Genomic DNA, 45,455 nt, shown 5'->3' with positions numbered 1-45,455 from the left:
GATCCCTCGCGCTCGCGCGGAGGAGACCGGTGCGCACGTCGTGGTCGCGGGGATCCGCAACGCGGCCGCCGTCGCCGCCCATGTGCTCGACGTGCAGCACTCGCGCGGCGACCGGACGAGCATCGCGGTGATCGCGGCGGGCGACGCCGACGCGGGCGGCCCGCGGTTCGCCGTCGAGGATCTGCTCGGCGCGGGGGCCGTCGTGGCCGCGCTCGGCGACCTCGGCATCGATCACGCGTCGCCTGACGCCGCCGTCGCGGGCGAAGGGTTCCGCGCGCTGCGCGGGGCCGTGCGGCACCTGCTCACCGCGAGCGGCACCGGGCGTTCGCGCGCCGACGCGGGCGAACGCGACCTCGTCCTGGCCGCGGCCGCGCGGGATGCGGCATCCGTCGTCCCGGTGCTGAGGAGCGGCGTCTTCACCGCGGTGTGAGACCGCCCGCTCAGCGCGGCGTCGCCGCGGCGAGCCGGGTCGCGGGGCTGATCTCGCGGTGCACCCACGTCAGCGCGAAGCGCGGGTCGAAGTACGGTGCGCACTTCGCGCACGACGTCGGCCGCGTCGCACGGCGGTGCCGGTAGGCGACGTGTCCGGCCGGGCACGTGCCCACCCACGGCGCCAGCTCGTTGGCGGTCTCGCCGGCGTGCGTCGTTCCGCCGACGTACCCGAGGTCGCGGGCCGCGCGCTTCCACGTCGGCCCGTGCCCCGCCGCGGCGCCGGCCAGGGCGTGCGCGACCTCGTGCAGCAGAGTCTGGTGGTTGGTGTCGTCGTCGTAGCGCGCGGCGAGGTAGCGCGAGACGCTGATGCGGCGGCGGCCGTAGTCGCAGAGCCCGGCGCGGCGCTTGGCGTTGTCGAAGGCGAACGACCACGAGTCGTCGAGATGCAGGGCGATCAATGCCTCTGCCCAGACGCGCACACGCTGCAGATCGGACATGACGGAAATCGTAGAGAGGGGCTCCGACGTCAGCTCGCCACGACCGCGCGAGCCCGCCGGCGCTCGGCGGCGTCGATCGCGAGCAGCGTCGACTCGAGTTCGGCGTCGCTGGCCCCCGCGTTCTGGCGGAGGAACAGCGCGCGCTTGAAGTCGCGGCGGGCGGCCTCGAAGTCGCCCTCGTCGTAGTGCACCTTGCCGCGGTGCTGCAGGGCGAACGCGGCGATGCCCGCCCAGCCCTGTCCTTCGGCCTCTTCCGCGCACGTCGTCAGCTCCTGCTCGGCGGCGGCGAACGCGCCGCGGCACTGCTGGATCGTGGCGTGCAGGATGCGGGCGCGCAGCAGGTCGCGCCGGGTCCCGGCCATGCGGGCGACGCGCACCGACTGCTCCGAGATCGTCAGGGCCTCGTCGAAGCGATCGAGCACCTTCAGCAGCCAGGTGCGCTCGAGAAGGGCCGGAAGACTGCGCTGCGAACCGATCTCCTCGAGCCGCTCCGCGCACTCGCGAGAGTCGGTGATCTCGCGCAATGTGTCGGGGTCGTACCCGTGGATATAGCTCACCGTCGCTCCTCTCGAATGGTCGATGCTTCCAGTCTGCGGTGCGGGCACCCGATGCTCCGCCTCGCCACACCGGCGGGTCGCGAACCCGCCCGGGCGAGCGTCCGGGCGTCCCTCGTCAGCGATCGAAGATGGATGCCGAGGGCTTGGGCGAGGGTGTCGCATCGGCATCCGTCGCCGGACGCGCGTCGCGGATGAACTCGTCGATCTCGGCTCCCTGGGCGACCTTCGCGGGGTGGGGGCCCGCGGCCATGAGACGCGGCAACCACTCGACCGGGAGGGGCGCGGCGGAGGCGGCGACGACGAGGTTGCCGAACCGGCGGCCCTTCAGCACCTGCACCTCGGCGAGCACGATGACCTCGGGGAGCACCTCGCGCACCGTCGCGACCTGCCGCCGCGCGAACGCCAACCCGGGGCCGTCCGAGACGTTGACGAGCAGCACGCCGTCGGGCGCGAGGAGCGCCGCGGCCTCGCGGTAGAACTCCACGGTCGTGAGGTGCGCGGGCGTCTGCGCGCCGGAGTAGACGTCGCTCACGAGCAGGTCGACGGCGCCGTGCAGGCCCGCGGGCAGTCGACCGAGGCCCGCGCGGGCGTCGCCGATGCGGACGCGGATCGCGGCCCCGCGGGGGAGGGGGAGATTCTCGCGCACGAGGTCCCACAGCGCCGGCTCCAGCTCGATGACCTGTTGCCGCGACCCGGGTCGCGTGGCCTCGACGTAGCGGGGGAGCGTCAGGGCACCCGCGCCCAGGTGGACCGCGGTGAGCGGCTGTCCTGGCATCCGGAGTCTGTCGATGACCGCACCCATGCGCGCGACGTACTCGAAGTGCAGGTGCGTCGGATCGTCGAGGTCGACGTGCGACTGCGGGGTGCCGTCGACGACGAGCTCCGACCCCGACACGTAGGTGGACGCGGTCACCCGCGCGATCGCCCCGTCGGACAGTCGCGCCGTCGGCGCATCGTCCGGTTCCACCCGCATGCGTGCCATGGGTTCCACGCTATCCCGGCAGGCGCGGGCGCGTGAGGGGTCAAGAATTGTCGCTTCGAGGGGGTCCGCGGCGACAATTCTTGACCCCTCACGCGCTCACGCGGAGGGGATGGGGGTGGATGCCACGGACCCGGGGGTCACCAGGGAGACCGTGTTCTCGGGGAGCGGGGTCCAGCCGTCCAGGGGGATGCCGGTCGTCGCGACCAGGCGCGCGCCGGAGGCGGTGCGGCGGGTGAAGAGGACGTTGTAGCCGTCGCCGTGACCCGGTGGGAGGGCCGCGAGGTCGAGCCCGCGCGCGGCGAACGCGGCGAGCGGGGCGGGACGACCGGCCGAGGAGTGCACCGCGACCAGGGCGGTCGGGGTGAGCAGCAGCGCGTTGAGACTCGCCTCGGGGTACGACGCGCGGACGTCGGCGACGGCATCCGCGATCCGGGTCGGGTCGACGTCGGTTCCGGGGGTGATCGCCCGGCGCAGGCGGGCGAAATACAGCTCGCTGTCATTGGTGCCGCGGAGCGTCGCGCGCTCATCGTCGGTGAGCGCGTCGCGGAGGCGATCCGCAGGGGCGAGAGCGCCGTTGTGCTCGAACACCTCGTCGCCGAACAGGAACGGCTGTGCCTCCCGCTCGCTCAGGCCGCTTCCGGCGCTGCCGAAGCGGAGGTAGAGGAGAGCGGCGGTCGCCGGCACGCGGACCGCCCGGGCGAGGGCGTGGCACGTGGCGGGGCGTCCGGGCGCGACTTTCGCCGCGACTCCCCGTTCCGTGCGCCAGCCGGCGCCCCAGCCGTCGGCGTGCACGCGGGAGAGGGCGGCGAAGGATGCCAGGACGTCGTCGCCCAGCGTGGCGGCGACGTTCGCCGGCTCCGGGCCGACGTAGGCGAGCATGCGGGACACGGCACCTCCGAGACGGGCGATCACAGATTGGATCCACATGTAGTATGTTTGGATCCTACCCGGAGGTAACCCGTCCCCCATGAACCCGCCCCCCACCGCAGACGCCGCGACGGCCTCGGCATCCGCGCCCTTCGTGGGCGGATCCGCGATCGACGTCGGTGCGGAGCGCGCGCGCACCGCCGGCTCGACCCTCACCAGCCACTTCAACGCCGCCGGCGCGGCCCTGCCGACGCACGCCGTCGTGGCCGCGGTGGTGGACCACCTGCGGCTCGAGGAGCAGAAGGGCGGGTACGAGGCAGCCGCGGAACGCCGCGCCGACCTCGACGCGGTGTACGCCTCGGCCGCCCAGCTCGTGGGCGCGGACACCCCCGAGATCGCCCTCTTCGACAGCGCCTCGACGGGCCTCCGCATCCTCCTCGACGCGCTGCGGCCGGCCGCGGGACAGCGCATCATCGCGTCCAGCAGCACCTACGTCAGCCACGCGCTCCACCTCATGAGCCTCGCGCGCGAACGCGGCATCGACCTCGTCATCGCGCCGTACGACGCGCACCGTCGGGTCGACGTCCCCGCGCTCGAAGCCCTGCTGTCCGACGGGGTACCGTCGATCGTGACGGTCGCCCACGTGCCCACCTCGTCCGGTCTCGTCGAACCGGCCGCCCAGATCGGGGAGGTCGTGCAGCGCTACGGAGGCACGTACATCCTGGATGCCACGCAGTCGGTCGGCCACTTGGCGGTCGACGTCCGCGAGATCGGGTGCGACGTCTTGGTCACGACGGGCCGCAAGTTCCTCCGGGCCCCGCGCGGCACCGGCTTCGCCTACGTCCGCGACACGCTGCTCGAGCGTCTGCTCCCCATCGCCCCCGACGTGCGCGGTGCGCACTGGACCTCGAGCGCGGACTGGGAGCTCGTCCCCTCGGCGCGGCGCTACGAGACGTGGGAGGGCCCGCTCGCGGCGCGCCTCGGACTCGGCGTCGCCCTGGAGGAGGCCGCCGCGCGGGGCATCCCCGAAACGGAAGAGTGGCTCGTCGAGACCGGTGCGCGCCTCCGGACGGCGCTCGCCGAGATCGACGGCGTCACCGTCGCCGACCCGGCGGGGAGCCATTCCGCCCTCGTGACGTTCGTGATCGACGGTGTGGCCGCGGCCGACGCCGTCGTCCAGCTCGCGCGGCGCGGAGTCCGGGTCGTCTCGGTTCCCGCGACCCACGGCCAGTGGGATCTCGGCGACCGCGGGGTGCCCAGCGTCGTCCGCGCGTCCGCCCACGTCTACAACGACGACTCCGACATCGCCGCCCTCGTCGACGGGGTGGCCGCGATCGCGACGGGAATCCTCCGGTGAGCGGGGTCGTGTCGGCTGACGTCGTCGTACTCGGGCTCGGCATCCACGGCATGTCCACCGTCGCCGCGCTCGCGGCCCGCGGCGTCCGCGTGATCGGGATCGACCGCTTCGTGCCGGGGCACGGCCGCGGGTCCTCGCACGGACGCACGCGCATGATCCGCCGCGCGTACCCGAACCCGGTGTGGAACCCGCTGGTGGAGAAGGCCTTCGACGCGTGGGAGGCGCTCGAGCGCGCCTCGGGCGAGAAGCTGCTGCACCGCACCGGCGGACTGTACGCGCACGAGGGGGCGTCACAGCTGCAGGGCCCCGACTGCGTCCTGGTCGAGGACCGCGCCGAGATGGCCGCCCTCATGCCGTCGTTCGCGGTGCCCGAGGGCTACCGCGCCGTCCACGACCCGTCCGCCGGGGTGCTCGAGGCCGAGCGGTCGCTCATCGCCCTCCGTCGGCTCGCCGAGGCCGCGGGCGCCGACCTGCGCGACGGCGAGCGGGTGCTCGGCTGGGACACGGTCGCCGACGGCGTCGAGGTCCGTACCGACCGCGGGATCGTCCGCGCGAACCGTCTCGTCGTCGCGGGCGGCTCGTGGGCCGGCACCCTGCTGCCGCAGCTGTCCGACCTCCTCGAGGTGTGGCGCATCCTCACCGTCACGGTCCGTGCCGGCCAGCCCGCGGGGATCCCGTCGGCGCTCGGAGCGTTCTCGGTCGATCGCGCCGACGGGCTCGTCTTCGGCATCCCGGATGCCGACGGCAACGGCGTCAAGCTCGGAGTGGATGCCGGAGAGGTCTGGGACCCCGAGACCCCCGTCGCGCCCCCGACGCCCGCCGAAGCCGACGCGCTGCGCGATCTGCTGCACGCGTACGTCCCCGCGCTCGACACCGCACCCGTCGAACTCGCCGCGTGCCTGTACACGATGACCGAGGACAAACGCTTCGTCATCGGGGCCCTGGCCGACGCCCCCGAGGTCATCGCCGTCTCGGCGTGTTCGGGGCACGGCTTTCAGGTTCGGTCCCGCGATCGGCGACGCGGTCGCGGATCTCGCCACCGGGGATCGACGGGCCCGATCTCGACTTCATCTCGACGGCCCCGCGGGTGATCTGACATGATCATTGGGCTCGCCGCTCCGTACCAGCCCGCGTCGAGGCGGACGCTCCGGATCGCTGGCGGCGGCACGCGCTCAATGGGCGCTCCCCGCGGCGCGATGCTCACCGTTCATCTCGACGGCCCGCCCGGGGATCTGACATGACCATCGCGCTCGCCGCTCCGCACCACGCCGCCGTCGAGGCGGGACGCTCCGCGATCGCTGCGGGCGGCAACGCGCTCGATGCGGCGCTCGCCGCGGCCGCGATGCTCACCGTGGTGTACCCCCACCAGTGCGCCGTCGGCGGTGACCTCATCGCCCTCGTCCGTCGCCCCGACGGCTCCACGGTCGCCGTGGTCGCGGCCGGCACAGCGCCCGCCGCGATCGCCGACGTCGCCGCGGCCTGGACCGAGGTCCCGCGCGCCGGGGCCGGGTCGGTCACGGTCCCCGGGATGTTCGCCGGATGGCAGGCGATCGCCGGACTCGGCGCCGTCCTGCCGCTCGCGCGCGCGCTCGAGGACGCCGCCGCGGCGGCGGAGGAGGGCACGACGGTCAGCGCGGGCCTTGACCGCGCGCTGGTGTCGCGCGCCGACGCGATCTTCGCCGACCCGGGGCTCCGGGACGTCTTCACGCGCGACGGCGCGCTCCTGGTCGAGGGCGACGCGCTCGTTCAGCCCGCGCTCGCCCGGTCGCTGCGTCGGATGGCGACCGACCCCCACGATTTCTACGCGGGCGACATCGCGCGGTCTCTGGTGGAGACGCTGCGCGCGGACGGCGGCACGCACACCGTCGACGACTTCGCGGGTTACCGCGCCGAGGTCACCGAGGCGCTGACCCGCGAGATCGGCGACGCCCGGTACAGCGTCGCGCCGCCGCCGTCCGTGGGGGCGATCCTCATGGGCGTCGCCGCGGCCGGCGAGCGCGAGCCCGGCGCGGCGGAGCTTCTCGAGGCCAGCGTCCTCGGTGTCCAGGCCCGCGGCGCGCACCTCGGCGACCCCGCCGCGGGTCCCGTCGACGTCGAGGCGATGCTCGCGCTCGACGCCCGTCCCTTCCGTGGCCCGCTCGAGCCCCGGCCGCAGGGCGACACCGCCGCGGTGGTCGCGATCGACGACGACGGATTCGCCGTCACGATCGTGCAGAGCGTGTACCAGACCTTCGGTTCCGGACTCCTCGACCCCGCGACCGGCATCCTGCTGCACAACCGCGGCGGCGCGTTCTCGATCGACCCCGCCTCGCCCGCGGCGATCCGGCCCGGCGCCCGCCCGCCGCACACGCTCGCTCCCGCGATCGTGGACCGCGGAGACCTGACCGTGGTCGCCGGATGCCAGGGCGGACGCGCTCAGCCGTGGATCCTCGCCCAGCTCCTGCCGGATGCGACCGACCCCGCCGTCGACCTCGACGAACTGCTCGGCCGTCCGCGCTGGGTGATCGGCGACCGCGACCTCGGCCACGACCGCCTCACGCTCGTCACCGAACCCGGTGTCGTGTCGGAGGTCGTGGAGCGCGCCGAGTTCCTCGGTCTCGGGATCGCGTCCTTCCCCGGGCCCGCCGACGAGGCCGGCCACGTCCAGCTCGTCCGCCGATCGCGCACCGCCGGGGTGCGCGATGCCGCGAGCGACCCCCGCGCCGACGGGGTCGCCGCCCTCGTCCCGGCATCCTGAACCCACCCGCATCGCCCGCACCACCGCAGCAAGGAGACCCGATGACCGCCGACCGGCACTGGAGCGACCCCCTCACCCCGAGCGAGATCGTCGAGATCACCGCGCTGGTGCGCGCGGACGACCGCATCGGCGCCGAACCGCGCTTCTGGGGCATCGCCGTCGAGGAGGGTCTGGCCCGCAGCCTCGCCCCCGGCCAGGGGCGCCCGGTGCGCCTCATCGTGATGAACCCCGCGGCGCACGCGGCGTGGGAGGTCACCGGCTGGACCTCGGGCACCGACCGCGCCGAGGCCTCGCTGGCATCCTGGAGCCCGGTGGATGCCAAGCGCCCCGGCGTCTCGAGCGACGAGGCGCGCGCGATCGCCCGCGCCGCGCGCGAGCACCCGCTCCTCAAGGAGGCCCTCGCCAAGCGCGGCATCACCGACACCACGCACGTGTGGGTCGACCCCGAGTCGATCACGGGCTTCGAACCCGAGGACCTCGCCGACCGCCGTCTGTCGTGGGGGACCGTCTGGTACCGCGAGAGCGCCGACGACAACGGCTACGCGCGTCCGGTCGCGGGTCTCGTGCCGATCCTCGACCTCGAGACCCTCGACATCATCCGGCTCGAGGACCACGGCGTCCTCCCGATGGCGAGCGAGGGCGGCAACTACCGCTCGGGCACCTGGGGTCCCGACCGCCACGTCGCGCCGCTGGAGATCACGCAGCCCGAGGGCCCCGGCTTCACCGTCGAGGGCCACCGAGTCACGTGGCAGAACTGGTCGTTCCGCATCGGCTTCACGCACCGCGAGGGGCTCGTGCTGCACGACATCGCGTACCGCGACGGCGACGTCGAGCGTCCCGTCCTCCGCCGCGCCGCGGTGAACGAGATGTACGTGCCGTATCTCGACTCCGACCCGACGGCGTACCGCAAGAACTTCTTCGACTGGGGCGAGTACGGGGCCGGCCCCCTCACGGCATCCCTCGAACTCGGATGCGACTGCCTCGGCGAGATCCACTACTTCGACGCCCACGTGCTCGACGGCGTCGGCGAGGCTCAGACCATCACGAACGGCGTGTGCCTGCACGAGGAGGACTCGTCCATCCTCTGGAAGCACGTCAACACCCGCACGGGCGAGGCCGACGTCCGCCGCTCGCGGCGCCTGGTGATCTCGTTCTTCGCGACCGTCGCGAACTACGACTACGGCTTCTACTGGTCGCTGTACCAGGACGGCTCGATCGAGCTGGAGATCAAGCTCACCGGCATCCTGTCGGTGTCCGGCATCGACGACGGCAAGATGCCCGCCTACGGTCGCATGGTCAGTCCCAACGTCCAGGCCCCCACGCACCAGCACTACTTCGCCGTGCGCATGGACACCGCGGTCGACGGGCCGAAGAACCGCCTGGTCGAGGTGCACGCCGAGGTCGAGGAGGACGAAGAGCTCAACCCCTGGGGCAACGCCGTCAAGATGGTCTCCGAGGTCATCGCGTCCGAGAAGGATGCCGGTCGGATGGCCGACGCGTCCCGCGCGGTGCACTGGCGGGTGGAGAACACCGAGCGCACCAACCGTTTCGGCGAGAGCACCGCCTACCGTCTGTCCGCGATGCACACGACGCGGCTGTTCGCCAAGCCCGGCAGCATCGTCGCGCGCAAGGCGCCGTTCGTCTCGAAGCACCTGTGGGCCACCGCGTACGACCCGAACGAGCGCTTCATCACGGGCGACTACCCCAACCAGGCGCCGCTCGAGGCCGAGGGCATCACGGCCTGGCAGCAGGCGGATCGTCCGCTCGACGGCGCCGAGCTCGTGCTGTGGCCGATCGTCGGCGTGCACCACTACCCGAAGCCCGAGGAATGGCCGATCATGCCGGTGCACCGCATCGGCCTGCGGTTCGAGCCGGACGGCTTCTTCACGCGGAACCCGTCGCTCGACCTGCCCCCGTCCTCGGGCGGCGACCACTGCCACGCGCCGGTCGCGGGGTCGGGCGGTGCCGTGGCCGAGGGCCACGCGTTCCACGGGCACGACGCCGGCGGGCACGAGCACCACGACCACTCCGCGCACGGGCACCACGGGCACGAGCACCACGGGCACGAGCACCACGACCACTCCGCGCACGGGCACCACGGGCACGAGCACCACGGGCACTGATGGGGGAGGTCCTGCATGTCGGCGCGCTGGTGGCGACGGCGGCCGGCGCGTGCTGCGTCGCCGCCGACCGCCCCGCCGCGCGCGTGCGTGAACTGCTCATCGCGGCGCTCATGCTCCTCGCGATGGGCGACATGGTGCTCGGCGGCGCGCGCGTGCCGCCGGTGTTCTGGGCGGCGGCGCTGCTGTTCGCCGCGCTCGTCGCGGTTGCTCCGGGGCGCGCGCGGCGCGGGGACGACCGGCGGATGCGGGCGTTCGACGCGCTCGGCGCCGTGCTCATGGCATCCCTGCTGCTGGCCGCGCACGTCCCGGCATCCCCCGGCTCGTCGCATCACGGGGCGGGGGCGATGCCGCTCGTGGTGCTCACGCTCGTCGGGGTGGCCGCGTACGCCGTCGGCGGTGTGGTGCTGTTCGTCACGGCGCACCGCGACCGGCCGCTCGTCACGCGGCTCCCGCCGCTCGCGATGGGCGCGTCGGCGGTGCTGATGGCGGCGCCGCTGGTGGTCGGCTGAGGCGCGGCCCACGAGGGTCGGCCGCGGGCGGAGGCACGCTCTTCCGGCTGCAGAACAAACTTACTGAGACTGACGTGACACTAGGTGTCACGCTAGTCTCAGTAAGGGAGGTGGATTCGATGGTCAACGACGTCGATGCGCTGCGTGCAATCGAGCGCGCACCGCTGCGGACAGTGCGGCCCCAGGACCTGGAAGCGGACCTCGCCCATGCACGCCGCACGATCGCTCGACTCGCCGACCGCGGGGCGTTGGTCCGTCTCGCCAAGGGCGTCTACGCGGCACCCCCGGAGGGTCGCGACGGTCGAAAATGGCGCCCCACCCTGGAAGCGGCAGGGCTGGCCGTGGCCACTGCCCGCTTCGGCAACCGCAATGCCATCCTCATGGGGCTGGGCGCCGCGCGCCATTGGGCAGCGATTCCTCGCGCTATCGGCGTGACGACCGTTGCCATCCCGGAGGCGGGACGACCTCCCGTGACCCTGGACACCGGGGGCATCGTGCACCTCGTTCCGCGCGATCTCGATCGTCTTGACGCCGTACTCGAGCAGAACGAGCTCGGACGTGCTCTGGTGACCACGCCGGCGCAGACGCTGTACGACCTTCTGATGAAGCCGGGCCAGGGAGGCATGCCCGATGAGGCCGCGGCCGCGGCGCGTCACCTGCGTGGGCAGGTCCGGCCGGCGGATCTGCGGCGTGTTATTGACACGTTCGGTCGCGCGAACGCCGCCGTGCGCGGGGTACTGGATGCCCTGGAGCGGGAAGTTCCTCGCGGCGAAGGGGCCGGAGGGCAGTAGTCCGGCAATGAGGGAGGCTCGCGCAACGCCTTCAACTACTTGATCCGTCGTGGGTCGTCACGGGCGATGCGCCGGACACTGCTGTTCGCCATCACGAGCCTGGGATAGGCCGCATTGGCTTTGTGCACGAGCGAGAGCATCTGGTTGAGGCGGCTGCTCGTCTTGACGCCCAGGAGGTTGTCGTGATGTGCAACGCGATTTCGCAGACGTCGAATGCTGTCGAGTTGCTCACCGATCTTCGCCCTCCCCGCGTCAGACTGGTCCGCCCCCGGGAACGCAGCGTTCAGGCCAGCTGACCACAACGCCACTTGGCGATGAGGTGACTCGACCTTAGACATCGGCCGGAGCAGCTTGACCCACGTGCCGAACATCAGCTGCGCCACGATGTCATCATGGCCAGCGGTCACACCCTGGCGAGGGTGACCCGTCGTGCGAAGCCCTGCCTCACGTGCAGCGGCCCTTCGTGCCTTGTTGAGATCGTTCTTCAGTAGTGCGTAGAGGGGCTCTTGGGCATTGCCCGGGAGAGTCCACTCCGCCGATCCGCCGTTCGCGACGTTCCACGTGGACACCGCGCGATCCAGGGCATTGCGGATCGCTACTTCGACTAGGGAGATCTGGGCGTGGAGCGAGCCGGACAGTTCGTTCGCCCACAGGTAGGTCGACCATGCCCGCTCGAGATCCTGCCCGGCGTCGTTCAGATAGGGCCGCAATCGGGGCTCACTCAGGAGGAGCCGCCGGACATCAGGTTGACTCGACACGACCTAGAACGTACCGTCGAGTGCAGAGCGACGGGCTTGGACCGTCGTGCCTATCCCGGAATCCCCTCGCCTCGCGAGGGGATTCTTGTTTTCCGCGGCGGACACATGGAACGGTGTCCTCCGACCCCCCCCGCGTCAGCCGGTGAACACCGTCGCGGAGCGCCGCTCGTACCAGCGCGCCAGCTGCTCGCCGGCCTTCAGGACGTGGTCGCGCATCTCGCGGCGGGCGGCTTCGGCGTCGCCGCGCTCGATCGCGTCGATGATGCGGACGTGCTCCTGGAAGTTCTCCTCGCGGTGGCGGTCGTCGCCCACGAGGAGCTGAGCCGAGACGTTGCGGGGGAAGGTCTCGTTGATCTCCTCGATCGCGCGGGCGAGGCGGGCGTTGGCGGAGACCTGCGCGATCGTGTTGTGGAACACGTCGTTCTCGCGGCGGCTCGCGAGGGCAGGGTCGCTCTGACCGCGCTCGCGCTCGACGGAGCGGTCGTACATGTCCTGGTTGGCCGCGCGGAGGCGCGTCACGTCGTTGCGCGAGATGCGCTCGACGGCGCGGGCCGCCGCGAGGGCTTCGAGCTCGGCGCGCACCTCGTAGGCCTCGCGCACCTCCCACGGCGCCGGCACGCGCACGACGGCACCGCGGTTGGGCAGCACCTCGATGAGGCCGCCGGTCTGCAGCTGGCGCAGCGCTTCGCGCACCGGGGTGCGGCTGACGCCGAAGTCGTTGGCGAGCTCCGCTTGCCGTAGCTGCGCGCCGATGGGGATGTCGCCCGACATGATGCGTTCCCGGATCTTGGCGGCGATCTCGTCGACGAGCGCGTGCCCCCCGGCCGCCGTGATCTCGGTTTCCCCCCGTGCGGCCATGGTGCCCCTCTCGGTCGATCGTGGTCGCGATCCCACGAGGTGCGAACCTAGCAGAACGGGTGCCGGATGCCACGCAATCCACGCGGTACTGGCTCCCAGACCAATGATTCGGGATCCAATCTGCATCTGTTAGGATCCAAACATGACGACTCGAGAGGATGCCGGAGAGCTACGCGCTCGCGTACGCTCCCTGACCCTCGAGACCGCCGACGTGATGTCCGTGGAACTCGAGGGCGTCGACGGACCGCTGCCCGAATGGACGCCCGGCGCCCACGTCGACCTCGCCCTCCCCGGGGCCCCGGTCCGCCAGTACTCGCTCTGCGGCGAGCCCGGCTCGGCGCGCTATCGCATCGCCGTCCTGCGCGAGGAGCAGAGCCGCGGCGGTTCCCGAGCCGTGCACGAGCGCCTCCGCCCGGGCGACGTCGTGTCGCTCCGCGGTCCCCGCAACCACTTCGGCCTCGTCCCCGCCGGCGAGTACCTGTTCCTCGCGGGCGGCATCGGCATCACGCCGGTTCTGCCCATGGTGCGCGCCGCCGCCGCGGCGGGCGTGCCGTGGCGGGTGCTGTACCTCGGCGCCTCCCGCACCCGCATGGCCTTCCTCGACGTCCTCGCCACGATCCCCGGGGGAGCGGTCGACGTCGTCGCCCGCGACGAGGGCGTCCGCGCCGACCTCGAGGCCGAGCTCGCGGCCCACCCGAACGCCGCGGTTTACGCGTGCGGCCCGGCGCGCATGCTCGAAGAGGTCACGCGCGTCGTGCCCGAGGCATCCGGTCGTCTGCACCTGGAGTACTTCACCGCGCCCGTCGTCGAGTACGAACCCGGCGGCCCGTTCGCCGTGCGCCTCGCGCTCACGGGCGTCGAGGTGACCGTCGAACCCGAGCAGACCGTGCTCGAGGTGCTGCGCGAGGCGGGAGTCGAGGTGCTCTCCGACTGCGAGGAGGGCATCTGCGGCAGCTGCGAGACGGGCGTGCTCGAGGGCGAAGTGGAGCACCGCGACTTCGTCCTGACGACCCAGGAACGGGCCGCCAACGACTGCATGATGGTGTGCGTCTCGCGTTCGGCGTGCCCCGTCCTCGTCCTCCAGGCCTGACCCGCCCGGAACCCCCACGAAACCGACCACGACAGAGCACGAGAGGCGACGGCGATGCTGAAGCAGGAAGACAACGAGAAGATCACCCGGTCCGGTCCCGGCACTCCGCTCGGCAACCTGCTGCGCTCGTACTGGCAGCCTGCCGCGCTCGTGTCCGAGATGCCGGGGGAGCGGCCGGTGAAGGCCGTCCGCATCATGAGCGAGGACCTCGTGCTGTTCAAGAAGCGCGAGGGCTGGGGCCTCATCAGCCGCTACTGCGCCCACCGCGGGGTCGACCTGTCGTACGGCCGCCTCGAGGAGGATGGCATCCGGTGCCTGTACCACGGGTGGCTCTATGACGGAGAGGGCAAGTGCGTCGAGCAGCCGGCCGAGCCCGAGCACAGCCAATTCCTCGGCAAGATCCGCATCGCCAACTACCCGTGCGTCGAGAAGAACGGGATCATCTTCACCTACATGGGTGCGGGCGACCCGCCGCCGTTCCCGGACTACGACTGCTTCATCGCGCCCGAGGAGTACACCTTCGCGTTCAAGGGCCTGTGGGACTGCAACTGGCTGCAGGGCCTCGAGGGCGGCATCGACCCGAGCCACGTGTCGTTCCTGCACCGCTTCATCCAGGAGGACCCGCGCGAGATGTACGGGCAGCAGTTCGCCGAGGAGGTCGAGGGCACCGGCAAGAAGCTCTCGATGCTCGTGGGCGAGAGCTACCGCCCCGACATCGAGGTCGAGAGCGCCGAGCACGGCCTCCGCGTCTTCGCGCTGCGGCAGCTCACCGACGACATCAAACACGTCCGCGTGACGAACCTCATGTTCCCGAACGCCTTCGTCGTGCCGTTCGGTAACACCAAGGTGTTCACGCAGTGGCACGTGCCGATCGACGACGAGCATCACTACTGGTACATGATCTGGTACGACTTCGCCGAGGTCACCGACAAGGAGACCCTGCTGCAGCAGCGCCTCGAGGGCGTGACGCTGCCGGACTACCGGCCGATCCGCAACCGCGACAACAACTGGGGTTTCGACCCGCAGGAGCAGAAGGACCTCACGTACACGGGCATGGGCCTGGACATCAACGTCCACGACCAGTGGGCCGTCGAGAGCATGGGCCCGATCCAGGACCGCACGGTCGAGCGCCTCGGCGTCTCGGACCGCGCCGTCACCGCCAACCGCCGCCTGCTCCTCCGCGCGATCGATTCGTTCGCCGCGGGTGGGCAGACGCCCTCGCACCCCGTGAGCGATGCGGAGGCCGCGAAGCTCACCGGGCCGCTCGCGATGGACACGATCGCGGCCAACGACGCGTGGCAGGAGCGCTGGGTCCAGCGCGAGCAGGAGCGCCGCTCCGCCTCGCCGTGGGCCGCCCCGAAGGCGACCGCCGAGGAGACCGTCGATGCGTGAGCGCAACGTCGACGAGCGCCCCGTCTCGGAGAGCGGCGGCGGCATCTCGGCGCGGCCGATGCTCGCGGCAGACCGGGAGGGCTTCGTCCACCGGCACGGGCTGTGGAGTGAGGCGAAGTACGCCGCCGCGGGTCAGATGCGCCGCGTCGTGGACGAGCTCGGCATCGACATGGTCCGCTTCTCGTTCGTCGACCAGCACGGCATCCTGCGCGGGAAGACCATCGCGCGCGGCGGACTCGCCGCCGCCCTCCGCTCGGGCGTGACGGCACCGAGTTCGCTGCTGCTGAAGGACACGTCGGGGCAGTCCGTCTTCTCGGTGTTCAGCGCCGAGACGGGCGTCGGGGTCGGCGGGTTCAGCGGCGCCGGCGACATCGTGCTGGTGCCCGACCCCACGACGTTCCGCGTGCTGCCGTGGGCGCCGGGGACCGCGTGGATCCTGTGCGACCTGCACTTCCCCGACGGCAGCCCCGTGCCGTTCTGCACCCGCACGATCCTCCGCAACGAGCTGACCACCCTCGCCTCGCGGGGCTATGACATGACCGTCGGCGCCGAGCTGGAGTTCCACGTCTTCCGCGCCGAGGACGCCGCCCTCGGCACCGAGCACGTCGGTGCGCCGGGCCGCCCGGGTGCCGCTTCGCTCGCGGCCCCGACCACGCGCGGATCGCAGCTGCTGCTCGAAGAGGGACTCGACCGCATGCAGCCGCTCGTCGACGCGCTGTACCGCGGGCTGACGCTGCTCGACCTGCCGCTGCGCTCGATCGAGCTGGAGTTCGGTCCCAGCCAGTTCGAGATCACGATGGAGGCCGGCTCGGCCGCCGAGATCGCGGATGCCATCGTCCTGTGCCGCACCGCCGTCCGGCGCATCGCCGCCGGCCTCGGGTATCACGCGACGTTCATGTCCCGCCCGCAGGGCGCCGAGGGCGCGTCCACCGGGTGGCACCTGCACCAGTCGCTCACCGATCGGGCGACCGGTCGCGGCGCGTTCGTCCCCGACGCCCCCGGCACGACGCTGTCGCTGCTCGGCTCGGCTTACCTGGGCGGTCTGCTCGCGCACGCCGGTGCCGCGGCGGCGTTCACGACCCCGACGGTCAACGGCTACAAGCGCTACCAGCCGAACTCGCTCGCACCCGACCGCATCGCGTGGGGCATCGACAACAAGGGCGCGATGGTCCGCGCCGTCGGCGGCGTGGGCGACCCCGCGACGCGCCTGGAGAACCGTTCGGGCGAGCCCGCGGCCAACCCGTACCTGTACATCGCGTCGCAGCTGATCAGCGGCGTCGACGGCATCGACCGGGGTCTCATCCCGCCGGCGCCGACAACCGACCCGTACCGCACGGACGCCCCGTCGCTCCCGGCCTCGCTGGGCGCCGCCGTCGACGCGTTCGAGGCCGACGCGGTGTTCCGCGCCGCGCTCGGCGACGTCGTCGTCGACTGGTACGCGACCATCAAGAGGGCGGAGTTCGCCCGCTACCTTCGCCACGTCTCCGACTGGGAGCAGCGCGAGTACTTCGAGATCTTCTGAGGACCCCCATGAGCCTTCGCCCCACCGTCACCGCGCTGCCGGAGTACGAACCGTTCCTCCTCGGCGGAGAGTGGATGCCGCTCGGCGAGCGCCCCGCGCGTCCGGTGATCGACCCCGCCACCGGGGAAGTGCTCACGACCGTGGCCGACGCCACGGCCGCCGACGTCGACGCCGCGGTCGCGCTCGCCGTCGCGACGCACGCCGACCGCCGCTGGCGGGGGCTCGCGCCGCTCGAGCGCGCGCGGATCCTCAACCGGGTCGCCGACCTCATCGAGGAGCGGCTCGAAGAGCTCGCGGTGCTCGAGACGCGCGACAACGGCAAGCCCATCGAGCGCTCCCGCGCCGACACCGCGATGGCGGCGCGCACGTTCCGGCACTTCGCCGGGGCGCCGTCGCGCCTGGGCGGCACGGTCGTGTCGGTCGACGGCGGCGGGCACCACGTCTACACCGTGCAGGAACCGGTGGGCCCGGTGGCGATCATCCTGCCGTGGAACTTCCCGATCATGACCGCCGCGTTCAAGCTCGCCCCGGCGCTCGCCGCGGGCTGCCCCGTGGTCGCCAAGCCCGCGGAGGACACCCCGCTCACGCTCCTCCGCCTCGGCGGCATCCTGGCGGAGGCGGGCGTTCCCGCCGGCACCGTGAGCATCCTCACGGGCGACGGGTCGGTCGGCGCCGCGCTCACCGCCCACCCCGGCATCGCGAAGATCACCTTCACCGGGTCGACCGAGGTGGGGCGCCTGGTCGCGCACGCCGCGGCCGACGACTTCACGCGCGTGACGCTCGAGCTCGGCGGCAAGAGCCCGAACATCGTCTTCGAGGACGCCGACCTGGATGCCGCGGTCCTCACCGCGATGCGCGCGTCGTTCGGCCACTCGGGGCAGATGTGCACCGCGGGCAGCCGCCTGCTCGTGCAGCGCTCGATCCTCGCCGAGATGACCGAGCGGATGACGGCGGCCGTGGGCCGCGTCCCCGTCGGCGACGGCCTCGACGGCGGCATCACGGTCGGTCCGCTCGTGTCGGAGGAGCAGCGCGAGCGCGTGCTCGGCTACATCCGCGCCGGTGTCGACGAGGGCGCGACCCTCCTCGCCGGCGGCGGGGTCCGCGAGCCGGGCTTCTACGTCGAGCCGACCCTGTTCGCCGGCGTCACCAACGACATGCGCATCGCCCGCGAGGAGATCTTCGGACCCGTCGTCGGCATCATCCCCTTCGAGGACGAGGCGGATGCCATCCGCATCGCCAACGACACCGCGTACGGCCTCGCGGCGGGCGTGTGGACCCGCGACCTCGGCCGGGCGCACCGCATGGCCGCCGCGCTGGACGCCGGCACGGTGTGGATCAACACCTACAACCTGTTCGACCCGGCGCTGTCGTTCGGCGGTACGGGGGAGTCGGGGCTCGGCCGCGACCTCGGCGAGGAAGGGCTGCGCGGCTTCCTCGAGACCAAGAGCGTCGTCATCGCGATCCCGGAGGCGTGACCGGCATGCTCACCGTCCACGGCGTCTCGGGGCCGATCGCCCCCGAGCGGCTCGGCGTCACGCTGCCGCACGAGCACGTCTACATCAACATGACGCGCACGACCCCGCAGGACGGCTACCTCGCGGTCGAGGAGGAGATGCTCGCCGAGCTCGCGCTGTTCCGCGCCGCGGGCGGCTCGACGCTCATCGACCTCACGAACGGCGAGCTCAGCGACTACGCGGCGCCGTTCGGCGAGAGCGACGACATCACGGAGCTGCAGCAGAACCGGCGGACCGGATCGCGCTCGATCGCGAACGTCCGAGCGACGCGCCGCGCCGCGGAGGCCAGTGGCATCCAGGTCATCCTCGGGACCGGCCACTACTACGACACCTACCTCGACAAGGAGTGGTTCGACCGGACGCCGACGAACACCCTGGCCGACTTCCTCATCGCCGACCTCCTCGACGAGATCCCCGGCACGGGCGTGCGCGCGGGCGTGATCGGCGAGATCGCCTCGGACCTGTCGCACATCACCGCGGTCGAGGAGCGGTCGTTCCGCGCCGCCGCCCGCGCGGGGCGCGAGACGGGCGCCCTCATCACGACCCACGCCGCGTCGTTCCCGACGGGCCTCGCACAGCTCGAGATCCTGACCGAGGAGGGCGTCGACCCGTCGCGCGTCGTGATCGGCCACGCCGACACCGTCAAGAGCGTCGACTACTCGCTCGAGCTGCTCCGTCGCGGGGCGTTCGTGGAGTACGACTGTCTCATGACCTGCCGCGTGGGCGGGACGCTCGTGCGCCACCAGATCGACCGGCGCATCGACTACCTCCGCCGCATCATCGACGCGGGTTACGCCGACCGGGTCCTCCTGTCGCACGACGTCTGCCAGCGGTCGCACCTGCGCGCGTACGGCGGCCCGGGCTACACCTTCCTCTTCGAGGAGTTCCGTCGGATCGCCGTCGAATCCGGCATCGCGCCCGAGGTCCTCGACGCCATCCACCGCGACAACCCGCGTCGCGCCGTCTTCGGGGAGTGACCGATGCCCATCCACACCGTCCTGGGGCCCATCGACGCCGCCGACCTGGGCCGCACGTCGATGCACGAGCACCTGCTGAGCGACCTGCGCATCTGGGCGAAGACCCCCACCGAGTTGCCGCCCGAGGGCGTGCCGATGGGCCCCGAGCTCATGGCCTACCTGCGCTGGAACTTCCTCTCGATCCCCGAGAACATCGTCCTGCACGACCCCGTCGTCGCCGGCGAGGAACTCGCCCACGTCGTCACCGCCGGCGGCTCGGGCGTCGTCGAGCTCACCCTCGACGGCATGGGACGCCGTCTGGCCGAACTCCCCGAGATCTCCCGCCGCTCCGGCGTGCACGTCATGGTCGGGGCCGGGTTCTACGTCGAGCCGACGATGCCGGACGACGTCCGGACCGCCGACGTCGACACCCTCACCGAGCTGCTGCTGACGCAGCTGCGCGACGGCATCGACGGCACCGGCATCCGCCCCGCCCTCCTCGGCGAGATCGGCACGAGCTACCCCGTGACGGATGCCGAGTGGCGCTCGCTCCGTGCGGCGGCGCGTGCCGGCGCCGAGACGGGGGCCACCGTCTACACCCATCAGTCGTTCCGCGGCATGGCCGGGACCGAGGTGCTCGAGGTGCTGGTCGAGGAGGGCATGTCGCCCGACCGCGTGATCATCGGCCACCTCGACGAGTATTGGGACCAGGCCTACCACCGCGATATCGCGCAGGCCGGCGCCGTGCTCGCGTACGACACCTTCGGGTCGGACTTCTACTACGGCGGAGCGGACCTCCGGAACCCGACGGATGCCGAGCGCCTCGACATGGTCGAGTGGCTGCTGTCCGAGGGCTACGGCGACCAGCTCGTCATCGCGCAGGACGTGTGGGCCCAGGCCAACCTCCGCCGCAACGGCGGGCGCGGCTACGACCACCTGTTCGCCCGCATCGGCCCCGCGATCGCGAAGATCGCCGGCGACCCGGCGGTCGCCGACCAGATCCTCATCCACACCCCCCGGCGGTTGCTCGACCGTCCGACGCTCTAGGAGCCCTCATGACCGACATCGCCCCCATCGGCCCCGCCCACCTGGTCGGCCGCACCGTCCTGATCGTCGTCGACATCCAGGGCGGCGCCGGCACCACCCCGCCCGAGGAGGGTGGCATCCCCGTGCTCATGGGTGGTCGCGCCGAGCGCCGCGCGCGCGTCCGCGCACTCGTCGACAGCGCCCGCGCGGCCGACGTGCCCGTCGTGTGGATCCAGGAGGTGCACAAGCGCTCGCTCGTCGACATCGGGCGCGAGCTCGACGGCTCCGAGGGCCCGCACTGCATCGAGGGCGACCCCGACACCGAGATCGCGGCGTGGCTCGACCCGCAGCCCGAGGAGTTCCTCATCCGCAAGCGCCGTTACTCGGCGTTCTTCGGCACCGAGCTCGAGATCGTGCTGAAGGCGTACAAGGCCGACACGGTCGTGCTCGTCGGCGGTCTCACCGACGTCTGCATCCACTACACCGCGGTCGACGCGCACCAGCACGACTACCGCGTGCGGGTGGTGACCGACTGCGTCGCCGGGTCCACGCAGCGCGCGCACGACAACGCCCTCGAGGCCGTGCAGTACCTGCAGCGCGACGCCCTCGTCACGGCGGCCGAGGTGACGGCGTCCTTCGACGGCGCCGCGGTGCCCGCGTGACCAGCGGCCTGCCCCGCGAAGCGGCGTACGTCGTCGTGGGCGGCGGGACGGCGGGAAGCGTCGTCGCCGCGCGCCTCGCGGAGGCGGGCCACGAGGTGCTCCTGCTCGAGGCCGGACCCGACTTCGGGCCCGAGGGCGATCCGGCCTGGCCGGCGGACCTCCTCGACGCGACGCGGCTGGGCCGCTCGCACGACTGGGGGTACGACTCCGGCGACACGTACCCGTGGAAGGTCGGGTTCGAGCGCGCCCGCGCCATCGGCGGCTCGAGCGACGTCAACGGCTGCACCCAGACGTGGGGGCATCGCCGCGACTACGACGCGTGGGCCGAGGCGGGCCTCACCGGATGGGCCGCCGACGACCTGCTGCCGCTGTTCCAGGAGGGCATGCGCCGTCTGCGCGTGCACCGCTTCACCGCCGACGAGCTCACGCCCTGGCAGCACGCCTGGTACGACGCCGCCCCCGCGGTCGGGATGCCGCGGGTCGAGACGCTCAACGACCTCGACGAGGCCGCGGGCTTCGCGCCCGAGGACATGAACATCCAGGACGGCGTCCGCATCAACGCGGCCTTCGGGTACCTCGATCCCGTCCGGTCGCTCCCGAACCTCACGGTCGTCGGTGAGGCGCTCGTGGACCGGGTCGTCGTCGCGCACGGCCGCGCGACCGGCGTCGTGGTGCACCACCGCGGCGAGGTCGTCGAGGTCCGGGCGGGCACCGTCGTCCTCGCCGGCGGCGCCTACAACTCCCCGACGGTCCTGCTGCGCTCGGGCATCGGGCCGTCCGCGCAGCTCGCACCGCTCGGCATCCCGGTCGTCCAGCACCTCCCCGGCGTCGGCGAGAACCTCCACGACCAGCCGTTCCTCCTCATGAGCTGGGAGGGGTCCGAGCGCATGAGCGCGCGAATGGATGCCGCCCGCGCGGCCGGGTGGGCCCCCGACGAGCAGGCGATGGGCAAGGCCGCCTCGAGCATCGAGACCGAGGCGTTCGACCTGCACTTCCTGCCGTACAGCCCCACGCACCGGGGCGACGAGAAGCGGTGGAGCATCGGGACCTCGGCGCTCCTTCCGCGCTCGCGGGGGTTCGTGCGGATCCGCAGCACCGACCCCGAGGCGAAGCCGATCATCGACCACCGGTTCCTCACCGACCCCGGGGGTCTCGACGTCGCAATGCTCATCGACGGCGCGGAGATCCTGCGCGACCTCGCCGCCACCCCCGCGCTCGCCCCGCTCGTGGGCCGCGAGATCCACCCCGGCCCCGACACCTTCACGCGGGAGGCGCTCGCGGCCCACCTGTACGCGCACCCCGACAACTACTGGCATCCGGTCGGCACGTGCCGGATGGGCGTCGACGGCGACCCGCTCGCGGTCGTCGACGCCCGCGGCCGGGTGCACGGCGTGGACGGCCTGCGGGTCGCGGACTGCGCCATCATGCCCCGCGTGCCCCGCGCCACGACCGCCATGCCCGCCGTCGTGGTGGGGGAGAACATCGCCCGAATGCTGATCGAGGATGCCGCATGAACCTGTCGCACCTGACCCGCCGTTCCGCGTCCGCCCTCGCGGAGGCGATCCGCCGTCGCGAGGTGTCGTCGGAGGAGGTCGTACGCGCGCACCTCGAGCGCATCGACGCGATCAACACGTCCGTCAACGCGATCGTGTCGTACCGTCCCGAGGAGGCGATCGACCGCGCGCGCGAACTCGACGCCCTCCAGGCGCGCGGGCTGTCGCTGGGCCCGCTGCACGGCCTGCCGTTCGCGGTGAAGGATCTGATGGACGTCGCGGGGCTGCCCACGACCCACGGATCGCGCATCCACGTGGGCACGGTGGCCGCCGCCGACAGCGTCATCTCGGGGCGCATCCGCGGCGCCGGGGGCGTCTTCGTCGGGAAGACGAACACCCCGGAGTTTGGTGTCGGCTCCCACACGTTCAACGACGTGTTCGGGATCACGCGCAACCCGTACGACCTCTCGCGCTCGGCGGGCGGCAGCAGCGGAGGGGCCGCCGCCGCGGTGACGAGCGGCATGCTGCCGATGGCCGACGGTTCCGACCTCGGCGGCAGCATCCGCAACCCGGCGTCGTTCGGCAACCTCGTGGGGCTCCGCCCGACCGCGGGCCGCGTCGCCTCGGCCCGGCCCGGCAACGCGTGGGACCCCGGCTCGGTGCTCGGTCCGCTGGCCCGCACCGTGCGCGACACCGCCCTGCTGATGTCGGTGATCTCGGCGCCCGAGCGTCGGGCGCCGCTGTCCATCGACGAGGATCCCGCGCTGTTCCTGTCGCTGCAGCCGCGTCCGTTCGCCGGCGCCCGCGTCGCGTACAGCCCCGACCTCGGCGGCCTGCCCCTCGACCCGCAGGTGCGGGCCGCGACCGAGGCGGCGGCGCGTCTGGCCGCCGACCTCGGCGCCGAGGTGATCCCGGTCGACATCGACCTGTCCGAGGCCGACCTCGTGTTCGAGACGTTCCGCTCGCTGGAGTTCCTCGACGCGCACGGCGAGGAGGCCGCGGAGCACCCCGACCTCGTCAAGCAGACGCTCAAGGACGACATCGCGTGGGCCGGCGGCTTCACGGCCGAAACGATCACGCGCGCCGCCGGGGCCCGCACCCGGCTGTTCCGCCGCTTCCAGGCGCTGTTCGAGGACGTCGACCTGCTGCTCGCGCCGTGCGTGCAGGTGCTGCCCTTCCCCGTCGAATGGGAGTACCCGACCGAGATCGACGGCGTCGCGATGGACCGGTACTACGCGTGGCAGCGGTCCTGCAGCCGCATCACGGCGACCGCCATGCCGGCGCTGTCGCTGCCCTTCTCGTTCTCGACCGAGGGGCTGCCGATCGGCGTGCAGTTCGTCGGTCCGTACCGCGCCGACCGCACGCTGCTGGAGTTCGGCCTCACCTGGGAGGGCGCGGTCGCCGACACGATGGCCCGCCGCCCGGCCCTGTAACCCATTGCCCCGATGAGGAGCCCCGCATGACCCCGTCCCCCCGGAACGACACCCCCACCCTGCTGATCGCGCCCGTCCGCACGATGGACCCCGACCGGCCCCACGCCGAGGCGTTCGCGGTGCACGGGGGTCGCATCCTCGCGGTCGGCGCCGTCGACGAGGTGCGCGCGGCGCTCCCGGCCGAGCACGAGACGGAAGAGCTCGACGGCGTCGTGCTCCCGGGGCTCATCGACGCGCACCTGCACATGCAGCGCGGTGGCTGAAGGGGAGCGAGCACGTCACCCCCGACGTCGACATCGACGGCTACATCGAGGCGATGGCCCGGACGTTCGACGACGAGGACTGGACCGGCGCGGAACCGCCCACGCTCGACCAGCGCGTCGCGGGCCTCGACCTCGTGCAGCCGCTCTTCCACGCCCTGGGCTTCACCGGGATCATCGACCCCGCCGTCACGCCCGACGAGATGCGCGGCTACCAGGAGGCCCACCGCCGCGGACGGCTCACCATGCGCACCGTCGCGATGCCGTACCTCGAGATCGGCTCGCCCGACACCCCCGACGTCGACGCCGTGATCGCGCACCTCGCGGGTACCGGGGTCTCGACGGGCTTCGGCGACGACGTCCTGCGCCTCGGCCCGATCAAGGTGTACGCCGACGGCGAGGCGCTCAAGGGCCAGGCGCTCCTGGACGAGCCGTGGGATGCCACCGGTTACCGCGGCGAGCAGCGGATCCCGGATGCCGAGTACGCCCGCCTCGTCGCGTTCTGCGCCGCGAACGGGTGGGGCGTCGGAACGCACGCCGTCGGGGGAGCAGCGATCGGACTCGTCGCGCGGGAGTACGCGCGCGCCGGCGCCGCGGTCGCGGAGAACCGCTACCAGGTCATCCACGGCTACCTCGAGCCGAGCGCCGAGACGATGCGTCTGGCCGGAAGCGTGGGGACCGTGGCATCCCTCCAGCCCTCGATCATCTGGCACAACGGCGTCGGCCTGCGCGAGAAGCTGGGGGAGCGCGCCGAACGCGCCAACCCCATGCGGTCGTGGATCGACGCGGGCGCGGTGCTCGCGCTCGGGTCGGACGGGCCGTACTTCGCCTTCGACCCCCGCCACCTCATGTGGCAGGCCGTGACCCGGCACGTCGCGAACGCGGCCGAGCCGCTCGACCCGTCCGAGGCGATCACGCTGGACGAGGCGCTCGCCGGGTACACGACCGGCGCCGCGTACGCGAGTCTCGCCGAGCACGACCGCGGCATGATCCGCCCGGGCATGCTCGCGGACTGGGCGCTGTGGTCGGCGGATCCCGTGGATGCCGGTGTCGAGGCGCTCCGCGGACTGCGCGTGCGCCGCACGGTCGTCGGCGGACGCACCGTGTACCGATCGGCCGGCGCGTGATCGAGACCGTCCTCGGCCCCGTCCCCGCGGAGGGGTGGGGTCCGACCTCGACCAACGAGCACCTGCTCACCGACTCCCGCGGGCTCGCTCGACCGCTGCCGGACGGCTCGTTCCTGGACGGTCCGCCGCGCCTGGAGACGTGGGGCGACCTCCGCTGGAACTGGATGTCGATGCCCGACAACCTCACGCTCGACGCGCCCGACACCGCGGCGGGGGAACTCGCCGCCGCGCGAGCCGCGGGCCTGCACGCGGTCGTGGAGGCCACGTCGTGGGGCATGGGGCCTCGGCACGCGGACCTGCCGGACATCTCCCGCCGCAGCGGCGTGCAGATCGTGGCGGCCTACGGCTCCTACATCGACAAGACCCTCCCGGCGTGGTGGCGCGACCTCGACGAGAGCGAGATGTTCGAGCTCTTCCGGACGGCGTTGACGGATGCCGTGCCCGGGACGTCGTTCCGCGCCGGACTCCTCGGGCTCCTCGGCACGAGCGCGGAGATCACCGTGGCCGAGGGGCGAGCCCTCCGCGCCGCGGGACGCGCCGCCGCCGCAGCGGGAGCGTCCGTGAGTATCCGCCTGGACGCCGCCGCCCGCCGTGGCCCCGAGGTCGCCGGCATCCTGACCGCCACAGGCCTCGCGCCCGAGCGGATCCTGTTCTGCAACATCGACAAGGTGCTCGACCTGGACTACGTGTTCGAGGTCGTGGACACCGGCGCGGTGGTCGAGTTCGCGTTCGGCAGCGACCACTCGTTCGGCGGCGGCATCCGCGACCACACCGACCGCGAGCGCCTCGACTTCCTCGGTGCGCTCGTCGCCGCGCGCCCCGACGCCGCGATCACGCTCAGCTGCTCCGTCTGGACCAAGGGGCAGCTGACGCGCTACGGCGGCATGGGCTACGGCCACGTGCTCATGCGCATCGCCCCGCTCCTCGCGGGCCTCGGCGTCGACGACGCCCGCCTCCACGACATGCTCGTCGCGCGCCCCGTCGCGCTCCTGGACAGGACGGAGATCCTCTCATGACCCCCACCGACCAGCCCCTGCACCGACGGAGCGCGCGCGAGCTCGCCGCCGGCATCCGGTCCCGCGAGTTCTCCGCCGAAGAGGTCATGCGCGCGCACCTCGCGCGGATCGAGGAGCACAACCCCGCGGTCGCCGCGATCGTCACGATGGTGCCCGAGTCCGAGGCGCTCGCCCTGGCGCGCGAGGCCGACGCCGCCGTCGCGCGCGGCGACGAGGTGGGGCTCCTGCACGGTCTGCCGACCGCGGTGAAGGACCTGCTCGACGTCGAGGGGCTCCCCACCCGGCACGGCTCGCTGATCCACGCCGACGCGCCACCCGCCCGCGCCGACGCGATGGTCGTCGGACGGATGCGACGCGCCGGGGCGCTCGTCATCGGCAAGACGAACACCCCCGAGGCCGGTCTCGGCACGCTGACGTTCAGCTCGATCGCCGACACGTGCCGCAACCCCTACGACCTCTCGCGTCACGCGGGCGGGTCGAGCGGTGGGGCCGCGGCCGCGGTCGCGGCGGGGATGCTGCCGTTCGCGGACGGCTCCGACAGCGGCGGGAGCCTCCGGTACCCCGCGGCGTTCTGCAACGTCGTGGGCCTGCGGCCGACGCCCGGTCGCGTCGCGAGCGGACGGCTCGACAACGGCTGGACCGCGCACGGGGTCCTGGGCCCCATGGCGCGCACGAGCGACGACGTCGCCTACGCCCTCGCCGCGATGGCGGGGCCCGACCCGATGGCGCCCCTGTCGATCGCGGAGGACCCGTCCGTCTTCGCGTCCCTGACGTCGCGGCATCCGGAATCCGTCCGGATCGGGTGGAGCAGTGACGCGGGCGGAGTGCCGATCTCGGCCGAGGTCGCCGCCGTCCACGCGCGGACGCGCGATGCGCTCGCCGCCGCGGGGTACGAGATCGTCGACCTGGATCTCGAGCTCGCGGATGCCGAGGCCGCCTGGGAGACCGTCGAGATGTACAACTTCTTCGCCTCGTACCGCGGAGAGGCGGCCACCCATCCCGACCTCATGCGCCCCGACCTGCTGCGCAACGTCCGGCAGGGGGAGCGCATCACGGCGGCAGAGCTGGCCGACGCCCTGCGCACGCGCACCGAGGTCTTCCGCCGGACCGAGCGGCTGTTCGCCGACGTCGACGTCCTCATCGCCCCCGCGACGCCCGTCGTGGCGCCGCCGGCCGAGGTCGAGTGGGTCGAGCGCGTGGGCGACGCCGTCTACGATCGCTATTTCCGGTGGCAGATGCTCGCGAACCGCTTCACCGTCACGGCGCACCCGGTCGCCGTCACCCCGGCCGGATTCCATGAGCATCTGCCCGTGGGCATGCAGGTCGTCGGCCGCCACCGCGGCGAGGCCGACCTGCTCTCGGTCACCGCGGGGATCGAAGCGGTGCTCGGCCTGACCGCCCGCGGACCGCAGGACTGAGCGACCTTTTACATCTCGGAAACATGCTCGGCACATACGAGCGGATCCAATCCTGCAAAATTGGATCCAGTTCCACCTGAGATATATCCATGATCCTCCACCCGGCCGCCGCGCCCCGCACGCAACCCGAATGCGTCGTGTCCGGCCCACCCTTCCGCACAGCACGAGGAGTACTCCAGTCATGAAGATCCCGAACCGTTCCCGGCGGCTCGCCGCCACTCTCGCGGGACTCGCCGCGGTGAGCGTCCTCGCGGCCGGTTGCGCCGGCTCGTCCGACAGCGAGCCCGCCGCCTCCGGCAGCTCCGCCGCCCTCAGCGGTCAGGTCGTCTGGGCCGACTACGGCGGGCCCACGAACGAGAGCCGTCAGGTCGCCTACTTCGACAGCTTCATCGACGAGACCGGTGTCGACGTGGTCTCCACGAGCATCGAGGACTCGGTCTACAAGAGCGAGCTCAAGGGCGAGGCGGGCGACTACGACGTCTTCCAAGCCGGCATCTCCGACATCCTGCCGAGCCTCGACAACCTCGCGACGGTCCCCGAGGACGCCCAGGGCAGCCTCCTTCCGGAGAACGTGCGTCCGTACTACATGGGCGGCTTCGTCTTCGGTATCGCGCAAGGCTGGCTGACCTCGACGTTCCCCAACGGCGGTCCGCAGAACTGGGCCGACTTCTTCGACACCACGAAGTTCCCCGGCAAGCGCGCGTGGCCGGGTGACCCGGGCTCGTACGACTCGTCCTACGAGATCGCGCTCCTCGCCGACGGCGTCAAGCCGGCCGACCTCTACCCGCTCGACATCCCGCGCGCCGAGAAGAAGCTGAACACGATCCGCGACAGCCTGGTCTTCTACCAGTCCTACCCGGAGACGCAGCAGCTGCTCACCAGTGGCAGCGCGGCGATCGCCGTCACCGTGACCGGTCAGTTCCGTGCCCTGCAGAACGCCGGCCAGGACGTCACCGTCCAGTGGAACCAGGCCTTCGCGATCCCCTCGGGCTTCGTGTCGCCCAAGTCGTCGAAGAACCCCGACGCCGTCGCAGCTCTCGCCGCGTGGATGAACGACCCGGCACGCCAGGCCGTCTTCACTCAGCGCACCGGGTACGGTCCGGTCAACCCCGCGGTCTTCGACGAGCTGCCCGCGGACGTCAAGTCCCAGGTGGTCAACGCCCCCGACCACACCAACCTGCTGTCGTACGGCGAGGAGTGGCGTGCCGAGAACGCCGACCTCCTGCTCAACTCGTACACCGCGTGGCTCGCGGGCTGAGTCCGACCCTCTAGGTGAAAGGCGCCTCCCCTCGCGGGGAGGCGCCTTTCCGTCGTTTCAGGGTGCGCTGTTACGCGCAGGAAACACGGCACTCCTACAATCGGATCCAGAACGGTTCACTTTGGATCCAAGCATCCGAATCCCGAGAGCCGTCCACGAGCGGGGAAACGCCCCCGCAATGTCGACCGAGGAGCATGAGCGCGTGAGTAGTGCGAGCGTGGCCACCAGGATCCCGCGGGTGCGTTCCGCCCGCGCGGGAGACCGAGGATTCAGCCGGGCGGAGGTGCGGTGGCTCATGTGGCCGCCCATCGTGTTCTTCGCGGTCGCCCTCGGCGTCCCGATGATCGCCCTCGTGGCGATGTCGCTGGAGGGTGGGGGAGCGGCGTACGCCGGGATGTTCGACGTGCCCGCGTTCCTCAGCTCGCTCGGCCGCACCGTCGTGATCGCGGTGGTCACGATGATCCTCACGATGGTCCTCGGTGCCGCCTACGCCCTCGCCATGGTCGCCTCCCCGGCCTGGCTCCGCGTGCTGCTGCTGGTGGCGCTCATGCTGTCGCTCTGGACCTCGGTCATGGTGCGCTCGTTCGGGTGGGTCCTGCTCGAACTCCCCAAGGGGGCGATCCACTGGTTCCTCGGGCTCATCGGGCTCGGTGACCAGCCGGTCGAGATCTACCAGACCGTCGCCGGCATGTACCCCGCGATGATCGCGGTCATGCTGCCCTTCGCCGTCCTCCCCGTGATGAGCGCGCTGCAGTCCATCGACAAGGAGCAGCTGAACGCCGCGACGATCTTCGGTGCCGGCCCGCTGCTGACCTTCCGCACGGTCACGTGGCCGCACATCGTGCCGTCGATCATCAGCGGCGGCGTCCTCGTGTTCGTGATGTCGCTCGGCTTCTACGTCACGCCGTTGCTCCTCGGCGGCCCCGCGAACATGACGGTCTCCGGCGTGATCAACGCGCAGATGAGCAAGGCCGACCGACCCGACCTGGCGGCCGCGATGAGCATCCTGCTCGTGGGCGGGACGATGCTCGTGTACCTGGTCGCCGATCGCCTGTTCAAGGTGAGCGAGAAGTGGGGCTGACATGACGACCACCGTTGCCCGCAGCCTCGGCGCCTGGCGGTTCCCCGTCATCGTCGTCGCGCTCCTCGCGAGCTTGCTGCTGATCGTGCCGTTCCTGATCCTCGTGTCCACGTCGTGGACGGAGGGGAGCTTCATCCTCTTCCCGCCCGACGGCTTCTCGCTGCAGTGGTACGAGAAGGTCCTCGGCAACCGCCGCTGGATGAACGCGTTCACGTTCTCGCTGTGGGAGAGCGCCGCCGCGACGCTCATCGCGACCGTCCTCGGCACGCTCGGTGCCATCGGCCTCACGCGCGTCCGGCGTCGCGCCGCGCAGCGGTGGATCCGCACGCTCTTCATCGTCCCGATCGCCCTGCCCCCGATCGCCTACGCGGTCGGCCTGTACGGTGCCGGGTCGGAGTTCTCGTTCCTCCGTGGCTCGGTCCTCACGCTCGTCCTCGGCCACGCCCTGCTGGCGCTGCCGTACGTGTTCGTGATCGTCTCCGGCGGTGTCGCGCGCATCGATCCGGCGCTCCGCCCGGCGGCCTGGACGCTCGGTGCCCGCTGGCCCCTCGTGCTGTGGAAGATCGAGCTGCCGGCGCTCGTCCCCTACATCCTATCGGGGGCGCTGTTCGCCTTCGTCGTCGTCTTCGACGAGGTCGTGCTCGCCGTGTTCCTGCTCCCGCCCGGGGTGCAGACGCTGCCGCTGAAGATGCTCAGCGCGGCCTCGGAGGCGTTCTCGCCCGAACTCACGGCGGCATCCACCCTCGTCTCCCTGCTCGCGATCGTCGTGCTCGCGATCGTCCCGCTCGTCATCGGTCGCGGAACGCGCCGGGCAGGGGCGCGTCGCGCCCGTACCGCCGCGGTCCGCCCGGAAGGAGTCATCGAATGACCATCGCCCTCTCCATCACCGACGTCGAGGTCACCCTCGGCGCCAACCACGTGCTCAAGGGTGTGTCCCTCGACGTGCAGCCGGGCGAGTTCGTAACGCTCCTCGGCGCCAGCGGCAGCGGCAAGTCGACGCTGCTCAACGTCATCGCCGGACTCCAGTCGGTGGATGCCGGGCACGTGGCGTTCGACGGCCAGAACGTCGAGCGTCTCGCGCCGCAGAAGCGCAACGTCGGCGTCGTGTTCCAGTCCTACGCGCTCTTCCCGCACCTCTCGATCGGCGAGAACGTCGCGTTCCCGCTGTCGGCCGCCCGCCGGCCGCGCGTCGAGCGCCGCAAGGTCGCGGAGGAGATGCTCGCGCTCGTGCAGCTCCCCGGCATGGCCGACCGTTCGCCGGCGTCCCTCTCCGGCGGACAGCGCCAGCGCGTGGCCCTGGCCCGCGCACTCGCCGCGAACCCCGGCATCCTGCTCCTGGACGAGCCGATGGCGGCCCTCGACAAGCAGCTGCGCGAGCAGATGCAGGTCGAGATCACCCGCATCCAGCGCCAGGTCGGGATCACCACGGTCTCGGTCACCCACGACCAGACCGAGGCGCTGACGATGTCCGACCGCGTCGCGATCATGCACGAGGGCCGACTGGTTCAGGTCGCGACCCCCGAGGATCTGTACCGCCGCCCGGTCAACGCGTACGTCGCGAGCTTCCTCGGCGAGGCGAACCTCCTGCCCGTCTCGGACGGCGCGCTCATCGACGACTCGACGGGACAGATCGTGGATGCCACGGCGGTCCTCCGCCCCGAGGACATGACGGTCCTCGCGCCCGAGGAAGCGGCGACGGCGTGGGCCGTCGAGGGCACGGTGCGGCTCGTGAGCTTTCAGGGCTCGCGCTACCGCCTCGAGCTCACCACCGCGTACGGCCGCAAGGTCGTGGCATCGCTCTCCCCGTCGACCGACCTGTCGTCCCTCGCCGTGGGATCGGTGGTGCGCCTGGCGTGCCGGAACCCCGAGCGCGTGCACCTCATCGAGGCCGTCGCGACCGCGGCGATCCCCGTCCCGGTGTGAGCCCCGCCCCTTTCTTCCCCCCCACCTCAGGAGTACCCGTGATCATCGACGCCTACAACACGACCCAGGACGTCCGCGGCCGGTCCGACTACCTCACCGGCGCACGCCCCGGTGAGGAGCCGCCAGCGTACGTCCCCTTCGACCCGCAGCGGATCCTCTCGCGGATGGATGCCGCGGGCGTCGACATGGCGATGGTGTGCTCGCTCGCGCAGCGCATCGAGAACGACTTCATCATCGGGCTGCAGGATGCCCACCCCGACCGTTTCATCGGGTTCGGACAGGTCATGCCGCAGGCCGATGACGCGGTCGAGGAGATCCAACGACTGGCGGATGCCGGCATCCGGGGTCTCAAACTCCACCCGAGCATGCACGGGTACCACGTCGCCGACCACGGTCTGCTCGACCCGGTGTTCCGCGCGTGCGCCGCGAACGGCATGGCGGTCATCATCAACGCCCTCGACGATGCCTTCTGCGCGCCCTTCTCGATCGAGGAGATCGCGAAGGACCACCCCGACGTGCCGACGATCATCGCCCACATGGGCGCGGTCTGGAACGTGCCCGAGGCGATCATCGTGGCCGAGCGTCGCGAGAACGTGTACCTCGAGACCTCCGCGACCCTCATGGCCGACGTGAAGCGCGCGTACGCGCGGCTCGGGCCGGAGAAGATCCTCATGGGCTCGGAGTGGCCGGGGTCGGACTTCGACCTCGAGCGCATGAAGATCGCGAAGGCGATCCCGGATGCCGCCGACCGCGCGCTCGTCGAGGGCGGGAACTACGCCCGGATCATGCGCATCGCGGTGCCGGTGTGACCCACCGTCCGCCGCTCGTGCGTCCCGCGGAGATGTCCGACGGGGACGCCGAGCTGCTGGAGGCCGCGCGGGCGCAGCTCGACGCGGTCTACCGCGCGGGGCGGCACGAGGTCGTCGCCGCGTTCCGGCTCTCCGACGGCCGCATCGTCACGGGCGTGCACGTCGACGGGTCGGCCCGCCGCTCCGCGGTGTGCGCCGAGGGCGTCGCCGCGGGCAACGTGATCGCGGCCGGCGGCACGGTGGTGGCCGGGGTGAGCGTGCTGCGCCGCCCGGGCGGCACCGAGCACGTCATCGAGCCGTGCGGCGTGTGCGCCGAGCTGCTGACCGACTACTGGCCCGACGCCCGCGTCTGGATCACCCGCGGCGCCGACACGGTCGCCGTGGGGATGAGCGATTTGCTGCCGGCCAAGCGCTTGCGCGGTTGGTGAGCCGGCGCCGCGTCAGGCGGCGGGGTCCCGGGGTTCCACGGCATCCGTTCGGGTCCGGGGGGAGTCGTCGCGCGTGAAGATCGTCAGCACGGCGAGCGCCACCAGCTGCAGCGCCGCGACGAGGAGGAACGCCCACATCGAGGGGGCGACGGCGATCACGGCGCCGCCGATCACCGCGCCTCCGCCGTAGCCGATGCTCGTGAAGCTGGAGAAGAGCCCCACTCCCAGCGCACGGTTCTCGGGGTGGAGTCCGCGGGTGGCGAGCATCGTCAGGGACGGGTACAGCGGCGAGAACCCCACTCCGATCAGCGCGGCGCCCGCGGACGCGACCCAGAAATCGGTCGCCAGGGCGAGGGTGATCAGGCCCGCCGTCAGGGCGACGAGCGAGATCGCCGTCGCCCGCAGCGGACCGATCCGGTCGGGCAGGTTCGCCAGGAAGAGGCGAGCGACGATGACCGACACCGCGAAGACCGCGAACACGGACGCCGCCCCGGTGATCCCCGTCGCCGGGATGCCGGCGGCGGAGAGGTGCACGATGAGGAACCCGAGCATGAGCCCCTCGCCGCACCACGCCGCCGCCGCGACGACGCCGGGGCTCCACACCGCCACGAACGCCCGCCACAGGGCCCGGAGACCGCGCGGGCGGGGAGCGGCGTCGGAGCGCGGCGCGGGGCGCGGCACGCGGGGGAGCGCGAGGATGAGGAGGCCCGTGGCGAGCTCGAGGCCGGCGCACACGAGGAACACCGTCCGCGGATCCGCGACCGCGTTGACCGCGGTGCCGAGGGGTGGGCCGAGTGCCAGTCCGATCCAGACGCTGAGGCCGTAGATGCTCAGCGCCTTCCCGCGCTGTCCCGGTGCGGCCATGGTCACGAGCCACGCCATGAGGAGCGTGACCGCGGCCGACCCGCCGAGACCGAACAGGAGGCGGCTGAGGCCCGCACCCCATATGGTCGGGACGCTCACGAGCAGCACCATCGCGGCGGTCGCGACGGCGCTGCCGATCACGGCCACGAGACGGTAGCCGAAGCGGTCGCCGAGCACCCCCGCGACCGGCATCGACAGCATCGAGGCCACCGCGGCGAGCGAAATGAGAGCCCCGGCGAGCTCGGTCCCGCCGCCGAGGACGTCCGTGACGTAGACGGGGATCAGGGGCGTGCTGGCGGAGTTGGTGATGCCGCCCAGTGTCGATGCGGCGAAGATCAGCCAGAACGGCACCGTGCGGGTGATGTCCCGCGCGCCGTTCATGCGGTGGGGGTCTCCGGCGCGCACTCCAGGCTGAGCCACAGTTCGAAGCAGTTGTTGCGCGACAGGCTCGTCGCGCCGATCGAGGCGCGGCCCACGCTGCCGACCTCGTCGCCGAAGACGTCGAGGAAGAGGTCGGTCGCGCCGTTGGAGACGAGGTGCAGGTCCTCGAAGCCGGGCGGGCAGACCACGAAGCACAGCGCGCGCGAGAGGCTCACGACGTTGTCGAGCGAACCGACGGCGTACCGGATCATGCCGAGTGTGTGGATGGCCGTGAGCCGCGCGGCCGCGTAGCCCTCCTCGACCGTGACGTCCACGCTCACGACGCCGGGGTTCAGCCGGTCGCCCGCGCGGTTCTCGGGTGTGAGTCCCGCCAGCTCGATGAGCGAGCCGATGCGGTGGAACGGCTTCATCCGGCCATAGCGGATGCCGAAGGGCGGGTCGCTGTAGTCGGGGATCTCGAGTCCGAGTTCACGTACGCGTGCTTCTGCGGATGTCATCTCGCGCCTTTCGTCGGTTGTATCCTATCTCACAAGAAATGGATCCATTGAGACGAGGAGACCCCATGGCGTGGAGTGCGGAGCAGCGTGTCAAGGAAATGGGTCTGGTGATCCCGGACTACTCCGATCCGCCCTACGGCGAGCGTTACGCCACCATGAAGGCGTTCCACCACCTCGGGCGCACGCTGACGATCAGCGGGATCACGCCCGAGGATCGCCAGGGCAACAAGGTCTACCCCGGCCGCGTCGGCGAGACCGTGACGCTGGAGCAGGGGTACGAGGCCGCACGCTACGCCGCGATCAACGTCCTCGGTCTCATCCGCTTCGCCGTCGGGTCGCTCGACGAGGTGTCCGCCTTCATCCGCACGCTGACGTTCGTCTGTGTCGCGCCTGACTTCACCGACGTCAACCTCGTCACCAACGGCGCGGCCGACCTCTTCGTCGAAGTGTTCGGGCCGCGGATCGGTCGCTCCACCTCCGCGGGGATCGGTGTGACGAGCCTGTCGGGCAACAACGTGTTCGAGATGGTCACGGTCGTCGAGACCCGGCATCCGGCCCCCGAGGTCGACGATGAGGATTGACACCCACCTGCACCTGTATGCCGACCCGGCGCAGGGGCTCCACGATCTGACCGCGTACCCGATCGTCGAGTACGGCGAGAAGCCCGACGTGACGTTCGCCGGGATCGCGGGCACCGTCGCGGACGCGCTCGCGACGCTGGAGTCCGACGGGTTCGACTACGCCGCGGTGCTCGGCAGCTTCGAGCTGCCCGACCTTCCGCACCCGCCCGGCGGGGCGGACTACTGGCCCGGGGTCCCGCCGCACGCCGCCCTCCGCGACGAGCTCGTCGCCTACAACCGGTGGCTGTGCGACGTGGGGGCGCAGCACCCGCGCCTGCTGCCGTTCCTCGCGGCCAACCCGGCCGTCATGACGTCGGGCGAGGTGTACGCGCACTTCGCGGAGATGTTCGGCGACGCCGGCGCCCGCGGGCTGAAGCTGCACCCCATCGCGATCCGCACGTTCCCCGATGACCCGGGCCTCGCCGGCGCGTACGACGCGCTGGAGGAGGCGGGCGCCCCCGTCGTCTTCCACGGCGGCCCCGACGTCCGCGGCTTCGGCTGGGCCGACCCGAAGCGCATCGCCGCGGTGGCCGGGGAGCGTCCCGGGCTCGCGGTGGTCATGGCGCACCTGGGCGGTGCGGCCTGGCGCGACGTCGAGGCGCTCGCCGAGGCGCAGCCGACGCTCCGGTTCGACCTGTCCGAGATCGTGCACTGGATCGGCGCCCCGCTCGCCCCGACGGCCGCGCAGGTCGTGGCACTCGTCCGCGCGATCGGCGTGGAGCGGGTCGTCCTCGGCTCGGACTTCCCCTGGTACACCCCCGGCGCGACGGCGGCCGTGGTCGAGGAGCTGCCCGGCCTGTCCGCCGCCGAGGCGGCCGCGATCGTCGGCGAGAACGCCGCCCGGCTCCTGCGCCTGGGCTGACCGGCCCGGGCTGTCGCTGCACAACTCCGGCACGTCTGCCGTCGGGTGCCGACCCGGGCCGGTCGCGGCGAGGTTCTGCCGGAGTTGTGCCGCGCGGCGGCTCCGGCCCGGCAGCCCGGCTGCCCGGCCCGGGGAGGCTGGCTGTCGCTGCACAACTCCGGCACGTCTGCCTTCGGGTGCCGACCCGGGCCGGTCGCGGCGAGGTTCTGCCGGAGTTGTGCCGGACGGTGGCTCCGGCCCGGGCTTCACGCCCGCCTGCCCGCCCGGCCGGCCGCCGGTGCCCGCCCGCCCGGTTTGCACAACTCCGGCATCCCCGCCCTGGGCCGCCGCCGCGGAGCGGCGACGAGCGGTTCCGCCGGAGTTGTGCGGGGAGCCCGGCGCTCAAGCCGCGGGCTTGTAGACCACGTAGAGCTTGCGGACGGGCTCGATGACGGTCCAGACGCCGGTCCACCCGATCGGGAAGTACGCGGCGCTGCCGGCGGTGAGCTCGACCGCCTCCTCGCCGTCGCGCTGCACGGTCATGCGGCCCGCGAGGATGTGGACGATCTCGCCGCGGGTGAGGAACTCCCAGCGCGACGTGCCGGGGTCGCTCTCCCAGACGCCGGAGATGATCGTGCGGTCGTCGTTCACGAACTGCACCTTGCCGCGGACGATGATCTCGCCCGACAGCGGTTCGGCGTTCGGCGGGGCGAGGGGTTTGGCCTCGAGCTCGGCGGCATCCAGTTCGGCGGGTCTCATCACGAAAGTCATGTTTGGATCCTAAATGGGCCAGAATGGATCCGCAACGAAACGGAGCGCGCATGATCGAGACCGTCCTGGGCCCCGTCCCGACCTCGGCGCTGGGGCCGACGTCGATGCACGATCACGTGCTCGCCGACTCCGCGCGGCTGCAGCGGTCGGGCGAGCAGCCCCCGCCCCCGGGCCCGGCGACCGTGCGACCCGAGACGCGCGACTACCTGCGCCGCAACATGCTCGCGTTCGCCGACAACCTCCGCCTGGACGACCCGGATGCCGCGGTCGACGAGCTCCGCGCGGCGGCGGCCGCGGGCCAGCGCGCGCTCGTCGAGTGCACGTCGTGGGGGCTCGGCCCCGACCACGCGCGGCTGCCCGACATCGCCCGGCGGTCCGGGATGACGATCGTCGTCGCGTACGGCACGTACATCCGCGCGACACTGCCGCCCGAGATCGCGGCCCTCGACGAGGACGGACTCCGCGCCCTGTTCGCGGCCGCCCTCGACGACGCGGTGCCGGGCACGGACTACCGCGCGGGGCTCCTCGGCATCCTGGGCACGACCGCCGGGCTTCCCGGGGCCGAACGCGGGATGCTGCGCGCGGCCGCCTCCGCCGCCGGGAGGTCCGGCGCGAGCGTCTCGGTGCGGCTCGACCCCGACGCGCGCGACGGCCTCGCCGTCCTCGACGAGATCGGCCGCGCGGGACTGTCCGCGGATCGCGTGATCTTCACCAACGCCGACGAGTTCCTGGATGCCGGCTACTGGGGCGAGCTGTCGGACGCGGGCGCGACGCTCGAGATGTGCTTCGGGACCGAGGACGTGCACGTGGGTCGGGTTCACAATCCGACGGACGCGGAGCGCGTGCGCTTCTTCGTCGATGCCGCGACGGCGCGGCCGGACGCCCGGTACGTGCTCGGGCAGTCGGTGTGGACCAAGGCGCAGCTCGCGCGGCACGGCGGGTACGGCTACGGCCGACTGCTCGCGACGATCGTTCCGGAACTCCGCGGGCTCCTCGGCGGGGCTCGGGTCGATGAGATGCTCGTCGACGAACCGCGCCGCCTCCTCGACCGCGGACCGGGGCGCCCCGACGCCTGAGCGGCATCCGGGCGCCCCGTGCGCGGATCAGACGACGTTCGCCGTCTCCGCCGGGAGCAGGAGCGTCGGGGCGGGGGCGGCCTCGCGCCCCTCGAACGGCACCGGCTGGCAGACGAGGTAGTAGTCGCCCGGCTCGGTCTCGGCGAGGTTCGCGTTCTCCAGGATCACGACGCCGGCGTTGCACAGGATGACGTGCGTCGGCCACTCGACCGTGTGGTCGGGGGCCTCCATCGTCATGTAGTCGTTCGCGGCGAAGACGACGCCGTGATCGACGAGCCACTGCGCGCCCGACGGTCCCAGCCCCACCCAGGTGGCGCTCTTCTCGTTGCGGGTCAGGGCGTCGGTGGAGTTGCGCGTCTTGAAGAGCACGCGCGTCGCGCCCTCCGCGCCCGCGGCGATCAGGTCGGCGTCGGTGATCTCCTTCTCGACGTGCCGCAGGTCCAGCACGCGCGCGAGGCCGACGGTGTGGCTGAGGGGCAGCGAGTCGACGGTCGTCCCGCCGGGCACGAAGTGGCTCGGGGCGTCGACGTGGGTGCCGGTGTGTGCGCCGATGAGCCAGCGCGACACCTCGCTCGGGCTGGTGTCGGTGATCTCCTCCACCATCTCGTACGTCGGTCGGCGGCCCCAGTGCAGCATCTCGGGGTGGACGGGAATGCTCAAGTCGATGATGGTCACGAGGAGTACCTTAGCTCTCGGGATCCCATACGCGCATCTTTGGATCCAAGATTCACGCGGGCACCTCGACCTCTTCGTTCTCCGACGCCTCGCGCTCGGCGGCGAGGTCGGCGAGGACCGCCGCCTCACGGTCGAGCTCGGACTCGCGACGCGGGACCGCGAGGGCCAGCGCGACGTACGTGCCGAAGCCGACGAGCGCCGAGACGAGCGTGGCCCAACCGTCGAAGTCCGCCCCGATCAGGTCGTTCGGGATGTACAGGATGTCGTTCGGCACGCCGTACAGGGTCGGGGTCAGGGCCAGCAGGATCATGCGCACGACGAAGCCGACGGCCATCGCGCCGAGCGCCGCGACCGTGCCCGGGCGCTTCCAGAACACCCCGATGACGAACGGCGCCGCGAGGCACGCGAGCATGAGGTCGAAGGCGAGGGTGAGCAGGATGCCGGTCTGGCTGACGCGGATCGCGAGGAAGGCGCCCGCGATCACGAAGGGGATCATCGCCAGGCGCGTCCAGCGCAGCAGCGGGTCGGGACCCGTTCCGGTGTGACGGCGGACGGTGAAGATGTTGCGGACCGCGATCGCCGACGTCGCGAGCATCGCGCCCGAGGCCGTCGAGAAGGAGGCCGCGACGATGCCCGAGAGGACGAGGATCGCGATGATCGGCGGCGCGTAGTCGCCGAGCAGCGTGTAGAGGACCGGGCCGTTGTCGACCGAGAGGCCGAGCGTCGAGGTCACGCTGAGCGAGACGATCGCGAACACGCTGCCGATGGCCGCGGTCAGGCCCGCCGCGACGAAGCACGAGCGCTGCGCGACCGTGGGGCTCTTCGCGCCGAAGATGCGCTGCATGAAGTCGATCGCGACGATGTCGCCGATCGCGAGCGAGATGAGCGTCGCCCAGTTGATCGGGGCTCCGGCCGCCGGGTCGGTGAGCTGCTGGAGGTCGAACGGTCCCATGCCCTCGGGGATGACGATGCCGTACGACACCGCGACCCACGCGAGCAGCACGATGGCCGCGATGACGGTGATCGTCGTCTGGATCGCCGCGGTGTAGGCATCCGAGAAGAGGCCGCCGGCGACCGTGTACGCGAGCACGAGGACGACCGCGAGCACCACGCCCCACGCGTACGGGATGTTCGCGAAGCGCTCGAGCAGGAACCCGCACGCGACGAGGTTTCCGGCGAGCAGGAACGTGAACGACACGATCATGAGGACGGATGCCAACAGCTCGACGGAGCGTCCGTACCTCAGGCGGAAGAAGTCGCCCAGCGTGAAGAGCTTCATGGCGTTCATACGCTTGGCGAGGAAGAGCCCCGTCAGCAGGAGGCAGACCGCGAGGCCGATGGCGAGCGACGCCCCCGACCAGAAGCCGAACTGCGAGGTGAGGTCGGTGTTGCCGACGGTGGCGTTGGCGTCGACCGCGGCGGCGGTGAGGCTGACGGCGACGAGGGGGACGCCGAGGCGGCGTCCGGCGACGAGGTAGTTCGCGCTGTCGCCGTCGACCTTGCGTGCGACGACGATGCCGACGACGAGGATGAGGACGACGCTCAGCGCGACTCCGAAGATGATCATGGCGGGCTCCCGGCGATGAGGGGCGGTTCGGGTTTCTGTTGCTTGACAGAAACGATCCGCTCGCCGAGGTCGCGCCTGGTTTCGGCTGTGTAAAAGGCGCGTGAAATCGCCCGCGGTCACGGAGCCGCGCGCGACATCCGCCGAGACTGCACGCTGCTGACATGTCGGTTGCAGCCTGCAGTGGGTTTGTCAGCCGCTTGCAGTCTCGCGGGGGAGGCGGCCCCAACCCGGCTCGCGGCCACAACCCACCACGGGCCGAGGCCTCAGCCCAGTGCCGACAGAACCGCGGGCCCCAGCGCGGCCGCGCGCTCGCGCGTCACGGCGTCGAGGTCGAGGACGCGCAACGCGGCGGCGGCGATGGTCGTGGCATCCAGGGTCGCCGTCTGCCCGCCCTTGCGCTGGAGGATCACGCTCTCCACCAGCGCCAGCACGAGGGAGGCGCCCGCGGCGGCCGCGCCGGGCGCGACGCCGCACGCGGCCACGAGCGTGCGGTAGGTGGTCTCGAGCTCGCTGCGGCGTTCGCGGAAGGGCTCGAAGGCCGCGTCCGACACCTCGGGCAGCAGATACAGGCCGCCGGTGTTGTGCGGCGCTTCGGCCAGGAGCGTGACGTCCGCGACGCACAGGGCCCACAGGCGCGCGGCGGGTTCCTCGTCCCGCGCGAGGAGCTCCGCTGCGACGTCGAGCGAGGGCTGCACCGTGTCGAGGAGCAGCGCGAGGAGGATGTCCTGCTTCCGCGCGAAGTGGTGGTAGAGCGTGGCCTGGCGGATGCCGGCGGCCTCGGCGATCGCGTGCGTGCTGGCCGAGGCGTACCCGCGCGTGCCGAAAAGAGCGGCCGCGGCGGCCAGGACATCGGCGCGTGTGCCGAGTCCGGTGGGGGAGGAGCCGGATGCCCGGGGTCGTCCGGTTCTCGTCGGCGCCATGCCCCCACCGTACCCGGACGGTCCTGTAACGCCGTCGAAACGCACGCCTGTTCTAATACCTGTCAAGCGACAGAAAGAGGCTGCACATGGAAGGTCGTGTCGACGCGCTCGGCAACGTGGGGCGCGCCCGTGAGGACGCCCGCGCCCGCGCCGCACAGTCGGAATGGATGCCGTATCTCCCGCCCTCCGCGGCTCCTTTCGCGCCGGAGGGGGTCGCCGCGGAAGACCTCCGCTGGGCCGAGACGGTCGCCCCGGGCGGCTACACGCACCTGCGCGTCGCCCGCGGCACGCGCCTGCGCTTCACCGACCCGACCGGGGATGCCTGCGCCACCGTGCTCCTCTTCAACGCCGTCGAGCCCGGCGAGCGCCTCAACGTCGCGGACACGCAGAAGATCCCGTGGCAGGCCTACCTCGGCGAGGGCCACCCCCTCCTCTCGGGCGACGGTCGCGTCCTCGCGACGATCGCCGCCGACACCTCGGGCCACCACGACGCGTTCTGCGGAACGACGAGCGACGCGTTTGCGATCGAGCGCTACGGCGACGCCGCCCCCGAGGGGCCGTCGCCGTCGGGTCACGGTCTGCTGCGGCTGGCCGCGAGCAAGCACGGCCTGACCGTGCGCGACCTGCCGCCGTCGGTGTCGTTCTTCCAGGGCGTGCGCGCGAACCCCGAGGGCGACCTCGAGTGGCTCGGTTCCGCCGGCGCGGGCGCTTCCGTCGACCTCGTCGCCGAGCTGCCGCTGATCGTGCTGGTCGCCAACGTCCCGCACCCGCTCGACCTGCGCGAGGACTACGTCGTCGGTCCGCTCCAGGTCGCCGCCTGGGCGTCTCAGCCGACGGGCGAGGGGGATGCCGTGTTCTCCCTCACCCCGGAGCGCGAGCGCGCCTACCGCAACAGCATCACGTACGCCGCCCTGGCCGGGCTCTGAGGAGGAGACGTCATGATCACCACCGTTCCCGAACGTCCGGTCCACGCCGACGGCGTCCCCCTCGACTGGTCGGAGCCCCTCGTTCCCGGCGAGGTCGTGCTCGACGAGCGCGTCGCGCCGCGCGGACCGTGGTCGGGCATCGTCCGCGCCGGCGACGTCCTGACGATCGTCGACGTGGGCGGCAACCAGTCCGCCGACTTCCTCGTGTACGCGGCCGACGACACCGACGAGCGCTACAGCGCCGCCGACACGATCGCGTGGCAGCGCAACGTCTACGTCCGCACCGGCACGGTGCTGCGCAGCAACCTCGGCCTCCCGCTCATGACCGTGGTCGGCAACGAGGTCGACCGCCAGGACACCATCGGCGGGGCGTGCTCCAAGGAGTCCAACACCCTCCGTTACGGCCATCACACGCTGTACCAGCACGGCTGCCGTGAGAACTTCCTCGCCGAGGCCGCGCGCTACGGACTGGGCGCCCGCGATCTCGTGTCCAACCTCAACTGGTTCATGAACGTCCCGGTCGAGGAGGACGGGTCGCTCGGCATCGTCGACGGCATGTCGGCGCCCGGGAAGCGCGTCGCCCTGCGCGCCGAGCGCGACGTCCTGGTGATCGTCTCCAACTGCCCGCAGATGAACAACCCGTGCAACGACTTCAGCTGCACGCCGCTGCGCATGGTGGTGACGCGCCCGTGACCGGTTTCGACACGCTCCTCGTCGCCAACCGGGGCGAGATCGCCCGCCGCATCCTGCGCTCCGCGCGCGAGCGTGGCCTGCGCACCGTCGCGGTGTTCTCCGACGCCGACCGCGCCGCCCCGCACGTCCGCGAGGCCGACGAGGCCGTGCGCTTGGGTCCGGCCCCCGCCGCGGAGTCGTACCTGAGAGTGGATGCCATCCTGGCCGCCGCCCGCGCCACGGGCGCCGGGGCGATCCACCCGGGGTACGGGTTCCTCGCCGAGAACGCCGACGCGGCACGCGCCGTCGAGGCGGCGGGGCTCGCGTGGGTCGGTCCGACGCCCGAGCAGCTCGAGGCCTTCGGTCTGAAGCACCGTGCGCGGGCGCTCGCCGAGGCCGCGGGCGTGCCGCTCCTCCCCGGCACCGGCGTGCTCGAGTCGGTCGACGAGGCCGAGGCCGCGGCATCCGTCATCGGATATCCCGTGATGCTCAAGGCCACCGGCGGCGGGGGCGGCATCGGGATGCGTGTGTGCGCGGATGCCAGCGAGCTCCGCGCCGCGTACGACGCGGTGGTCCGCCAGGCCGAGGCGAGCTTCGGCACGCCCGGGGTGTTCCTGGAGAAGTTCGTGCGCCCCGCCCGACACGTCGAGGTGCAGCTGTTCGGCGACGGCGCGGGCCGCGTCGCGGTCCTCGGCGACCGCGACTGCTCGCTGCAGCGTCGCAACCAGAAGGTCGTCGAGGAGGCGCCGGCTCCCGGACTCCCCCAGGAGGTGCGCGCGGAACTCCACCGCACCGCGGCGGCCCTGGCATCCGGCATCCGATACCGCTCCGCCGGGACGGCCGAGTTCGTCTACGACCCCGTCGCCGAGCGCGCGTACTTCCTCGAGGTCAACGCGCGCCTCCAGGTCGAGCACCCGGTCACCGAGGCGGTGTTCGGCGTCGACCTCGTCGGCCTCATGCTGGATCTCGCCGGCGGCGGCCCCACGGCCGTGCCGGACGCGCTGTTCGCCGAAGCCCGCGAGCCCCGAGGCCACGCGGTCGAGGCCCGCATCTACGCCGAGGACCCCGACCGCGGCAACACCCCGTCCACGGGACTCGTCACCGCCGTGCAGCTGCCCGAGGGCGATGGCATCCGCGTCGATGCCTGGGTCGAGGCCGGCAGCGAGGTCTCGCCGTTCTACGACCCGCTGCTGGGCAAGGTCATCGCGTACGGCGGCGACCGTGACGCCGCTCTCGACCGGCTCTCGGCCGCGCTCGCCGACACGCGCATCGACGGCATCGTCACCGGTGCCGGCATGATCCGCGAGATCGTGAACGACCCGCGCGTCCGCGCCGTCGCGCACGACACCGGGACCCTCGACGACGCGCGCGACCCCGATCCGCGCATCGACGTCGTGGATGCCGGCATGCTCACGACCGTGCAGGACCTCCCCGGACGCGTCGGGTACTGGCAGATCGGCGTCCCGCCGTCCGGACCCATGGATGCCGTGTCCTTCCGCGAGGCCAACCTCGCCGTCGGCAACCCCGAAGGCGCGCCGGGACTCGAGATCACGCTGACCGGTCCGACGCTGCGCTTCAGCGTGGCTACGGTCGTCGCCGTGACGGGAGCGCCGGTCGCGGTCGAGGTCGACGGCGTCGCCGCCGCGCAGTGGGAGCCGATCGAGGTTCCCGCGGGCGGCGTGCTGCGCGTCGGCACCGCCGAGGGCCCGGGCATGCGCGTGTTCCTCGCGGTGCGCGGCGGCATCGACGTGCCGTCGTACCTCGGGAGCGCGTCGACCTTCACGCTCGGCGGGTTCGGCGGTCATGGTGGCCGTGCGCTCGTGACCGGTGACGTGCTGCGCCCCGGCGCCGCCGCGGTCGCCGACCCGGCACTCGTCCCTGCGGAACGGCGCCCCCACCTCGACACGACGTGGGTGCTGGCCGTGACCGAGGGGCCGCACGGCGCCCCCGAGTTCTTCACGCGCGCCGACATCGACGCCCTGTACTCCGCGGAGTACCGCGTCCAGGTCAACTCCGCCCGCACCGGTGTGCGGCTCACCGGCCCGAAGCCCACGTGGGCGCGCACCGACGGCGGCGAGGCGGGGCTGCACCCGTCGAACATCCACGACACGCCCTACGCCGTGGGCGCGCTCGACTTCACCGGCGACACCCCCGTGCTCCTCGGCCCCGACGGGCCGAGCCTCGGCGGGTTCGTGTGCCCGGTGGTCGTGGCATCCGGGGATCTCTGGAAGCTCGGGCAGCTGCGGCCGGGCGACGTCGTGCGGTTCGCGCCCGTGCGCGAGGCCGACGCGGCGACGCTCGACCCGGCGATCGCCGCCCCCGCGCTCGTCGGGACCGGCGACGGCGACGACGGCGTGATCGCGTCGCGCGACGCCGAGGTCGAGGGCGAGCGCGTCCTCCGCCCGCGGACCACGTACCGCCGCGACGGCGACGACAACGTCCTCGTCGAGTTCGGCGACCAGGTGCTCGACCTCGGCCTCCGCATGCGCGTGCACGCGCTGCAGGAACGCCTCGCCCAGGAAGCGCCGAAGGGAATCCTCGACGTCACCCCCGGCATCCGGTCGCTCCAGGTGCACACGGATGCCTCGGTGCTGCGCGCGTCGCAACTCGTGGGGCTCCTGCGCGAGCTCGACGACGATCTGCCGCCCACGTCCGAGCTCGTGGTGCCGTCGCGCGAGGTGCGCCTGCCGCTGTCGTGGGACGACCCCGCGACGCGTCTGGCGATCGAACGGTACATGGCGGGTGTCCGCGACGACGCCCCGTGACGCC

At 72.2% G+C, this 45,455-nt stretch carries 44 protein-coding genes; 32 read left to right on the top strand and 12 right to left on the bottom strand.

Annotated elements, in window-relative coordinates:
* The coding region (locus tag I5G_RS15750; RefSeq protein ID WP_022879919.1) for a 2-phosphosulfolactate phosphatase at positions 1-430 on the top strand (430 nt) is incomplete at its 5' end.
* A gap of 10 nt (positions 431-440) precedes the next feature.
* Here the strand turns inward: I5G_RS15750 and I5G_RS15745 are convergent.
* The 4 genes from I5G_RS15745 to I5G_RS15730 all read right to left on the bottom strand — a co-directional run bounded on the left by I5G_RS15745 (position 441) and on the right by I5G_RS15730 (position 3,395).
* Entirely contained in the window at positions 441-929 is a 489-nt protein-coding gene (locus tag I5G_RS15745) for a SprT-like domain-containing protein (RefSeq protein WP_026095998.1), read from the bottom strand.
* Positions 930-958: 29 nt separating this feature from the next.
* The gene (locus I5G_RS15740; protein ID WP_022879917.1) at positions 959-1,486 is read right to left on the bottom strand and encodes a hypothetical protein; all 528 of its coding nucleotides are present in this window, start codon (positions 1,484-1,486) and stop codon (positions 959-961) included.
* Between the two features lie 115 nt (positions 1,487-1,601).
* Positions 1,602-2,468, bottom strand: coding sequence for a spermidine synthase (locus tag I5G_RS15735; protein ID WP_022879916.1), 867 nt, complete (start codon positions 2,466-2,468; stop codon positions 1,602-1,604).
* A 96-nt stretch (positions 2,469-2,564) separates the two neighbouring features.
* A complete protein-coding gene (locus tag I5G_RS15730) occupies positions 2,565-3,395 on the bottom strand; it encodes a class II glutamine amidotransferase (protein ID WP_187288862.1) in 831 nt (276 codons plus the stop codon).
* A gap of 40 nt (positions 3,396-3,435) precedes the next feature.
* Between I5G_RS15730 and I5G_RS15725 the strand changes: the two genes are divergently transcribed.
* From I5G_RS15725 to I5G_RS25505, 6 genes are all read left to right on the top strand, one after another.
* Complete coding sequence (locus I5G_RS15725) at positions 3,436-4,692, top strand: aminotransferase class V-fold PLP-dependent enzyme (RefSeq protein ID WP_051038834.1); 1,257 nt, start codon at positions 3,436-3,438, stop codon at positions 4,690-4,692.
* Positions 4,689-5,783 carry an FAD-dependent oxidoreductase gene (locus I5G_RS22935; RefSeq protein ID WP_051038832.1) on the top strand — a complete coding sequence of 365 codons (1,095 nt, stop codon included), beginning with the start codon at positions 4,689-4,691 and terminating at the stop codon, positions 5,781-5,783. Before I5G_RS15725 ends, I5G_RS22935 begins: the two co-directional genes overlap by 4 nt.
* A 146-nt stretch (positions 5,784-5,929) precedes the next feature.
* Positions 5,930-7,429, top strand: a complete 1,500-nt coding sequence (locus I5G_RS15715; protein ID WP_022879914.1) for a gamma-glutamyltransferase — start codon at positions 5,930-5,932, stop codon at positions 7,427-7,429.
* Positions 7,430-7,470: 41 nt separating this feature from the next.
* Positions 7,471-9,552: a primary-amine oxidase gene (locus tag I5G_RS22930; protein ID WP_022879913.1), complete on the top strand. Its 2,082-nt coding sequence runs from the start codon at positions 7,471-7,473 to the stop codon at positions 9,550-9,552.
* Positions 9,552-10,061, top strand: coding sequence for a hypothetical protein (locus tag I5G_RS15705; protein ID WP_022879912.1), 510 nt, complete (start codon positions 9,552-9,554; stop codon positions 10,059-10,061). Before I5G_RS22930 ends, I5G_RS15705 begins: the two co-directional genes overlap by 1 nt.
* Before the next feature lie 119 nt (positions 10,062-10,180).
* Complete coding sequence (locus I5G_RS25505) at positions 10,181-10,852, top strand: type IV toxin-antitoxin system AbiEi family antitoxin domain-containing protein (protein ID WP_036328733.1); 672 nt, start codon at positions 10,181-10,183, stop codon at positions 10,850-10,852.
* 35 nt (positions 10,853-10,887) lie between these two features.
* Here I5G_RS25505 and I5G_RS24860 read toward each other — a convergent pair whose 3' ends face one another.
* A complete protein-coding gene (locus tag I5G_RS24860; RefSeq protein WP_022879909.1) occupies positions 10,888-11,610 on the bottom strand; it encodes an Abi family protein in 723 nt (240 codons plus the stop codon).
* 135 nt (positions 11,611-11,745) lie between these two features.
* Positions 11,746-12,468, bottom strand: a complete 723-nt coding sequence (locus I5G_RS15685; RefSeq protein WP_022879908.1) for a GntR family transcriptional regulator — start codon at positions 12,466-12,468, stop codon at positions 11,746-11,748.
* Positions 12,469-12,610: 142 nt separating this feature from the next.
* Between I5G_RS15685 and I5G_RS15680 the strand changes: the two genes are divergently transcribed.
* From I5G_RS15680 to I5G_RS25990, 19 genes are all read left to right on the top strand, one after another.
* Positions 12,611-13,558 (top strand): PDR/VanB family oxidoreductase, encoded by a 948-nt coding sequence (locus I5G_RS15680; protein ID WP_022879907.1) that lies wholly within the window; start codon positions 12,611-12,613, stop codon positions 13,556-13,558.
* Between the two features lie 54 nt (positions 13,559-13,612).
* Complete coding sequence (locus I5G_RS15675; RefSeq protein ID WP_022879906.1) at positions 13,613-14,950, top strand: Rieske 2Fe-2S domain-containing protein; 1,338 nt, start codon at positions 13,613-13,615, stop codon at positions 14,948-14,950.
* On the top strand, positions 14,943-16,472 hold the full coding sequence (locus I5G_RS15670; protein ID WP_022879905.1) for a glutamine synthetase family protein: 1,530 nt from the start codon (positions 14,943-14,945) through the stop codon (positions 16,470-16,472). Before I5G_RS15675 ends, I5G_RS15670 begins: the two co-directional genes overlap by 8 nt.
* 8 nt (positions 16,473-16,480) lie before the next feature.
* Positions 16,481-17,947 carry an aldehyde dehydrogenase gene (locus I5G_RS15665; protein WP_022879904.1) on the top strand — a complete coding sequence of 489 codons (1,467 nt, stop codon included), beginning with the start codon at positions 16,481-16,483 and terminating at the stop codon, positions 17,945-17,947.
* A 5-nt stretch (positions 17,948-17,952) separates the two neighbouring features.
* Positions 17,953-18,963, top strand: a complete 1,011-nt coding sequence (locus tag I5G_RS15660) for a phosphotriesterase (RefSeq protein WP_239642556.1) — start codon at positions 17,953-17,955, stop codon at positions 18,961-18,963.
* A 3-nt stretch (positions 18,964-18,966) separates the two neighbouring features.
* Entirely contained in the window at positions 18,967-19,989 is a 1,023-nt protein-coding gene (locus I5G_RS22915; RefSeq protein ID WP_022879902.1) for a phosphotriesterase, read from the top strand.
* A gap of 8 nt (positions 19,990-19,997) precedes the next feature.
* Positions 19,998-20,630, top strand: coding sequence for a cysteine hydrolase family protein (locus I5G_RS15650; protein ID WP_022879901.1), 633 nt, complete (start codon positions 19,998-20,000; stop codon positions 20,628-20,630).
* A complete protein-coding gene (locus I5G_RS15645; RefSeq protein WP_022879900.1) occupies positions 20,627-22,144 on the top strand; it encodes a GMC family oxidoreductase in 1,518 nt (505 codons plus the stop codon). Before I5G_RS15650 ends, I5G_RS15645 begins: the two co-directional genes overlap by 4 nt.
* On the top strand, positions 22,141-23,556 hold the full coding sequence (locus I5G_RS15640; RefSeq protein ID WP_022879899.1) for an amidase family protein: 1,416 nt from the start codon (positions 22,141-22,143) through the stop codon (positions 23,554-23,556). The genes I5G_RS15645 and I5G_RS15640 overlap by 4 nt, the downstream gene beginning before the upstream one ends.
* 26 nt (positions 23,557-23,582) lie before the next feature.
* Complete coding sequence (locus I5G_RS15635) at positions 23,583-23,819, top strand: hypothetical protein (RefSeq protein WP_022879898.1); 237 nt, start codon at positions 23,583-23,585, stop codon at positions 23,817-23,819.
* Between the two features lie 53 nt (positions 23,820-23,872).
* A complete protein-coding gene (locus I5G_RS15630; RefSeq protein WP_022879897.1) occupies positions 23,873-24,943 on the top strand; it encodes an amidohydrolase in 1,071 nt (356 codons plus the stop codon).
* Positions 24,940-25,959 carry a phosphotriesterase gene (locus I5G_RS15625; RefSeq protein ID WP_022879896.1) on the top strand — a complete coding sequence of 340 codons (1,020 nt, stop codon included), beginning with the start codon at positions 24,940-24,942 and terminating at the stop codon, positions 25,957-25,959. The genes I5G_RS15630 and I5G_RS15625 overlap by 4 nt, the downstream gene beginning before the upstream one ends.
* Positions 25,956-27,377: an amidase gene (locus I5G_RS15620; RefSeq protein ID WP_022879895.1), complete on the top strand. Its 1,422-nt coding sequence runs from the start codon at positions 25,956-25,958 to the stop codon at positions 27,375-27,377. Before I5G_RS15625 ends, I5G_RS15620 begins: the two co-directional genes overlap by 4 nt.
* 181 nt (positions 27,378-27,558) lie before the next feature.
* Positions 27,559-28,635, top strand: a complete 1,077-nt coding sequence (locus I5G_RS24125; protein WP_022879894.1) for an extracellular solute-binding protein — start codon at positions 27,559-27,561, stop codon at positions 28,633-28,635.
* Between the two features lie 202 nt (positions 28,636-28,837).
* Positions 28,838-29,716, top strand: coding sequence for an ABC transporter permease (locus I5G_RS15610; protein WP_204365573.1), 879 nt, complete (start codon positions 28,838-28,840; stop codon positions 29,714-29,716).
* Between the two features lies 1 nt (position 29,717).
* Positions 29,718-30,584, top strand: coding sequence for an ABC transporter permease (locus tag I5G_RS15605; protein WP_022879892.1), 867 nt, complete (start codon positions 29,718-29,720; stop codon positions 30,582-30,584).
* Positions 30,581-31,639: an ABC transporter ATP-binding protein gene (locus I5G_RS15600; RefSeq protein ID WP_022879891.1), complete on the top strand. Its 1,059-nt coding sequence runs from the start codon at positions 30,581-30,583 to the stop codon at positions 31,637-31,639. Before I5G_RS15605 ends, I5G_RS15600 begins: the two co-directional genes overlap by 4 nt.
* 38 nt (positions 31,640-31,677) lie before the next feature.
* Positions 31,678-32,448 carry an amidohydrolase family protein gene (locus I5G_RS15595; RefSeq protein ID WP_022879890.1) on the top strand — a complete coding sequence of 257 codons (771 nt, stop codon included), beginning with the start codon at positions 31,678-31,680 and terminating at the stop codon, positions 32,446-32,448.
* Positions 32,445-32,876 carry a cytidine deaminase gene (locus I5G_RS25990; RefSeq protein ID WP_022879889.1) on the top strand — a complete coding sequence of 144 codons (432 nt, stop codon included), beginning with the start codon at positions 32,445-32,447 and terminating at the stop codon, positions 32,874-32,876. The genes I5G_RS15595 and I5G_RS25990 overlap by 4 nt, the downstream gene beginning before the upstream one ends.
* A 12-nt stretch (positions 32,877-32,888) precedes the next feature.
* On the opposite strand, the gene I5G_RS15585 is transcribed toward I5G_RS25990, so the two are convergent.
* On the bottom strand, positions 32,889-34,121 hold the full coding sequence (locus tag I5G_RS15585) for an MFS transporter (RefSeq protein ID WP_148286517.1): 1,233 nt from the start codon (positions 34,119-34,121) through the stop codon (positions 32,889-32,891).
* Positions 34,118-34,618, bottom strand: coding sequence for a RidA family protein (locus I5G_RS15580; protein WP_022879887.1), 501 nt, complete (start codon positions 34,616-34,618; stop codon positions 34,118-34,120). Before I5G_RS15580 ends, I5G_RS15585 begins: the two co-directional genes overlap by 4 nt.
* A gap of 65 nt (positions 34,619-34,683) precedes the next feature.
* Here I5G_RS15580 and I5G_RS22905 point away from each other — a divergent pair, with 65 nt between their 5' ends.
* Both I5G_RS22905 and I5G_RS15570 read left to right on the top strand, forming a co-directional pair.
* On the top strand, positions 34,684-35,199 hold the full coding sequence (locus I5G_RS22905; protein WP_022879886.1) for a RidA family protein: 516 nt from the start codon (positions 34,684-34,686) through the stop codon (positions 35,197-35,199).
* Positions 35,189-36,100, top strand: a complete 912-nt coding sequence (locus tag I5G_RS15570; RefSeq protein WP_022879885.1) for an amidohydrolase family protein — start codon at positions 35,189-35,191, stop codon at positions 36,098-36,100. Before I5G_RS22905 ends, I5G_RS15570 begins: the two co-directional genes overlap by 11 nt.
* A gap of 381 nt (positions 36,101-36,481) precedes the next feature.
* Here I5G_RS15570 and I5G_RS15565 read toward each other — a convergent pair whose 3' ends face one another.
* Complete coding sequence (locus tag I5G_RS15565; RefSeq protein ID WP_022879884.1) at positions 36,482-36,850, bottom strand: cupin domain-containing protein; 369 nt, start codon at positions 36,848-36,850, stop codon at positions 36,482-36,484.
* Positions 36,851-36,900: 50 nt separating this feature from the next.
* Between I5G_RS15565 and I5G_RS22900 the strand changes: the two genes are divergently transcribed.
* Positions 36,901-37,926 carry a hypothetical protein gene (locus I5G_RS22900; protein WP_022879883.1) on the top strand — a complete coding sequence of 342 codons (1,026 nt, stop codon included), beginning with the start codon at positions 36,901-36,903 and terminating at the stop codon, positions 37,924-37,926.
* Positions 37,927-37,953: 27 nt separating this feature from the next.
* Here I5G_RS22900 and I5G_RS15555 read toward each other — a convergent pair whose 3' ends face one another.
* From I5G_RS15555 to I5G_RS22895, 3 genes are all read right to left on the bottom strand, one after another.
* Positions 37,954-38,601: a cyclase family protein gene (locus I5G_RS15555; RefSeq protein WP_022879882.1), complete on the bottom strand. Its 648-nt coding sequence runs from the start codon at positions 38,599-38,601 to the stop codon at positions 37,954-37,956.
* Between the two features lie 52 nt (positions 38,602-38,653).
* Positions 38,654-40,168, bottom strand: a complete 1,515-nt coding sequence (locus I5G_RS15550; RefSeq protein ID WP_022879881.1) for a sodium:solute symporter family protein — start codon at positions 40,166-40,168, stop codon at positions 38,654-38,656.
* 263 nt (positions 40,169-40,431) lie between these two features.
* Positions 40,432-41,088, bottom strand: coding sequence for a TetR/AcrR family transcriptional regulator (locus I5G_RS22895; RefSeq protein WP_022879880.1), 657 nt, complete (start codon positions 41,086-41,088; stop codon positions 40,432-40,434).
* An 86-nt stretch (positions 41,089-41,174) separates the two neighbouring features.
* Here I5G_RS22895 and I5G_RS15540 point away from each other — a divergent pair, with 86 nt between their 5' ends.
* Genes I5G_RS15540 through I5G_RS22890 form a run of 3 tightly spaced genes read left to right on the top strand, consistent with a single transcriptional unit; the run spans position 41,175 to position 45,451 of the window.
* Positions 41,175-42,014, top strand: a complete 840-nt coding sequence (locus tag I5G_RS15540) for an urea amidolyase associated protein UAAP1 (protein WP_022879879.1) — start codon at positions 41,175-41,177, stop codon at positions 42,012-42,014.
* Between the two features lie 12 nt (positions 42,015-42,026).
* Positions 42,027-42,707, top strand: a complete 681-nt coding sequence (locus I5G_RS15535) for an urea amidolyase associated protein UAAP2 (RefSeq protein WP_026095988.1) — start codon at positions 42,027-42,029, stop codon at positions 42,705-42,707.
* Complete coding sequence (locus I5G_RS22890) at positions 42,704-45,451, top strand: 5-oxoprolinase/urea amidolyase family protein (protein ID WP_022879878.1); 2,748 nt, start codon at positions 42,704-42,706, stop codon at positions 45,449-45,451. Before I5G_RS15535 ends, I5G_RS22890 begins: the two co-directional genes overlap by 4 nt.
* The last annotated feature ends 4 nt before the right edge of the window (positions 45,452-45,455 follow it).

The sequence above is a fragment of the Microbacterium sp. B19 genome (assembly GCF_000333395.1).
In the GTDB taxonomy this organism is placed as follows: Bacteria; Actinomycetota; Actinomycetes; order Actinomycetales; family Microbacteriaceae; genus Microbacterium.
This window is presented reverse-complemented; position numbering and strand designations above follow the sequence as displayed.

Coding starts and splice junctions, on each gene's coding strand:
- I5G_RS15660 (WP_239642556.1), top strand. CDS start 17,953: ATGCTCACCGTCCACGGCGTCTCGGGGCCGATCGCCCCCGAGCGGCTC.
- I5G_RS24125 (WP_022879894.1), top strand. CDS start 27,559: ATGAAGATCCCGAACCGTTCCCGGCGGCTCGCCGCCACTCTCGCGGGA.
- I5G_RS15715 (WP_022879914.1), top strand. CDS start 5,930: ATGACCATCGCGCTCGCCGCTCCGCACCACGCCGCCGTCGAGGCGGGA.
- I5G_RS22905 (WP_022879886.1), top strand. CDS start 34,684: ATGGCGTGGAGTGCGGAGCAGCGTGTCAAGGAAATGGGTCTGGTGATC.
- I5G_RS15635 (WP_022879898.1), top strand. CDS start 23,583: ATGACCCCGTCCCCCCGGAACGACACCCCCACCCTGCTGATCGCGCCC.
- I5G_RS15670 (WP_022879905.1), top strand. CDS start 14,943: ATGCGTGAGCGCAACGTCGACGAGCGCCCCGTCTCGGAGAGCGGCGGC.
- I5G_RS15630 (WP_022879897.1), top strand. CDS start 23,873: ATGGCCCGGACGTTCGACGACGAGGACTGGACCGGCGCGGAACCGCCC.
- I5G_RS15685 (WP_022879908.1), bottom strand. CDS start 12,468: ATGGCCGCACGGGGGGAAACCGAGATCACGGCGGCCGGGGGGCACGCG.
- I5G_RS22930 (WP_022879913.1), top strand. CDS start 7,471: ATGACCGCCGACCGGCACTGGAGCGACCCCCTCACCCCGAGCGAGATC.
- I5G_RS25505 (WP_036328733.1), top strand. CDS start 10,181: ATGGTCAACGACGTCGATGCGCTGCGTGCAATCGAGCGCGCACCGCTG.
- I5G_RS15600 (WP_022879891.1), top strand. CDS start 30,581: ATGACCATCGCCCTCTCCATCACCGACGTCGAGGTCACCCTCGGCGCC.
- I5G_RS15605 (WP_022879892.1), top strand. CDS start 29,718: ATGACGACCACCGTTGCCCGCAGCCTCGGCGCCTGGCGGTTCCCCGTC.
- I5G_RS22915 (WP_022879902.1), top strand. CDS start 18,967: ATGCCCATCCACACCGTCCTGGGGCCCATCGACGCCGCCGACCTGGGC.
- I5G_RS15725 (WP_051038834.1), top strand. CDS start 3,436: ATGAACCCGCCCCCCACCGCAGACGCCGCGACGGCCTCGGCATCCGCG.
- I5G_RS15680 (WP_022879907.1), top strand. CDS start 12,611: ATGACGACTCGAGAGGATGCCGGAGAGCTACGCGCTCGCGTACGCTCC.
- I5G_RS15620 (WP_022879895.1), top strand. CDS start 25,956: ATGACCCCCACCGACCAGCCCCTGCACCGACGGAGCGCGCGCGAGCTC.
- I5G_RS15730 (WP_187288862.1), bottom strand. CDS start 3,395: ATGTGGATCCAATCTGTGATCGCCCGTCTCGGAGGTGCCGTGTCCCGC.
- I5G_RS15705 (WP_022879912.1), top strand. CDS start 9,552: ATGGGGGAGGTCCTGCATGTCGGCGCGCTGGTGGCGACGGCGGCCGGC.
- I5G_RS15675 (WP_022879906.1), top strand. CDS start 13,613: ATGCTGAAGCAGGAAGACAACGAGAAGATCACCCGGTCCGGTCCCGGC.
- I5G_RS15535 (WP_026095988.1), top strand. CDS start 42,027: ATGATCACCACCGTTCCCGAACGTCCGGTCCACGCCGACGGCGTCCCC.
- I5G_RS15570 (WP_022879885.1), top strand. CDS start 35,189: ATGAGGATTGACACCCACCTGCACCTGTATGCCGACCCGGCGCAGGGG.
- I5G_RS15745 (WP_026095998.1), bottom strand. CDS start 929: ATGTCCGATCTGCAGCGTGTGCGCGTCTGGGCAGAGGCATTGATCGCC.
- I5G_RS15650 (WP_022879901.1), top strand. CDS start 19,998: ATGACCGACATCGCCCCCATCGGCCCCGCCCACCTGGTCGGCCGCACC.
- I5G_RS15580 (WP_022879887.1), bottom strand. CDS start 34,618: ATGACATCCGCAGAAGCACGCGTACGTGAACTCGGACTCGAGATCCCC.
- I5G_RS15640 (WP_022879899.1), top strand. CDS start 22,141: ATGAACCTGTCGCACCTGACCCGCCGTTCCGCGTCCGCCCTCGCGGAG.
- I5G_RS22900 (WP_022879883.1), top strand. CDS start 36,901: ATGATCGAGACCGTCCTGGGCCCCGTCCCGACCTCGGCGCTGGGGCCG.
- I5G_RS15585 (WP_148286517.1), bottom strand. CDS start 34,121: ATGAACGGCGCGCGGGACATCACCCGCACGGTGCCGTTCTGGCTGATC.
- I5G_RS15550 (WP_022879881.1), bottom strand. CDS start 40,168: ATGATCATCTTCGGAGTCGCGCTGAGCGTCGTCCTCATCCTCGTCGTC.
- I5G_RS15540 (WP_022879879.1), top strand. CDS start 41,175: ATGGAAGGTCGTGTCGACGCGCTCGGCAACGTGGGGCGCGCCCGTGAG.
- I5G_RS15735 (WP_022879916.1), bottom strand. CDS start 2,468: ATGGCACGCATGCGGGTGGAACCGGACGATGCGCCGACGGCGCGACTG.
- I5G_RS15665 (WP_022879904.1), top strand. CDS start 16,481: ATGAGCCTTCGCCCCACCGTCACCGCGCTGCCGGAGTACGAACCGTTC.
- I5G_RS15565 (WP_022879884.1), bottom strand. CDS start 36,850: ATGACTTTCGTGATGAGACCCGCCGAACTGGATGCCGCCGAGCTCGAG.
- I5G_RS22895 (WP_022879880.1), bottom strand. CDS start 41,088: ATGGCGCCGACGAGAACCGGACGACCCCGGGCATCCGGCTCCTCCCCC.